Source organism: Herbaspirillum sp. alder98 (assembly GCF_020179755.1).
Classification (GTDB): Bacteria; Pseudomonadota; Gammaproteobacteria; order Burkholderiales; family Burkholderiaceae_D; genus Herbaspirillum.
The window spans coordinates 399,276-455,217 of the sequence record NZ_JAIUCY010000004.1 but is presented as its reverse complement, the minus strand read 5'-3'; the positions used below and the strand labels follow the sequence as shown (position 1 = coordinate 455,217).

The window sequence follows — 55,942 nt, the reverse complement described above, 5'->3', positions numbered from 1 at the left end:
AAGCCGTTGATCACGGCCACCTACCCGTTCGAGAAATCGGTCGAGGCGTTCGAGATCGCAGGCGATCGCTCGAAGATGATGAAGGTGCAGATCAGTTTCGCCTGACCGCAGGGTGGGGTGCAAACCGTCGCCGTCGCCCTGACTGATGTCGGGGCGGCGGCGATTGTCCGTCAACGCTCAATGTTTAGCGCTGAAGGTTTAGTGCTTAACGTGCGGCGTCGACAATGCCTTCCAGCTTCACCGCATCGGCGGCGAATTGCCGGATACCTTCGGCCAACTTCTCGGTCGCCATCGCGTCGCCATTGAGGGCCAGGCGGAATGCCTTCTGGTCCAGGCTCACGCGGGCGATGTCGGCCGACTTCGCGGCGTCGGCGCTCAGCTTGCGCTCGACCGGGGCGTCGGACTCGGCCAGTTTCTGCAGCAGGTCGGGGCTGATGGTGAGCAGGTCGCAACCAGCCAGTTCGACGATCTGCGAGGTGTTGCGAAAGCTCGCACCCATCACCTCGGTGGCATAGCCGAACTTGCGGTAATAGTTATACACAGTCTTGACCGACTGCACGCCCGGATCATCGGCGCCGGTGTATTCCTGCCCGGTGGATTTCTTGAACCAGTCGTAGATCCGGCCCACGAACGGCGAGATCAACTGCACGCCGGCTTCGGCGCAGGCAATCGCCTGCGGCAGCGAGAACAGCAGGGTCAGGTTGCAATGGATGCCTTCCTTCTCCAGGATCTCGGCGGCGCGGATGCCTTCCCAGGTGGCGGCGATCTTGATGAGCACCCGCTCGCGCTTGATGCCGGCGGCCTCATACAGCTTGATCAGCGTGCGGCCCTTGGCCACAGTGGCCTCGGTGTCGAACGACAGGCGGGCGTCGGTCTCGGTGGAGACCCGTCCCGGGATCAATTTCAGGATTTCCAGCCCGAACGCGATCAGCAGGTGGTCGATGATCTCGTCGGTGCTCTTGCCGGCATGCGCCTTGACCACGGTCGCCAGCAGCGGCTTGTATTCGTCCTTCTGCACTGCCTTGAGGATCAGCGATGGATTGGTGGTGGCGTCCTGGGGCGCAAACGCCTTCATCGACTGGAAGTCGCCGGTATCGGCCACGATGGTGGTGTACTGCTTCAACTGGTCAAGCTGGGTCATGGAACGTCCTGTCACAAAAGGGAAATAGCGGAAAGAGAACTCAACGGAAGAACGAGTCGAACTGCATGTCGAATTTCTGCAGCGACTTCTGTGCGTTCTGCATTTTCTTGCGGAATTCCGGGCCGCGGCGCAATGCCAGCCCGACGGCCAGGATGTCGATCACGACCAGGTGCGCCAGCCGCGCCGAGATCGGCGTATAGGGATCGATATTGAACGACAGGTCGATCGGCACCAGCACCGTGGCCAGTTCGGCCAGCGGCGTGCCGCTGGGGCCCAGCACGATGATGTCGGCGCCGCCCCGGCGCGCCAGCTGGATACTGCGCAGCAAGGCCGCATTGCCGCCGCGCTGCGAGATCGCCACCACGCAGTCGCCGGCCTTCAGCAGGGACGCCGCAATGCTGTGGATGTGCGGGTCCGAATAGGCCACCGTCGGCACCCCCGAGCGGAAGAACTTGTGCTGGGCATCGTTGGCCACGATGCCCGACGTGCCCTGGCCGTAGAACTCGATCTTGTTGGCCCGCGCCAGCACTTCCAGCGCCAGCTGGATGGCGTCCGGGTTGAGGTGGTTGCGCAGGTCGAGCAGGGTGTTGATCGAGCGGCTGCAGATCTTGTTGACCAGGTCGGCGGCCAGGTCGTCCTGCGCCAGGGTCTCGTCGGCGCCGGGCAAGGCCAGCGCCAGGCTTTGCGCCAGCTTGAGCTTGAAGTCGTGCCAGCCTTCGTAGCCGATGGCGCGGCAGAAGCGGATCACGGTCGGCTCGGACACCTCGGCGTTCTTGGCCAGCGCGGTCAGATTCTCGGCCAGCGCCAGCTGCGGATTGGCCAGTACAGTCGCGGCCACCTTCTTCTCCGACTTGGAGAGGGAGTTGATGTGGGTGCGAATCGAGTCGAGCAACATGGACATGATGACGCTGTGCCGCCTTTACACTTCAGGTAGCGCTTCTTCGCGCCATTGCAGACCATCGCGACCGATCAGGGCGCTGGCCGCAGCCGGCCCCCAGGTGCCGGCGTTGTACGGGACCGGATCGGCTTCTTGCTGGTCCCAGTGCTGCAGGATCGGCTCGACCCATTCCCAGGCCGCTTCCAGCTCGTCGCTGCGCATGAACAGCGTCAGGTGGCCGCGCAGGACATCCAGCAGCAGGCGCTCGTAGGCATCCATGCGCGGGGTCTTGAATTTTTCGCGGAAATCCATCTCGAGCTCGACCGGGCGCAGGCGCATGCCGTCGCCGGGTTGCTTGGCCATCAGGTTCATGTGCAGTCCTTCGTCTGGCTGCAGGCGGATCACCAGGCAATTGGGCAGGGTCGAGTTCTGGTGGGCGAAGATCGAATGCGGCACGCTCTTGAAACGCACCACGATCTCGGCCAGTTGATCGGCCATGCGCTTGCCGGTGCGCAGGTAGAACGGCACGCCGGCCCAGCGCCAGGTGTCGATCTCGGCCTTGACCGCGACGAAGGTCTCGGTGCGGGACTCCGGATTGGCGTCGGCTTCCTTGCGGTAGGCCGGCACCGCCACGCCGTTGACATGGCCGGAGCGATATTGTCCGCGCACCACGTTCATGGCCAGGGTGGTGGGCGTGAAGCGCTTGAGCGAACGCAGCACCTTGAGCTTCTCGTCACGCACGGCATCGGCCGAGTTGGACACGGGCGGCTCCATGGCGACGATACAGAGCAACTGCAGCAAGTGGTTCTGCAGCATGTCGCGCAGCGCGCCGGAGGTGTCGTAGTAGTCGAAGCGACCGCCCACGCCCAGTTCTTCGGCGATGGTGATCTGCACGTCCGAAATCCATTCGCGGCGCCACAGCGGCTCGAACAGCACGTTGCCGAAGCGCAGCGCCAGCAGGTTCTGCACCGCTTCCTTGCCCAGGTAATGGTCGATGCGGAAGATCTGCGATTCTTCGAAGTAGCGGCCGACCTGCTTGTTGATGTCGCGCGCGCTGGCCAGGTCGCGGCCCAGCGGTTTTTCGAGCACCACACGCGAGGCCGGCGTGACCAGTCCGGCCTTGGACAGGTTCTCGCAGATCGACGCAAACAGGCTGGGCGGGGTGGCCAGGTAGAACACGCGGGCCAGGCCGTCGGTGTCGCGCAGGGCGTCCTTCAGGTGGGCGAAGCTGGCGCCTTCCTTGGCATTGACCGAGGCATAGCGCAGGCGGCTGCAGAAGCGCTCCCAGACGGCCGCGTCCAGATTGGCGGCAGGGATGTGCGGTTTGGAGTCTTTTTCTACCACCTGCAAGAAATCTTCGCGCGACTTGTCGTCGCGGCCCAGGCAGACGATGCGTGCCTCCGGCGGCAGGTCACGGGCGCGGTCGCGGGCGTAGAGGGCGGGCAACAGCTTGCGCATCGAGAGGTCGCCGGTGCCGCCGAATAAAACCAGGTCGAAATCGGAAATAGCCATGATCAGTGTCGTTTGGTGTGCGGGTTGATCTGCGGTGGTAGTGAGCGCGGCTCCATCGTCCGGAGCCGCGCCTGCATCATTGTTGCGCTTCCTTGGCCAGTGCAATCAGGGCATTGGTGGAGCAGTCGTGCTGCGCCGGCGTGCTGTCGCCCTTGAGTTCGCCATGGATGGTCCTGGCCAGTACCTTGCCCAATTCGACGCCCCACTGGTCGAAACTGTTGATGCCCCAGATCGCGCCTTGCACGAATGTCTTGTGCTCGTACAGCGCGATCAGGGCGCCCAGCGTGGCCGGGGTCAGTTCGGACAGCAGCAGGGTGTTGCTGGGCCGGTTGCCGTTGAAGGTTTTGTGCGGCAAAAGCGCGTTCAGTTCCGCATCGTCGAGACCGGCGCGTTGCAGGTCGGCGCGAACCTCGCTGGCGTCCTTGCCCCGCATGAAGGCTTCCGACTGGGCGAAGCAGTTCGCCAGCAGCACCTGGTGGTGACCGTCGATGCGGTGCGCCGGGCGCAGCACGGCAATGAAATCGATCGGCGTGATATCGGTGCCCTGGTGCAACAATTGGAAGAACGCGTGCTGGCCATTGGTGCCCACATCGCCCCAGATGAAGGGGCAGGTCGCCACCCCGACGTCGCTGCCGTCGCGGGTGATGCGCTTGCCGTTGCTTTCCATCTCCAGCTGCTGCAGGTAGGAAGGGAAAAAGCGCAAGCCGTGGTGGTAAGGGGCGATCGACAGCGATTCGCTGTTGAAGAAGTTGCGGTTCCAGATGCCGATCATGGCCTGGATCACCGGCATGTTGCGCTCCAGCGGCGCTTCCAGGAAGTGCTGGTCCATCGCATGGGCCCCGCCCAGGAACGCCGAGAAATTCTCGAAGCCCAGCAGCAGCGCGATCGACAAGCCGATCGACGACCATACCGAATAACGTCCGCCGACCCAGTCCCAGAAGGGGAACATGTTGTCGGTATCGATGCCGAACGCGCTGACTTCTGCTGCATTGGTCGAGACCGCCACGAAATGGCGCGCCAGGTCGGCCGTGCTGCGACCGGGGTGCCGCAGGAACCAGCTGCGCGCCGACTGCGCGTTCATCATGGTTTCCTGCGTGGTGAATGTCTTGGAGGCAACGATGAACAGGGTGGTTTCGGGATCGACCCGCGCCAGCACCTCGTCCAGATCATGGCCATCGACGTTGGACACGAAGTGAGCCCGCAGCCGCTCATGGGCAAACGGGCGCAGCGCGGTACAGACCATCTGCGGACCCAGATGCGAGCCGCCAATGCCGATGTTGACGATGTCAGTGATGGCGCGCCCGGTGTAACCCAGCCATTGGCCGCTACGCACGCGCGCGGTGAAGTCGCGCATGTGCGCCAATACTTCCTGAACGTCGGCGCCGACGGCTTGTCCATCCACTCGGGCGCCGTTGCTATGGGCGGGTGCCCGCAGTGCAGTGTGCAAGACTGCGCGATGTTCGGTAAAGTTGATTTTTTCGCCACCGAACATGGCATCGCGCAGCGGTTCGACTTGACGTTCGCGGGCCAGGTCCAGCAACAGCGACAGGGTACGCGTCTCGATGCGGTTCTTCGAATAATCGAGCAGGATGCCGGCAGCGCTCAGTGACATGCGCTCGAAGCGGTCGGGCTGTTGCGCGAACAGTTCGCGCATATGCCAGCTGGCGGCTTGGCCGTGATGCTGCTGCAGAGCCTGGAAGGCGACCGAGTCGGTCAGTGCGGTGGTGTGCATGTTCTTCGGGTCTTGTTAGGCGTCGCACCGCGCGGGAACCGAAAGCGCGTGCGGCGCAGAAATTGCCGGTACGATGCCGTGACTATACATCAATTGGTATCTTGATGGTAATTTCACTACAGTTTATGACGAGTCCATGACAATCAGTGATTTTGCTGGAAACGCCTGCTGGTGGCGGTCTTTCAGGTTCTTGAATTATTTTGAAGTGCGCCCAGTGTCGAGTCGGCTGTCTTGATGTTGTTCTGTCGCCAAGTCATTGATTTTATTTGTTGAAATTTGTGTAGTAAAATTACATTGTTAACGCTAACAGGAAACGACAATGCCTCTCAACGCTACCTTAGCCAGCGTCACCCGACGCATCGCCGAACGTAGTCGTCCCTACCGGACCGCTTATCTCGAACGATTGGAAGCGGCCCGTCGCAAGGGCGTGCAGCGTGGCGCACTGGCCTGCACCAACCTGGCTCACGGCTTCGCAGCCTTTCCGGCCAATGACAAATTGAAGTTGAAGGAAGACAAGGCGCCGTCGCTGGCGATCGTCTCGGCCTACAACGACATGCTTTCGGCGCATCAGCCGTTCGAGCGTTTCCCCCAGATATTGAAAGCCGCCGCGCGCGAAGTGGGCGCGGTAGCGCAGTTCGCCGGTGGCACGCCGGCCATGTGCGATGGCGTCACGCAGGGTCAGGCCGGCATGGAAATGTCGCTCTTCTCGCGCGACGCCATCGCCATGGCGACCGCCATCGCGCTGTCGCACAACATGTTCGACGCCGCGTTGTACCTGGGCGTGTGCGACAAGATCGTGCCGGGCCTGTTGATCGGCGCCTTGCATTTCGGCCACTTGCCGGCCGTGTTCGTGCCGGCCGGTCCGATGACCAGCGGCATGAGCAACAATGACAAGGTCAAGATCCGCCAGCTCTATACGGCAGGCAAGATCGGTCGCGCCGAGTTGCTCGAGGCCGAATCGAAGTCCTACCACGGCGCCGGTACCTGCACCTTCTACGGTACCGCCAACAGCAACCAGATGTTGATGGAAGCGATGGGGCTGCACTTGCCGGGCGCCGCCTTCATCACGCCCAATACGCCATTGCGCGATGCGCTCACGGCGGCGGCGGCCCAGCAGGCCGCCAGGATCACCGACCAGGGCGCGCAATACACGCCGGTCGGCCGCATGATCGACGAGAAGGCGATCGTCAACGCCATCGTCGCGCTGCATGCCACGGGCGGCTCCACCAACCATACGCTGCATCTGGTGGCGATCGCCAAGGCGGCCGGCATCGTGATCGACTGGGACGACTTCGACAAGTTGTCCGAAGTCGTGCCGCTGATCACCCGCATCTATCCCAACGGTTCGGCCGATGTGAACCATTTCCATGCGGCCGGCGGCACCGGTTTCGTGCTGCGCGAGCTGATCGATGCCGGCCTGATGCATGACGACGTCACCACCATCCTGGGCCAGGGCCTGCGCGCCCATACGCAAGAGCCGATGCTGGCCGGCGAAGTCGCAGAAGGCAGCGTGGGCAAGGTGGTGTGGCGCGACGCCCCCACCAAGAGCGCCGACGAGGCGGTGGTGGGCACGGTCGCCAAGCCGTTCGCCCCCGATGGCGGCCTCAAGCTGTTGAAGGGCAACCTGGGGCGCTCGGTGTCCAAGATATCGGCGGTGAAGCATGAGCACCGGCGGGTAGAGGCGCCGGCGGTGGTGTTCCATTCGCAGGAAGCCTTCATGGCCGCCTTCAAGGCCGGCGAGCTGGACCGCGACTTCGTGGCCGTGCTCACCTTCCAGGGCCCGCGCGCCAACGGCATGCCGGAGCTGCATTCGCTCACGCCTGCGCTCGGTATCCTGCAGGACAAGGGACGCCATGTGGCGCTGGTCACCGATGGCCGCATGTCGGGCGCGTCGGGCAAGGTGCCGTCGGCCATCCACGTCACGCCCGAGGTGCTGGGCGGCGGTCCGCTGGGCCTGGTGCGAACCGGCGATATCATTCGTCTCGATACCGAAGCCGGCGTGCTTGAAGCACTGGTCCCGGCCGACGAATGGGAACGCCGCACACTGGATACCGCTGACCTGTTCGGCAACCAGCACGGCATGGGCCGTGAATTGTTCAGCATGTTCCGCAACGCCGTGGGCACGGCAGAAGAGGGCGGCGCCACGTTTGGCCTGCCGCCGATCAACGATAAACAAAAAGAGAGCACAACAGTATGAAGACAACACTGGACATCATGCGCGCCTCGCCGGTCATCCCGGTGATCGCCATCGACAAGATCGAACACGCAGTTCCGCTGGCCCGCGCGCTGGTGGCAGGTGGCATCCGCGTGCTTGAAATCACGCTGCGTACCGAACACGGCCTGCCGGCCATTCGTGCCATCGCCGAATCGGTGCCGGACGCCATCGTCGGCGTCGGCACCCTGACCGCGCCCGAAGAATTCGCCGCCTCGCGCGATGCCGGCGCGGTCTTTGGTGTGTCGCCGGGCCTGACGGCGGCGTTGATCGAAGCGGCCAAGCGCAGCGGCTTGCCACTGCTGCCGGGCGTGATGACGCCATCCGAAGTGATGGCAGCGCGCGAAGCCGGTTTCCGTCAGTTGAAGTTGTTCCCGGCGGTGCCGGCTGGTGGAATCGGCATGTTGAACGGCATCGCCGGCCCGCTGGGCGACGTGTCGTTCTGTCCGACTGGTGGCATCACGCAAGAGACGGCGCCGCAGTTCCTGGCGTGCAAGAACGTGGTCTGCGTGGGCGGTTCCTGGTTGACGCCAAAGGCCGCCATCGAAGCCGGCGACTGGGACAAGATCACCGAGATCGCCCGTGCGGCCAGCGCACTGAAGAAGGCTTGATCGCTTCGCTGAAAGACGCTGGGTCCTGACTTTCGTCAGGACGACGAGGGTTATAAAAAAGGGGGGCCGTACTGGCCCCCCTTTTTTTTATCAACCGCTTTTCTACTTGCCGCTTCCCGCCGCCAGCGGCGGGCTGGCGTACTCGTTGCGGCGATAGGCCAGCACCAGCAGCAGGATGCCCAGCACCACCATCGGCAGTGACAGCATCTGTCCGGCCGAGATGGTGATGCCGGCGAAATGCACATCGTAGTCTGGCATGCGGAAATATTCGGTGAAGAAGCGTGCGCAGCCGTACAGCAGCGAGAACATGCCGGCGACCGCCATGCGCGGGCGGGTCTGGCGCGCGAAGAACCAGAGGATGATGAATAACAGGATGCCATCGACCAGCATCTGGTAGATCGGCGAGGGATGGCGGGGAATGTTATCGACATTGGGCCAGATCATCGCCCAGGGCAGCGACGGGTCTGCCGGGCGCCCGGGGAGTTCGGCGTTGATGAAATTGCCCAGGCGGCCGGCCGCATAACCGAGCGGTACCAGCGGCGCGATGAAGTCCATGATATCCATCAGCTTGCGCCCGCGCTTGCGGCCCCACAGCCACATCGCCAGCATCACGCCCAGGAAGCCGCCGTGAAACGACATGCCACCCTTCCAGACGGCGATCATGTCGGCCGGGTTGGCAAAATAATAGGCCGGGTTGTAGAACAGGATTTCACCCAGCCGGCCCCCGATCACTACCCCCAGCACGCCATAGAACAGCATGTCGTCGAGGTCTTCCTTCTTCCAGCCGACCGCGGCGATGTGCGCTTGCTTGATGCGCAGGCGTCCCAGCGCAATGAATTGGGCAAACGCCAGCAGGTACATCAGGCCGTACCAGTGAACGGCCAGCGGACCGATCTCGATGGCGATCGGATTGGGCATCGGGTGAATCAGCATGTCTTGGAGTCTTTCCGGTGAGCGGGTCAGCCGCGATTGTGGCACAAGCCCACATGGCGTGCCAGCACGCCACCTGCAATACGATTGATTTGATCTGGCGCAGGCGCGCCGCAATCGCCGGCCTTGGCGGCATCGCCAACAAAGGTAGAATAGCCCCGCTCGCGCTGGCAGTATCCCTCGATATCCACCCGGTCGCGCGGTCGTTCAAGTTAGCTGAGGAGCCCTGATGAAGTACCTGCTGTCGATCGTCACCCTGGTCGCCGCGTCGGCCGTATCCGGCCCCGTGCTGGCCAATATGCAACTGGCCAAGTCCAAGAATTGCATGGCATGTCACACCATCGACAACAAGGTGGTCGGTCCGGCCTTCAAGGATGTGGCCAAGAAATACGCAGGCCAGAAGGATGCCGAGAACAAGCTGGTGCAGAAGGTCCTCAACGGCGGCGCCGGCACCTGGGGCGCCGTGCCGATGCCGGCCAACAAGGGCCAGGTCTCGGAGGCCGAGGCCCGCACCCTGGTCAAGTGGATCCTGCAGCTCAAGTAATCAATCCGCCGGCAACTGCTGGCGCGCCACCTCGTCGCGTTTCATCGCCAGATAGGCGTTGCGGTCGACTTCGTTCAACTGGGTCCGGTACTGCTCGGTGGTGGCGTACCAGGTGTCGAGCCGTTTCTCCTGCCGTTGCGCTGCCGGTTGCGACAGGCTCGCCAGGTAGGCGTCGATGGCCAGGTAGTAGCGCATCGTGTTGCGCTCCACCGAGGCGCGGCTGCCGGTGACATAGTGTGGCTTGCCATCCGAACCCTGTCCGGTCACCGTAAAGCCGACCTTGTCGCGGCCCACCGTGGCCAGGTAGGCGCGCAGCGCCAGCTTGCCGGCCATCCCGTACGCATACGAATAGCTCAAGTGCAGGAACGCGCGATTGTCGGGCAACTGCACCGCCTCGATCTGGATCCGGTAGTCGCTGGTGTCCAGCGGCCCCTTGTCGGCTCGCATCGAGGATGAAAAGTAATCAGCCGCGGCCGTGCCGCCGGCATAGACGAAATCGACCCGGTAGGTGTCGCGCAGTTCTTGCGGCGTCTTCTTGCCCACATGCATGCGCAACATGGTCTTGCCGTTCTGCGACGACAGGCTGCAATACTTGGTGTTCAGGTGCAGGATCAGGATGTCGCACCAGTTCGCCGGGCTGGCCAGCGCTTCGCGCACCTGGGTAAAGGGATGCTCCAGCACGGCGTAGATATCGCCCTTGACGGTGCTGCTGCCTTCGCTCGAATCGAGATGCAGCGGGCGGCCGAAGGCGTTGTCCTGCAATTGCGGCTGCAATTGGGCGTAGCGGGTGCGCAAGCCGGCCGCGCCGTCCAGCGACAGGTTGTTATCGGCTGCAGATGCGGCGCTCGCAGCCACCAGCGTCAGGCACAGGGCAATGGTGCGCCATATCGCGCGGGCAAGATGATGTCGTGACAGATCCAAGCAAGCTCCTTTGAGTCGATTAACTTTTTACAACAAGCGTGACCACAGGCTGGCGCCGAATTCCTTGATGCGTTCGCCGATGGGACGGTCTTCCCATTCTTTCAGTGTGATCTCGCGCGACGCGCCAAGATCCCGGGTGAACAGGTTATTCATCTGCGTGCCGAATTGCGGGCTGAGGATCACGGCGTTGATTTCCTGGTTATAGACAAAGCTGCGCCAGTCGAGATTGGTCGAGCCGATGGTCGACCAGACGCCATCGATGACGGCGGTCTTGGCGTGCAGCAGCGCATCCTGGCGTTCGAAGATCCTTACACCGGCCCGCAACAGCTCATCGTAGAACGAGCGCGAGGCATATTGCACCAGCGCCGAATCGCTTTTGGCCGGCAGCACCAGGCGCACGTCGACGCCACGCTGCACCGCGTTCTTCAACGCATCGCGCAGTTGCGGGTCGGGCACGAAATAGGCATTGGTCAGGTAGACCGAGCTCTCGGCGTGGTTGAGGGCCGAGATGAAGGTGGCGTAGATGACGCTGTACGGATCGTCGGGCGAACTGCCGATGGCGCGCACGATTTCACCGCCGGCTGCCGCCACCTGCGGAAAGTAGTTGGTGTTGCCCAGGTCGGGACCGTGCTGCTTGTTCCAGGTGTCGATGAAGAGCTTCTGGAATTCAAGCGCGATCGGGCCATCCATGCGCACCTGCGTGTCGCGCCAGGGCACATCCTGGCCTTCCTTGTTGACTTGCGGTTTCTTCTTGCGGGTGCTGAACGAGCCGCTCGAATAGACGCTGCTGATGTTGATGCCGCCGACGAAGGCGGTCTTGCCATCGACCACCAGCAGCTTGCGGTGGTCGCGCTGGTTGACCTCCCAATCCTTGCGCACCTGGGCCGGATTGAGCGGGTTGAATTCAAGCACCCTGACGCCGGCATCGATCATCGGCTGAAAGAATGGGCGAGGGGTATTGAGCGCGCCCACGCTGTCGTACAGCAGGTTGACCTGCACGCCCTTTTTTTGCATGGAGATGAGCAGGTCGGAAAACTGGCGCCCGACCTCGTCGTCTTCCATGATGTAGGTTTCCATGTTGATGTGCTGTCGCGCCGACTGGATCGCCTGGATCATCGAGGCATAGGTGGCCGGGCCATCGATCAACAGCGTGACCTTGTTGCCGGTCACCAGCGGCGCACCGGTGACCGCGCCTTCGACCGCTACGTGGCGGTCGAGGATGGTGCTGTCGCCGTGCTGCTGCTTGAGGCGATCGAGCACCGCCTTCGATTGCTGGTCGCTGAGGACGCCGCGACCGCCCTTCATCTGGATGGTGCGCGCCGATTGCGTGTCCATGTCGGGCACGATGGTCGGCAGCGACGTGCAGCCTGCCACCAGGGCGCTTGCCATTAGCAGCGACAGCGCGGTGCGCATGCCAATTCGACGTGTGATTGTTATGGATGCGAACTTGTTCATGGCGGTCTCGAATAGCCCGAAGCGGGTGAGTCGAGTATAGGCCGCCGTCCTGTCGCGCTCCATAGGGCGGGCAGGGGTTTGCGCCGGAATCGGCAGATTCCTACAGGGGAAAGCGAGGCCTGCCTACAGCCGGTGTTGCCAGGATGTCAGCAGCCGCACGCCAATCCGTTTCAATACACGTCGCGTCGATAACGATGCTGCGCGATCAGGTCGTCGACCACATCCTGGCCGACGATCCCGACCAGCGCATCGTCGACGCCGGCAGCCATGCCGTGCAGACTGCCGCAGACGAAGATCACGGCGCCGTCGTCGATCCATTCACGCACCATCTCGGCCGCTTCGCGCAGCCGGTCCTGCACGTACAGGCGCTGGGCCTGGTCGCGCGAGAATGCCAGGTCGAGGCGCGCCAGGCTGCCCTCGGCCAGCCAGCCTTCGAGTTCGTCGCGATACAGGAAGTCATGGGTTCGATTGCGTTCGCCAAACAGCAGCCAGTTGCGCTTGGCGCCGGCGGCCACCCGCGAGCGCAGATGACCGCGCAAGCCGGCCAGGCCCGAGCCGTTGCCGATGAAGATGGCGGGTGCGGTGACAGCGGCCGGGGCGAAGTTGGCGTTGTCGACCAGCCGTACCTGTAACGTTTCGCCGATGGCGGCATATTCGCTGAGCCAGCCCGAAGCCAGGCCCAGGCCATCGTCATGGCGCGCCTGGCGCACCAGCAGATGCAACGCGCCGTCCTGCGCGATGGAGGCGACCGAGTAGGTGCGTGGCGCCAGCGGCTGCAGGGCATCGGCCAGTGCCTGGGCGCTGGCGGACGTGCCTGATGCCGGCAGTGCGCTGCCGGCCAGCGCGTCGCGCAAGGTGCTCGGCCCGGCGTTGAGGGTGACCATGCTGTCGCCGTCCAGTTGCAGGCGCTGCAACAACAGCGCGATGCGGTCAGGCGCATGACGCGGCATGATTTCGGCCAGTGCGCCCGGCGCCCAGTGCTGCTGCACGGTGCTGCGCAATTCGAGGTGGAACAGGCCGGCGCCCTGGCTGCCCGCATTGAGCTGGCGCCGATGCGTCAGTGTCCATGCGTGCCACTGGCGGTGTTCGGCCACGGCGTCGACCGGCGTGGCGGTGGCGCTGATCAACTGGTGGTCGGCCAGCAATTGCTCCCATTGCTGCAATGCGCCTGCCTGCATGCGGTCGACTTCGATCATCGGGAACAGCGCCGTGGCGCCGGTGTTCTGCAGCCAGTGATCGAGGGTGTGGCCGAAGCCGCAGAACTTCTCGTAGTGGCTGTCGCCCAGCGCCAGCAATGCGTACTCGACATCGGCCAGCGACTGCCCGGCGGCCATGCGCAGGCGGCGCTCGAAGGCGCGTGCGGTGTCGGGCGCGTCGCCCTCGCCGAAGGTGCTGACGATGAACAGGATGCGCCGGTGATGTCGCAATTTCTCGGGTGTCAGTCGCGCCAGCGATTGCAGCGTGACGTCGACGCCGGACTGGCGCAGCAATGCCGCCGTCTTCAGCGCCACGCGCTCGGCCTGGCCGGCTTGCGAGGCGTAGGCCACCAGGCAGGCGCTGGCGGTGGGCGCAGTCGCGCCCACATGGGCGGCCGGGGCGGTGACGGTTTCCTGTTGCAGGCGTTCACGTTCGGCGCGCAAGGCTTTCTTCTTGCGCCGGCGATCCAGGTACAGCATCCAGCCGGTGATGCCGAACAGCGGCATCATCACGCTGGCGATGGTCATGATGATGCGCCCTGGCAAGCCGAAATAGGTCCCCATGTGCAGCGGGTAGATCGCGGCGATGGCCTGGCCGCCGAAGCTCTTGTCTTCGTAGCGTTCGAGCAGGCGCACTTCACCCGTCCGCGGCAACACCGTCATGCGGCTGCGCGCGCGTTCATGCGGCGCCTGCGGGCCGAGGTAGATGAATTGCACCGGCTGGCTGGATTTTTCGGGCAGGCGCAACTGGGCGTTGGTGAAGTCGGGTTCGGCGGCGATGAAGGTGTTCCAGGCCAGCGTGACGTCAAGCGGGCCATTGCCGGCTGGCTCTGCATGCGGGCCGTTGCCACGGGCATTGGCGCGTGGCGCGGACTGGCTGCGGTTCTCGCCGGCCAGGGTGTTGAGGCCTTGCTTGAACCAGTCCAGCGCCCAGTAGGCGCCGGTGACCGAGAAGATCACGTACATCACCAGCGCCCAGGTGCCGATCACCGAATGCAGGTTCCATAACAGCGAGCGGCCGCTCAGGCGAAAATCCAGCTTCAGCCAGGCTTGCAATGACAAGGCGCGGCGCGGCCAGCGCAGGTACAGGCCCGACAGCGCCAGCGTGAGCAATGCCAGCGCCAGCGTGCCCAGCACGATCTTGCCGATCTCGGTCGGCAGCAGCAGCCAGCGGTGGAAGCGCTCGGCGAATTCGAAGAATTCATGCCCCGTCAACGGCCCCGACAGCACCCCGGTATAAGGATCGGCATAGCGCAACTCGCCACGGCGCTGGCCGGGCGGTGGGGCGAACACCACGCGAGCGGCGGCCCCTGGGGCCGCCGTGATCGACAGCGTCGTCACCCGGCGTTCGGGTTCGACGCGCCGGATCGCTTCCAGCAACTGCTGTGGCGTCAGCGCTGCCTGTTGGCGCACGGCGACCTGCATCACGCCGGGATTGAGCAGATCGACGATCTCTTCACGAAATGAAATGATGGCGCCCGAAACGCCAATGGTCATCAGGATGGTGCCGGCGGTAATGCCGATGAACCAGTGGATTTGGAACCAGATATTCTTGAACATGCTGTTGGCGTTGTGCTGGGGCAATGAAAGGCGCGCCCGAGCAGGCAGCACGGGGCGTCGTCATTATAAGTGACGCCAAATGATAATGATTGGTATTTGTTTTTGGCGGCAGCGCCTACTTGCCGTTGATCAAGTCCAGCATCGCGAGCGTGAGCGTGCTGTTCGGGGCGGCGGCGACGTCGATGATGCTCAGGTGGTGCGCCTCGGGTGCGGCCACGATCTGCACCGCGTGCGCGGACTGACGCAGGCAGGCGGCATAACTGTCTTGCTGGCGACGGAATTCATCCGATTCGCGACCACCCACGCAGAGCAGCGCATCCATGCCGATGGGCAAGGGCCGCAGCAGCGGGCTGGCCTGGGCGGCGTCGCCCGGCGACAGGTGCAGTATTTCATTGAGATAACTTAATCGCACCGGTTCCAGGTCGTACAGGCCGCTGATGCCGCATACGCCGCGCACCGGTGCTGCCCCCAGCGCGGCGATCAGGGTGGCCAGGTGGGCGCCGGCCGAATGGCCCATCAGCCACACCGCCTGCGGATCGAATCCCAATGCGGCGGCCTTGCTGCATAACTGACGCAGGGCGAAGCCGCAATCGGCTGCGATCGAGCCCATCCTGACTTCGGGCGCCAGCCGGTAATTGATCAGCGCGACATTGATGTTGGCCGCCAGGTAGGGCAGCGCCAGATGACTGAACTGGTGCTTGTCCAGTGAGCGCCAGTAGCCGCCATGGATGAAGACCAGCAGCGGCCGGCCATTGTTGGCGGCCGGAAAGAAGTCCCAGGTCTGTAGCGGATGCTCGCCGTAGGCGACGTCGGCCAGGTGCGGATGCGCGGCGCGCGCGGCCTGGCCGGCGGCCGCAAAACGGTCGAAGAAATCCTGGAAGTCGGTGATGCCCAGTCGCACGTTGTACTGGCGGTCGAGTTCGTCCTGGGTGTAGTCACGGTAATTCTTCATGTCCTGTTCTCCCTGTGCGGGGGCGCTGGTTCATTCGGCGAAATGGCCGGCAATGAATCCGCGCAACCACTGGTTGCCTTCGTCCTGATTGTAACGGCGATGCCAGAATACATTGGTCTGCAGCGAGGGCAATCGCAACGGCGGTTTGACATAGCGCAGGCCAAAGGGGCCGGCAGCGCTCTCGGCCAGCTTGCGCGGCACGGTGACCACCAGATCGGTGCTGCTGACAATATACGGCACCGCGGTGAAATGGGGCACCCGAAAACGCACATGTGGCAACACGCCTGCTTTTTCCAGGTTCTGGTTGATGCGGTCATAGGGGCTTTCCAGCGACGACACCATCAGGTGGCCCGCCGCCAGGAAATCCTTGAGGCTGATTTCTTCGCGCCCATCCAGTGGATGGCCGATGCGGAACATGCTCACATAGTGCTGGCGAAACAGTCGCCGCTGGTACAGCGCGCCGGACACATTGTCGAACGCGCCGATGGCCAGGTCGACCCGGCCGGCCTCCATCTCGTTCTTGAGGTCGATGCTGCTGGCACGCACGGTGCTGATGCGAATGCCCGGCGCGGTGCGTCCGCAGGCTTCCACCAGCGTCGGCATGAAGTAGACCTCGCCGACATCGGTCATGGCAATGGTGAAGTGGCGCTCGCTGTGCTGGGGCGAGAAACGCTCCTGGCGGTTCAGCGCGCGGGTGACATGCTGCAGCGCAGTGGCCACTGGTTCGGCCAGTTGCTCGGCCAGCGGCGTGGGCTGCATGCCCAGCGCGGTGCGCACGAACAATTCATCGCCAAAGCTGCGCCGCAGGCGCGCCAGCGCATTGCTCACAGCCGGTTGCGACAGGCCGAGCCGGCGCGCCACCGATGAGATCTGGCGTTCCTGGAAGACTTCCTGAAAAACGACGAGCAGGTTGAGGTCGATGTCGCGAGGTTCTATCATTATTCATCAAATCAATGAATCACATTTTTGTATTTATATCGTAAAAGAAAGTCGCTTGCATTACAGTTGTCAACGCCAACAAAACAATCATAAGCAAGCTGGCGTCGGCAGCGTCCATTGTTGCTGCTGCGCCATGCAATCGACGACACGGAGACCGCCAACCCCGGCCGCTCCATGCCAGATCACAACAAGACAGAGACAAGAGGAGCATCAACAATGAGTCAGCAGGCAAGCGGCGCCATGCCGGTGGTCAATGTCGACCAGGTAGTGGAGCAAGGGCGCCTTGGCGCGTTTCAATTCGGTTTGCTGCTGCTGTGCGGCCTGTGCCTGATCATCGACGGCTTCGATGTCCAGGCCATGGGTTACGTGGCGCCGGCCATCATCAGCGACTGGGGCGTCAGCCGCGCCAGCCTGGGGCCGGTGTTCGGCGCGGGCCTGTTCGGCATGCTGCTGGGTTCGCTGGTGCTGACGCCGGTTGGCGACCGTTATGGCCGGCGCCCGGTGCTGATCGTGTCCACGCTGTTCTTCGCGCTGTGCATGCTGGTCACGCCCATGGTCACCAGCATCGATCAACTGCTGGTGCTGCGCTTCATCACCGGTTTCGGCCTGGGCAGCATCATGCCCAACGCCATGGCGCTGGTAGGCGAATTCAGCCCCTCATCCTCGCGCGTGACCCGCATGATGCTGGTGTCGTGCGGCTTCACCGTGGGCGCCGCTGCCGGTGGCTTCGTCAGCGCCGCGCTGATCCCGGCCTATGGCTGGCATGCGGTGTTCTGGGTCGGTGGCGCGGTGCCCCTGGTGCTGGGCTTGGCGATGCTGGTGTGGCTGCCCGAATCGATCCAGTTCCTGGTGTTGCGCAAGCGCGCCCGCTCCAAGGTGGCGCATTGGCTGCGCAAGCTCGACCCGAGCATTGTGATCGGCCCCGACACCCGCATCGAGGTCAAGGACGCCAAGGCCAATGGCATGCCGGTGGCCGAGCTGTTTCGTGATGGCCGCGCCGGTATCACGCTGCTGTTGTGGCTGATCAGTTTCATGAACCTGATCAACCTGTATTTCCTGTCGAACTGGTTGCCGACGTTGATTCATGACGCCGGCTATTCCACCAGCATGGCGGTGCTGATCGGCACCTCGCTGCAGGTGGGCGGCGTGATCGGCACGCTGACCCTGGGCTGGTTCATCAATCGCCACGGGTTCACGATCGTGCTGGGGACCTGCTTCGTGACGGCCTGCGTGGCCATCGCCCTGATCGGCAAGGTGGCGGCGGTGCCGGTGCTGCTGTTCATCGCGGTGGTGGTGGCCGGCTTTTGCGTGGTGGGCGGGCAGCCGGCGGTCAATGCGCTGGCCGGCACGTATTACCCGACCACCTTGCGCTCCACCGGCATCGGCTGGGCGCTCGGCATCGGTCGCATCGGTTCGGTGGTGGGGCCGGTGATCGGCGGCCAGTTGATCGCCATGCAATGGAGCAATTCGTCGCTGTTCATCGCCGCCGCCGTGCCGGCGCTGATTTCGGCCCTGACGGTGGCGCGTCTGCACCGCATACGTTGATAGAGAAGGGACTTGCCATGAATCCATCCACCGCCTATCTGTCCGGCTTCGGTAACGAATTCGCGACCGAAGCGCTGCCGGGCGCGTTGCCTGCGCACCAGAACTCGCCGCAACGCGCGCCTTACGGCTTGTATGCAGAGCAGATTTCCGGCACGGCCTTCACCGCGCCGCGCAGTCACAACCGGCGTTCATGGCTGTACCGCATCCGCCCGGCGGCGATGCATGGTGAATTCGCGCAGATCGACAATGGCCGTCTGGTGGCCCGCTTCGACGACGTGCCGACACCCCCCAGCCAATTGCGCTGGGACCCGCTGCCGATGCCATCCGCGCCCACCGACTTCGTCGACTCGCTGGTGACCATGGCCGGCAACGGCTCGCCGGAATCGCAGAGCGGCTGTGCCATCCACCTGTATGCGGCCAACAGTTCGATGACCGATCGCTTCTTCTACAGCGCCGATGGCGAACTGCTGATCGTGCCGCAGGCAGGGCGCCTGCAGCTGTTCACCGAACTGGGACTGATCGAGATCGAGCCGCAGGAGATCGCCGTGATCCCGCGCGGCATCCGGTTTCAGGTGCGCTTGCCGGACGGCCAGGCCAGCGGCTATATCTGCGAGAACTTCGGTGCCTTGCTGCGCCTGCCCGACCTGGGCCCGCTGGGCTCCAACGGCCTGGCCAATCCACGCGACTTCCTCACCCCGCAGGCCCGCTACGAGGATCGCGAAGGTGACCTGCGCCTGGTGGCCAAGTTCTGCGGCCAGTTGTGGCAAGCCAGCATCGGTCATTCGCCGCTGGACGTGGTGGCCTGGCACGGCAACTATGCCCCCTACAAATACGACCTGCGGCATTTCAACACCATCGGTTCGATCAGCTATGACCACCCCGATCCATCGATCTTCCTGGTCTTGCAGTCGCCCAGCGACACGCCGGGCGTGGACACGATCGATTTCGTGATCTTCCCGCCGCGCTGGCTGGCGGCCGAGCACACCTTCCGTCCGCCCTGGTTCCACCGCAACGTGGCCAGCGAATACATGGGCCTGATCACCGGCGAATACGACGCCAAGGCCGGCGGTTTCGTGCCTGGCGGCGGCAGCCTGCATAATTGCATGAGCGGACATGGTCCCGATGCGGCGACGTTCGACAAGGCCAGCCGCGCCGACACCAGCCAGCCCGTCAAGGTCGATCACACGATGGCCTTCATGTTCGAGACCCGACACATCATCCGTCCCACCCGCCACGCGCTGGAATCGCCTACGCTGCAACGCGATTACCAGCAGTGCTGGGCCGGCATCAAGAAGAACTTCACTCCGGAGCAAGCATGAGCATCGCATTGAACGAAACCCACGACATCTCGCTGCGCAGCTGGGTCGACAGCGCCAATGGCCAGGACCACCCATTCCCGATCCAGAACCTGCCGTATGGCGTATTCCGACGCGCCGGCAGCGATGCGCCGTGGCGCGTCGGCGTGGCCATCGGCGACGCCATCCTCGATCTGCATGCGGCACAGGCCGCAGGCGTCTTCTCGGGCTTCGATGAGCTCACGCGCCACGCCGCCCAGGTGGCCGCCGAAGGCAATTCACTGAATGGCTTGATGGCGCTGGATGCCCCGGCCTGGTCGGCGTTGCGCCTGGCCCTGTCGCGCGTGCTGCGCAGCGCTTCGTCGCATCAGGCTGAACTGGCGACGTGTCTGGTGCCGCAGACGCAGGCCGAGCATGGCTTGCCGGCCGTGATCGGCGACTACACCGATTTCTATACCTCGATCCATCACGCCACCAGCATCGGCAAGCTGTTTCGCCCGGACAATCCATTGCTGCCCAATTACAAATGGGTGCCGATCGGCTATCACGGCCGCGCATCGTCGATTGCGGTGTCGGGCCAGCAGTTGCGCCGGCCACTGGGCCAGACCCGCGCGCCGGACGCCGAGACGCCCTCGTTCGGGCCCTGCAAGCGGCTCGACTACGAGCTGGAAGTGGGCATCTTCATCGGTGGCGAGAATGCGCTGGGCGAGGCGGTGCCGATGGCGCAGGCCGAGCAGCGCGTCTTCGGCCTGTGTCTCTTGAACGATTGGTCGGCCCGCGACATCCAGGCCTGGGAATATCAACCGCTGGGGCCGTTCCTGTCGAAGAGTTTCGCCTCGACCATCTCGCCCTGGGTGGTCACGCTCGAGGCGTTGGCGCCATACCGCAGCGGCTGGACCCGCGCCGCCGAAGACCCGCAGCCGCTGGCCTATCTCGATAGCCCCGCATTGCGCGACCATGGCGCCATCGACCTGCAACTGGAGGTGCTGATCCAGACTGCCGCCATGCGCGAAGCAGGGCAGCCGGCGCAGCGTCTGTCGCTGTCCAATTTCCGCGATTCATACTGGAGCGTGGCGCAGCTGGTGGCGCACCATACGGTCAATGGCTGCAATCTGCGACCGGGCGATCTCTTCGGGTCGGGGACCTTGTCCGGTCCCCAGCCGGACGAAGCCGGGTCGCTGCTGGAACTGAGTCACGGCGGCAAGCAGGCGGTCAAGCTTGCCAACGGCCAGGAGCGCATCTTCATCGAGGACGGCGACACCATCGTCATGCGCGCCGTGGCGCAGCGTGCCGGTTTGCCGCGCATCGGTTTCGGTGAAGTGGCAGGAACCGTGCTGCCGGCGCGCACGCCGGGCTGACATCACTTACACTGCCACCACACTGGCCCCACGCAAGGACGAGGATGACAACCCTGTACAGCTATTTCCGCAGTTCGGCATCGTACCGCGTGCGTATTGCGCTCAACCTGAAAGGGCAGGTTTTCGACACCATCCCGGTGCATCTGCTGAACCAGGGCGGCGAACAGTTCCTGCCCGATTTCGCCGCCCTCAATCCGCATTCGCTGGTGCCGGTACTGGCGCAGGGCGGCCGGCACCTGACGCAGTCGCTGGCGATACTCGAATACCTGGACGAACGCTTTCCGATGCCATCGCTGCTGCCGGGCGATGCGCTCCAGCGTGCGCGCATCCGCGCCCTGGCGCTGGATATCGCCTGTGAGATCCATCCGCTGAACAACCTGCGCGTGCTGCGTTATCTCAAGCATCAGCTGGGGGTGGACGAAGACAAGAAGAACGACTGGATACAGCACTGGATCACGCTCGGCTTCAGCGCACTCGAGGCCCAGCTTGCCGCCGATGCCACCCGCGGTCACTTCTGCGTCGGCGATACCCCGACCCTGGCCGATTGCTGCCTGGTGCCGCAGATGTTCAATGCGCGCCGCTTCGAAGTCGACATGGCGCCGTACCCGACGCTGGTGGCCATCGAAGACGCCTGTAATGCGTTGCCGGCGTTCCAGCAGGCACATCCGGCGCAACAGCCCGACGCGGCCTGATCAGCCCGCTGGTCGCCGCGGCGCCAGCAGGTTTCCCGTCATCACCAATACCGGCTGATCGTGCTGGTTGGTGGTGGTGACGCGGTGATGCAGGAAGCCCTGATGCGGCTTCGATTGCGAGAATTTCACCCCCAGCACCTCTACCTCCATCCTCAATATATCGCCGGGCCGGGTCGGACGCGGCCAGCGAAATTCATCGAAGCCGGCGCCGATCAACCCACCCTCGATCGGCAAGGTCTCCACCAGCATGCGCATGGTCAGCGCCGCCGTATGCCAGCCGCTGGCGGCCAGGCCACCAAAGAAAGACTGCTGCGCGGCAAGCTCATCCAGGTGAAATGGCTGCGGGTCGAACTGTCCGGCAAATTGCTTGATCGCCTCGCTCGACACCGGCATGCCCCCAGGGTGGCGAAAAACTTGCCCGGGTTCGAAGTCTTCAAGGAACAATGGCTCTTTCATGGCGTCTCCCGGAACGATTGAGATATACTGCAAACATCATTGCAAAATGATAGTCAGTAGTGCTTGAAAATGATAGCGAAAATTCGCTGGCAAGGAATCGACATGGAACGCAAGAGTTTTGGCAACATGCAATGCCCGGTGGCGCGCACGCTGGAGCGGGTGGGCGAGTGGTGGAGCATCCTGATCCTGCGCGATGCGTTGCAGGGCCTGACGCGTTTCGATCAGTTCCAGAAGAGCCTCGACATCGCGCCCAACATGCTGACCCGGCGCTTGCATACGCTGGTCGATGCGGGTTTGCTCGAGCGTCGCCAGTACAGCGATCGGCCGCCCCGTTTCGAATATGTCCTGACCGACCTCGGCCGTGATTTCCGGACCATCATCATTGCCCTCAATGCCTGGGGCAACAAGCATTTCGCGCCGGAAGGCCCAAGCGTGATGCTGGTCGATTCCAGCACCGGGCGCCAGGTCGACCTGGCACTGGTCGACCGCAATAGCGGTCGCGAAATCAATGGCAGCGACTTCAGTATCGTGGCCGGCCCGCAGGCCGATGAAGCCTTGCGTACGCGGCTCGACTCGCTGGCCCGTCATCGCGAGGCGGCCAACGAAGAGCAGGCTGCACCGGCGCCCGTCAAGCGCTCCAGGGCGACCAAGGCAGCCGCCGAAGCCGGTGCATCCAAGCCCTCGGCCCCGGCTGCCACCAAGCGCTCGCGTCGCGCCTGACGTCATCGTTCAGCAGCTGCTTTCGTCGTTGCTTTCTCCGGAGCGCCAGCGATAGCGCTCCAGCTGGTTGCTCATCGCACGCCGGCTGATCACGCGGTCATCCCCCAGCACGAACAGGCGTACGTCGTCTTCAAGGGCAGCGTCGAGTTCGATCGGCGCCTGCGGATGGGCGCAGAACTGTTTTCCTGCCGCTTGCGCCGCCAGCCGCACCGCCCGTCCCGCTGCCTGCACCGAAGGGTGCCTGGTCTGCCACGGTAACTGCAGCGCGTGCGACAAGGCGGTGGTGCTTTCCATCAGGATATCGATTCCGTCCACCGCTGCGATCTCGCCGGCGCACGCCACGCCGTCACCATCCTCGATGGCAGCCAGCAGCAAGGGCAATTCATCGGGTGCCGCGCTGCGTCCCAGAAACGACAGCCAGGCATGTGACGCGTGCTCTTGCGCCCGCAGCACTTGCATGGCCTGGCGACAGTCGCGCACCGCAGCGGCCGCCTGCAGCGGGCAGCACACGCGCGACAGCACGATGCCGCTGACCGCATGGCCCACTGCCTGCCGGGTCTGGGCCGCTGTGACGACCTTGGCCAGCAGCGCGATGCGGGCGTGTCGGGCCGCCGTCGCGATGTCGGCCAGCGCATTGGATTGGGGCACTAACTGGTCGACATCGACGATCAGGTAGTCGTAGCCTGCGGCCGCGATCAACTCGACAGTGGTTGGCGACGGCGTGGAGCAGGTCAGGCCGAATAAAGGCCCCGGATCTGCCAGCCGCTGACGTAACGACCGCGGCGTGGAGTCCGGGGATGCCGCGAGTGAACGATGCTGGCGGCCGATAACGGGGGAGGGCGGCTTGTTGGCCGGCATGACTGGCTCCTCGGTAGGTAAGCGATTCCAGCCATTGCCTGGCCGGGTCGTGACTTCTTGTCGGTTATTTCTCGCAAGAAACATGACGCCGGACTATATCTTGTTAACTTTCCCTTGTGCAACAAGTCGCCAGTATTGATGTGGATTAAGCCGATTTGCGGTGTTCGGCGGGTCCGCTCACCGGCGCCTGCGCGAAGCCCGACAAGCCGGCCTGCCATTGCGCATCGGCGGTCGTCATCGCGGCCAGCTTGACGTGTCCGTAGCCACGGATGCGCTCCGGCACCTGCGCCAGTTTCAGCGCGGCAGCCTTGTTGTGGGGCTGCAGTTGCTGCGCCAGCGTGGCCAGCCATTGCAGGTAGCGGTCACGCCAGTGGCGTTCGCGGCGGCGCTCGTCGGTATAGCCGAACACATCGAAGGGCGTGCCGCGCAGCGGCTTCAAGGTGGCCAGCCAGGAGAATCCGGTCATCATCCAGCCGCCGAAACGGGTCTTGGCCGGAATATCGGAACCCGGTTTCTTGCGGGCCAGTATCGGTGGCGCCAGATGAAATTGCAGCTTGTAGTCGCCTTCGAACTGCGCCGCGATCTGGGCCCGAAATTGCGGGTCGGCGTGCAGGCGCGCCACTTCGTATTCGTCCTTGTAGGCCATCAGCTTGAACAGGTTGCGTGCCACTGTCTTGCTCAGCTGGCGTGGCGATGCATCGCCTTCCAGCATCACTTCGCGTTGCTCGATGGCGGCTACCGCCTCGGCATAGCGATGCGCATAGGCGGCGTTCTGGTAGCGGGTCAGCCATTCGACCCGCAATGCCACGGTATCTGCCAGCGACTTGGGCGCGGCAAACTGGATGACCTGATGGCGTGGCCGGCCGAGCCGGTCGAGCGCACTGGCGTCGGCCGCCGCCAGTCGACCCAGCATGAAGGCGCGCTTGTTCATGTCGACGGCCACCGCGTTGAGTTCGATGGCGCGCAGCAGCGCCGGCAAGCCCACCGGCACCAGGCCGCTTTGCCAGGCATAACCGAGCAACAGGATATTGGCGCCGATCGGGTCGCCCAGGAAGCGTGCCGCAGTCTCATTGGCATCGATCTGCGACAGCTGCTGGTGGCCGCTGGCAGCTGCCAGTTTTTCGAGCAGGCCGGCCTTGTTGATCGAGGCGTCCGGATTGCGGGTGAATTCTGCCGTCTGACTCTCGCGCTCGTTGGCAATGATGCGGGTGTGCGCGCGCCGCATCACCGCCAGGCTTTCTGGCATGGCGGCCACCACCAGGTCGCAGGCGAACACGGCGTCGGCTTGCTGCAGGTCGATGCGCACCTGGTTCAATGCCGACGGCGACGAGGCGATGCGCACATGCGACAGCACCGCCCCGCCTTTCTGCGCAAAGCCCATGAAGTCGAGGGTGGACGCGCCACGGCCTTCGAGATGCGCGGCCATGCTGATCAGCGCGCCGACCGTCACGACGCCGGTGCCACCGACGCCGGCCACCAGGATTTCGAACGGCTTGGCGAAACCATAAGGCGTCGGTGTCGCATAAGACGCCAGGGCCTGCTCCAGGTCGGCCAGCGTCAGGCTGGCGCTGGCAGGCTTCTTGAGCGAGCCGCCCACCACTGACACGAAGCTCGGGCAAAAACCCTCGGCGCACGAATAATCCTTGTTGCAGGAAGATTGCTCGATCTGGCGCTTGCGGCCCAGTTCGGTTTCCAGCGGCAGGATCGACAGGCAGTTCGATTGCACGCCGCAGTCGCCACAACCTTCGCACACGGCCGCATTGATCATCAGTCGGCGTGGCGGATCGGGGAAGACGATCTTGTCGGGCTTGTTCTTCTTGCGACGCCGGCGCTTCTCGGCCGCGCAGGTCTGATCGTAGACCAGCACCGTCACGCCCGGGATATCGCGCAGCATGCGCTGGATCACATCGAGCTCGCTGCGGTGATGCACCCTGACCCCGGCCGGCAGGCTGATGCTCGCATAATTCTCGGGGGCATCGGTGACCACTACCACCTTGGCCGCGCCCTCGCTGGTGACCTGCTGCACGATCTGTGGCACCGACAGCGTGCCATCCACCGGCTGGCCGCCGGTCATCGCCACCGCATCGTTGTAGAGAATCTTGTAGGTGATGTTGGCGCGCGCGGCGATCGCCTGGCGAATCGCCAGGGAGCCCGAATGATAGTAGGTGCCATCGCCCAGGTTCTGGAACACGTGCTTCTCGCCGACGAAGCGCGAACTGGCCACCCAGTTCACGCCTTCGCCCCCCATCTGCGCCAGGTAGCCGGTGTCGCGTTGCATCCAGGTCGCCATGAAATGGCAACCGATGCCGGCCATGGCGCGACTGCCCTCCGGCACCTTGGTCGACGTGTTGTGCGGGCAGCCGGAACAGAAATAAGGCGTGCGCTTGACCCCGTCGGCGCTGTTGGACAGCAGGTCGGCAGCGCAGAAGCCGGGCAGCAGGCGCTGCAGGTCGAGTTCGGGATAGCGGGGCGCCAGCCAGCGCACCAGCGCCGGTGCGATGCGCGAGGGGCGCAGTTCACCCAGCGCCGACAGCAGTCCCTGGCCATCGACATCGGTCTTGCCGATGATCGCCGGGCGTTGTTGCGGCGGCAGGTTGTAGAACAGGTTCTTCAGTTGCTGTTCGATGACGGCGCCTTTTTCCTCGACCACCAGTAATTCGTCGAGGCCTGCGGCGAAGGCGGTCAGGCGCGTGCGTTCCAGCGGAAAGGTCAGGCCCGGCTTATAGAGGCGAATGCCCAGTTGCGCCAGCCTGGCCAGCGGTAGTCCCAGCCGTTCCAGCGCTTCGAGCAGGTCGAGATAGGCCTTGCCGGCGCTGATGATGCCGAGTCGCGCGGCCGGTGCGGGCACCACCAGCTTGTCGATGGAGTTGGCGCGGGCAAAGGCCTGCACCGCATCGAGCTTGTCGTGCACCCGCTGTTCCAGCGCCAGGCCGGGCAGGTCGGGCCAGCGATTGTGCAAGCCGTCGGCGGGCGCCTGGTAGTCGGTGGGAGTGGTGAAGCGCGGCAGCGCCGGCAATTCGACCACGGCGCCGCCTTCGACCGTCTCCGAAATCGCCTTGAAGCCGGTCCAGGCGCCGGAAAAGCGCGACAGCGCCCAGCCATACAGGCCGAACTCGAGGTATTCCTGGATATTGGCGGGATTGACCACCGGCATGCCCCAGGCCATCACCGCCTGCTCGCTCTGGTGCGGCATCGACGACGACACGCAGCCATGATCGTCGCCCAGTATCGCCAGCACGCCGCCGTGGGGTGAAGAGCCATACGCATTGCCATGCTTGAGCGCATCGCCGGCGCGGTCCACGCCCGGGCCCTTGCCGTACCACATGGCAAACACGCCCTGCACCTTGCGGGTCGGGTCCGCCTCCACCTGCTGTGAACCGAGTACCGCGGTGGCGCCCAGTTCTTCGTTGATCGCCGGAAGAAACTCGATGCCATGCTGCTGCAGCAGCGACGAGGCGCGCCACAGTTCCTGGTCGACCGCGCCCAGGGGCGAACCGCGATAGCCGCTGATGAAGCCGCCGGTCTCCAGGCCTTCTGCCTGGTCCACCCGCTTCTGCATGCACAGCAGGCGCACCAGCGCTTGCGTGCCGGTCAGGAAGACCCGGCCGCTGCTGCGGGTCAGGTTGTCCGAGAGCGCGTAATCGGCATCTGCCAGCGGGGTCGCAGCAGTCTCTGGAGCGCCCGACGCAACGGTCGAGCGGAAGGGGGGGATTGTCACCGAATTCATTATTTTCGTTTCACCAAAAAGGGGCCGGGAAGGTGCCTGGGAACACTTGATGGTAAAAAAGGATATGGCGCGCAAGCCAGAAAATTATTTCTATTTATTCCCCTTCTATCACTAGAATAGAAAAAACATTTCTAAAACACGGAGACAAAATGAAAAACACACCGCTGGATTCTGCATCGCACAAAATCCTTGCTGAATTGCAAATAAACGGTCGTATTTCGTCCAATGAGCTGGCCGAAAAAGTCGGCATGTCGGCCAGCCCGTGCTGGCGTCGGCAGAAGGAACTGGAGGACAACGGCTACATCGTGCGCTACACCGCGCTGGTCGACCGGCGCAAACTGGGGCTGTCGGTATGCTGCCTGGCGCATATCTCGCTGGCGCGTCATGCCGAGGGCGTGGTCGACAATTTCGAGGAAACCATGCGGCTGCGTCCGGAAGTGGTGGAGTGTTATGAAACCACCGGCAATGCCGATTACCTGGTCAAGGTGATCGTGCCCGACATGGAGGCTTACCATGACTTTCTGCACAACGTGCTGGTCAAGCTCAATGGCGTGTCGCAGGTCAACACCAGCGTGGCGCTGCGTGAAGTGAAGTACGAGACGGCGCTGCCCTTGTAGCGCCGCTGATGAATTGATTAGAGATAGAGGTTGAAATGAATCTGACGGCGTTGGCCATTCTGTTGATCTTCCAGTGCCTGGGCGAGGGCGTTGCGCACTTGCTGGGTCTGACGGTGCCGGGGCCGGTGATCGGCATGCTGTTGCTGCTGGTGTCGTTGCTGTTATATCCGCGCCTGGCCGACGTGGTGGAAAAAACCTCCTGGGGCATCCTGCAGCACCTGTCGCTGCTGTTCGTGCCGGCCGGGGTGGGCGTGATGGCGGCGGCGTCCCAGTTGCAAGGCGACTATGCGGCGATCCTGATCGCACTGGTGGTCAGCACGGTGCTGGCCATTGCGGTCGGTGCGCTGGTGACCAACTGGGCGCTCAAGCTGCAGCGGCGATCGCAAGCGCCGTCGGAGGGCCAATAACATGGGGCAGCTCGATCGCATCAGCGAAGTCTGGGTCTACCTGGCGGCTTCGCCCCTGCTGGGCCTGACCATGACCCTGGCGGCGTACCTGGTGGCGTTGCATCTTTACCGGCGCTGCAAGTATCACCCCGCCGCCAACCCGGTCTTGATCGCCATCGTGATCGTGGTGGCGATACTGACCCTCACGCGCACCTCGTACAAGACCTACTTCGAAGGCGCGCAATTCGTTCATTTCATGCTGGGGCCGGCCACCGTTGCATTGGCCTTGCCGTTGTTCAGGCAGTGGAACAATTTTCGGCGCGCGGTCTGGCCCTTGCTGCTCGGCCTGGCCGCCGGCTCACTCACCGCCATCGTGGCGGCAGTCGGTATTGCGTGGTGGCTGGGCGCGTCGCGCGAAATCATGGTGTCGATGGCGCCCAAATCGGCGACCACGCCGATTGCCATGGCCATCGCCGAACGCTTCGGCGGCCTGCCGTCGTTGACGGCGGTGATGGTGATCTGCACCGGCATACTGGGCGCCGTGTCGGCCAAGTTCATCCTCAATTTCCTGCGCATCGAAAGCCATGCCGTGCGCGGCTTTGCGCTCGGTGTCGCGTCACATGGAATCGGCACTGCGCGGGCGCTCCAGGTCAGCGCCGAGATGGGCGCCTTCGCCGGGCTCGGCATGGGACTCAATGGTATTTTTACGGCGGTACTGGTGCCGATGATGTTGCCGATCTTCCTCAAGGCGCTGGGGTAAACCGGATTCAGATCGCATCGCTTTGGCGGTCGGCCTGGGACTGGCGCAGCCGGTCACGGTCGGCATCGTCGCTGGCGTTGTTGCGCTGGCGGGTCACGCCAGCCTGCTGTTGCAGGTCCTTGTGCGGGCGTTTGGCCGTTGGTTGTGGCGCTGGCTTCAAATGAGGTCGGGTAATGTCCATGGTGCGATCCTCTGCAAGTCATGAGAAAACGCCATGTTGCGCGACATCGCCGCTGACAGATGTCGGCGCAACTCCTGATGAGGTGTGGTCCAAGCGACGACAAGCGCCCTCGGCGGCATTGCAGCATAGTGCGGTAACATCGTGCACACCCAGCGCCGCTGCTGGCTCGGTCAACCCGGCTCAATAGACTTTTCTAAACTCGAATCCTCAATGCCTCCCCTCACGCAGCCTTCCACCGCAGAAAAGATGCGCGCCCTTTCCAGCCAGGTCTTTTCCGAATGGCAGACGCGAGTGCGAAGCCAGGTCAAGCAAGCCGCGGCATTGAGCGAACCGATACTGACCGATTCCCTGCCCACGCTCTACCGAGGTATCTCGGATGCCATCGAAGCCAATTCGCTGTCGGCCTATATCGGACTGACGCGCTCGGTCGGCGCCGAGCACGGCAATGAACGTGCGCGCATCACCGCCTATAACGTGGCCGCGCTGATCAAAGAGTACCAACTGTTGCGTACCGTCATCGTCGATGTGCTCGAGACGCATGAGGTCGTGCTCAGCAATGCCGAGGGACGCATCTTCAACGGCATGATCGACTTGTCCATTTCAGAGGCGGCCAATGGTTTTGCGATGGTGCAGGCCGTGTTTCGCGAGCGCTTCGTGGCCACCGTCGCCCACGATTTGCGCAATCCCCTGAGCGCCTGCCACATTGCGGCCCAGATGATCGGTCGTGCCACCGATCCCGAGCATATCCGGACGCTGGCCGCGCGCATCGAATCCAACAGCCTGCGCATGAACCGGATGATCGAAGACCTGCTCGATAACGTGGTGTTCGAGGCGGGCGAGCGACTGCACCTGGAACTGATCGAATTCGACATGCAGGACCTGGTGCATGAGGTGATCCAGCAAGCAAGCGAGATCCACGACAACAGGTTTGTCTACATCGGCGAATCGATCAAGGGCTGCTGGGGCTTCGAGCCGATCCGGCGTGCGCTCGAAAACCTGATCGGCAATGCCGTCAAGTATGGCGACCGCGACAGTCCCATCACCATCACCCTGAGCGATGGGCGCGGGCGCGCCCGGCTGACCGTGCATAACGAGGGGCCGGTGATTCCGGTGGCCGACATCGAGTCGATCTTCAAGGTGTTCGAGCGCGCCGGGCAGGGCAAGGATCAGTCGACCATCGGCTGGGGGCTGGGCCTGCCCTACGTGCGCAACGTCGCCGAAAGCCATGGCGGCAGCATCTCGGCTGAGAGCAGCGCCGAAAAAGGAACCAGTTTCGCCATCGACGTGCCGGCAGATGCCCGGCCTTTTGTCAGCACTCCGGTGCTGTGATCAGATAGAAGGAATGTCCATGAATCAATCCGTTGCATCAAGAATTGCCCTGGTCACCGGCGCCGGCAGTGGCGTCGGCCTGGCCGTGGCCCAGGCACTGCTGGCCGATGGTTTTACCGTGGTGCTGGCCGGTCGCCGTATCGCGCCGCTGGAGCAGGCCGTGGCTGCGGCCCATGCCGCCGGTCAGAAGGCCGCGGCCATTTCTGTCGATATCCGGGATGCCGACAGCGTCGCGGCGTTGTTCCAGCAGATCACCGAAACGTTTGGCCGGCTAGACCTGTTGTTCAACAATGCCGGTGTCAATGCCCCGGCGGTGCCGTTCGACGAACTGGGCATCGAGCAATGGAAGAACGTGATCGACACCAATCTCACCGGCGCGTTTCTGTGCGCCCGTGGCGCCTTCGGCCTGATGCGCCACCAGTCGCCACAGGGTGGGCGCATCATCAACAACGGATCGGTGTCGGCACACACGCCGCGTCCGCTCAGTTCTGCCTATACCGCCAGCAAACATGCGATTACCGGCCTGACCAAGAGCATCGCTCTTGATGGTCGCGCCTATAACATCGTGTGCAGCCAGGTCGATATCGGCAATGCGCTGACCTCGCTTTCGGAACGCATGACCAAGGGGGTGCTGCAGGCCAATGGCACCACCGCGCCGGAGCCGATGATGGATGTCGGGCACGTGGCCGACGCTGTGCGCTACATGGCGTCGCTGCCGCTCAGCGCCAATGTGCTGAACCTGACGGTCATGGCCAGCAGCATGCCATTCGTGGGACGCGGTTAAGACCCGCGGGCGACGGCTGCATGGTCGGCGCCGAGCGCCAGCGGTACGCCCCTGGCCCAGCGATTGGCCGACAGCGAAAACGTCAGCGAGCGGACCTGGTGATACCAGCCGGCCGGCACGTACAGCATTTCTCCGGCGGCCACGATGCACTCGATCATCAGCGCCTGGCGCGCCAGGGGAAACCGCTCGAAGTCCGGCTTTTCGGGATCGAAGGGCGAGCCGAACAGCAAGCCATTGGCTTGTGTCGGATACAGCAGGTCATGGTGATGCGGCGGCGACAGAATGATGCGCTTGCTGCCCCAGATCTGGGCGAAGATGTTGTCGTCGTAGTCGCAATGCAGCGGCGTCACGGTGCCGGCAGGACCGATCCAGAAGCGCGCTGGCCCCATCTTCCTGAAATAACCTGGCCAGTGGCACAGCGCATTCAACGGACGCAGTTCGAGGTTGCCCACATACGGCGGCAGGCCGGCGTCGTGTTCCTCCACCAGTTCCAGATAAGCCTTGAGCGGCATGTCCTGCATCGCCCGGTCGGGCGCGAATGCGGTATTGATATAGTCACCCACCCGGGCCCGCACCGGCACCTCGCCAAAGCGCTCTTGCAGATCGCGCGGCGTCAGCGTCGACAGCGGCCACTTGCCGACCAGTCCGGTCATGATGAACGGCAGGCCCTGGGCCGCGCGTGCGGCAAAGCTTGCCGCATCGGGCGCGCGCAGGCGGGCAATCGTGGTCGGCGCATCGAGCGCGCGGGCGCTGCGTTTGATCGCTTCGCGCATGGCATCGATGGACGTGACGCCACGTGCCTGGGCATCGCGTTGCTGTCTTGCCAGCTCTTTGAGGCGCTCTTCTTCAGGGGACAATCGGGCGGCCCGAGGTTGGGGCGGCAGCGGTTTTTCCATGGTTCAGTCGATTGATGATGCGGCGCCGTTTTCATCCGGCGCCAGACGGCTGCAGGCCAGTCGCATCTGCTCGCGCAGCCATCGATGGGCGGGATCAAGTTCCAGCCGCGGGTGCCACATCTGCGAGATCGTGATCGGCTCGGTCCTGACCGGCAGCTCGAAGGCAAACGTGGCGTCATGTCGCGCAGACGGTTTGTTGCCGCGCACTGGCCGCAAGTACGATGCCGGCACCAGGGCGACCAGATCGGATGAGCGCACCACCGCCAGCGCCGCCGGAAAACTGGGTACGATGGCGACGATCTTGCGCGTCAGCCCCATCGCCTCCAGCGCGACATCGACCGGGCCGGTGCTGCGACCCCGGCGTGATGTAACGACATGGCCGCAGGCGGCATAGCGCGCCGCGCTCACCGTGCGCAGTTTTTCAAGTGGATGTCCGCGCCGCACCACGCCCACGAAGCGATCCCGAAACAGTGCCTGCACCCGCACCTCCGGCCCCATGCCGCTTAACACACCGATCTCGAGATCGGCGCTGCCGTCGCGCAAGGGCAGCGGGCTCTTTTCGATCTTTGGCGCAAAGCACAGCGTGATCGACGGCGCCACCGAAGTGATGGCATCGATCAGCGCCGCGCCGAAGGCTTCTACAAAGCCATCATTGGCGCGAATGGTGAAAGTGCGCTTGAGGGTCGAGATATCCGGCGCCGGTGACGTGGGCCGTAGCACCGACCTGGCCTCATGGACGACATTGGTGGCACGTTCGCGCAAGGCCTCGGCGCAGGGCGTCAGCACCATGCGACGTCCGGCGCGCACCAGCAGCGGATCGCCGGTCAGCGTGCGCAGCCGGGTCAGCGTGCGGCTCATGGCCGACGCGCTCAGTCCGAGCCGGCGCGCGGCTCCGGCCACGCTGGCTTCGGCAATCAGCGCGTCTAACGCAATGAGCAGGTTCAAGTCGGGATCGGACATGGCCGGATCCTAACATGCGACGGGCAAAGATAAGGCGTTGGGTGCACTAATCAAATGCAAACCATGCGTCTTCCGCCTTGTCTGGCGACTGGTTATAGTGAGGGCAAAGAACCCAAGGACGCCTAAATGGAATTATTTTCAGACCAGCCCTCGGACGAAGGCCTGCCCGGCGCCGAGCGCCGCCGCGTCATGATCGCCGTGATGCTGGCGACCACCATGGCCGTGTTCGACGGCACCATCGTCAACGTGGCGCTACCCCAGATCAGCGTGGCGTTGAATGCTTCCGCCGGCGACGCCATCTGGGTCGCCAACGGTTATCTGTTAGCCGTTGCGATGACTTTGGCGATGTTCGCGTCGTTATCGAGCCGGGTCGGGTTTCGCGCGCAGTTCAGCGCCGGACTGGCGCTATTCACGCTGGCCTCGCTGGGGTGTGCGCTGTCGTCGTCGATCTCGATGCTGATCGGCATGCGGGTGCTGCAGGGGGTGGGCGGGGCGGCGATGCTCAGCATTGCGCCGGCGATTCATCGCACCGTCTTTCCCAACCGCCTGCTGGGCCGGATTCTCGGCCTGAACGCCGTGCTGGTTGCGGCCAGCACGGCGATTGGCCCGGCGCTGGGCGGCACGCTGCTGGCGGTGCTGGGTTGGCAATGGATCTTCGCGATCAATGTGCCGCTGGGCATGGGCGCGGTGTGGCTGTCGATGAGCGCGATTCCTGATACCCGCAAGCCCGCGCAGGGACGTTTCGACACGGCCGGCGCCATCTTGTCGGCCATCGCCATGGGGGCGTTGATCATGGCGGCCGACGCCTGTGCCGGCCTGGCCGAAAAAGGCCATGTGCAGGACGCCGCATTGACCGCCGGTGCTTACGGACTTGCCGCCCTCATCGCCGGCATCGCCTTCGTCCGGGGCCAGCGTCGCGCCGCCGATCCGCTGCTGCCGTTGGCGATGTTTGCGTCGGGCCGATTTTCGCTGGCGGCGCTGACTTCGCTGGCGTCCTTCGTGGGGCAGGGGATCGCCTTCGTGGCCTTGCCGTTCCTGTTCCAGAATGCCTACGGCTACAGCGCCTTCCAGTCGGCGGCGTTATTTACGCCGTGGCCGATCGGCATTGTCCTGGTGGCGTCGACCGCCGGCCGGTTGGCCGACCGTCACTCGCCGGCGATCCTGTCGACCCTGGGCCTGGCATTGTTTGCCGTCGGCCTGGCGCTGCTGGCCTTGCTGCCCGACCAGGGGCAGGCGTGGGATATTGCGTGGCGCACCCTGGTGTGCGGTATGGGCTTCGGTTTTTTTCAAAGCCCCAACAACCGCGAGATGCTCTCCAACGTGGCGCGCCAGTACAACGGCCATGCCTCGGGCGTGCTGGCCATCATGCGCACGTTCGGTCAGTGCCTGGGGGCGGCGTTGTTAGGCGTGGTGCTGGCCGTGTCTACGGCAAGTGCGCTGGCGCACGGCGACGCGCAGATGAATGCGGCCGAGGATGCGCAGGCTATCCGCCTGGCGCTGTGGGTGGCCGTCGCGGCGATCGTCATGGCGGCCGGGGTAAGTTATAAGCGTATCGGGAAGGCGCGCAGTGCCGCGCTCTAATGCCCGCCCACGCTGCTTAATGTAGAAATGCCGCTCGCGGTGCGGCGAGCGGCATCATCTGGATCTTACAACTTGGGCTTGTTACCCTTGGCGCCTTCAGCTTCCATGGCCTTCTGACGGGCCGCCTCTTCGGCATTGGTCTGCTTGTTGATCTGGTCGTACATGCGCTTGGCATCGGCGATCTGCACCGAGAACGATGCCACCATGCCGTCGTTCTGTTGTGCCCATGTCAGGATCTCGATGCCACATTTGGGCGAGAAGGACTGGGGCACCAGGATGGGGGATGCAATGACCTTGCCCATGGGCGCGGAGCCACCCACGGTGTTGCCGCAGGGGCCGTGCGCGGCGCCACCCTGATAACGCTTGCCCTGGCGGTCGAACTGCCAGGTGGGGCCGCCGCTGCCGATCGACAGTTCGGTGTAGGTGCCGTACTTCTCGACCATCGAATTGACCAGCACGTCCGGCTTGATGCGGGCGCCTTTTTCCAGCGCCTGGGCGCGACCGACAAACCAGATTACCCCCGCGTCATCCTGCAGCGCGATGAACTGGTCGACCACGCGGCCGTTGCTTTCGGCCTGGGCATTCACGCCGGCAGTCTTGCCAGAGGTGAGCTTGATATCGGTCAGCTTGTAGGCAGGATTGATTTGCGCGATCTTTGCCCGCTGATCATTGAACGAGCTTCCGATGGCGACGCCGGCGATGTCATTGGCAGCCAGGGCCGGCCCCATGCAAAACAGGAGGGCAGCTGGAACAAGAAATTTTTTCATGGTTTCTTATGTTGAAGTTACGTAGTGGAAGTAACAGAAATCGCCCGATCTCATAGGGCGCGCTGGAGGGAAATGTAATTTTTTGTGAAGATGCCAGCTTGTCAAAGACATAGCAGTAATGCATTAGTTCATTTGCCCAATGACAATTTATTTAGTCATCCCGCAAAACAAGAAAATGATGCATTTATTAAGTGATTGAGATTTGGCACGATTCCTTTCAGCATCAATGACCCCAAAACAACGATCTGTTTGTGTATTTGATCGTGCCGGGCCGCAGCGACAATGCGCTCATCAGTCACGCGTATCGCGCATATTTGCCCCCGGGAAATGTTATGAAATGGTTTCGCAATCTTAAAATCGCCAAGAAACTGCTGGTTTCTTTTGTCTGCGTGCTGTCGCTCATGGCCATTCTCGGCATCTTCTCGATTACGCAACTCGAAAAGGTGAACCGGGCCTCGACCGAGATCACCACCGATTGGATGCCGACCATCCGCACGCTGGCCGAACTGAAGTTGTTGCTGGCGCGGGTGCGCGGCTTCGAATCGCAGATGGCGATCTACGAGGGCGATGCAGAGGCCAAGGCGGCTCTTCTCAAGCGCTCGCAGGTGGTGTTAGACCAACTGGGCAAGACGCTCAAGGCTTATGAGGGCGAGATGACCGCCCCGGCCGAAAAAGAGATCTATCCGGCACTGAAAAGCGGCGTCGCCAATTTCCTGGTGGAGCACGACAAGATCATGAACGCCTTCCTGGCGGGCAATACCGCAGAGGGGCGTGCGCTGTTCCTGGGCAGCTCCAACAAGTTCTACCCCGAGTTGCTGGCCAACATGGACAAGCTGGTCAAGATCAACAGCGAGGGCAGCGACGCCGCCACCAATGGCGCCGATGCCACGTTCAAGAGTGGGCGTGTGTGGATCATCTCCATGCTGGTGGCCGCGTTGCTTATTGGTCTGGCGTTGGCGATGTATGTCGCACGCATCATCGCCGCGCCGCTGACGGCAGCCGTGGCGGTCGCCCAGCGGGTGGCGCAGGGCGACCTGACCGCCGATATCCAGGCCGAGAGCAATGACGAAACCGGTCAGTTGATGCATTCCCTGAAGGCCATGAACGACAGCTTGCTGGGGGTGGTGGGGCAAGTGCGCAGCGGCACCGACACCATCGCCACCGCGTCGACCCAGATTGCTACCGGCAACCTCGATCTTTCCAGCCGTACCGAAGAACAGGCCAGTTCGCTGGAAGAGACCGCTTCGGCGCTCGAAGAACTGACCTCCACCGTGAAGCAGAATTCGGACAACGCCCGCCAGGCCAACCAGTTGGCGGTCAACGCCTCGCAGGTCGCCGAAGAAGGGGGCAACGTGGTCGGCCAGGTGGTCGCCACCATGTCCTCGATCAATGAGGCATCGACCAAGATCGTCGAGATCATCAGCGTCATCGATGGCATCGCTTTCCAGACCAACATCCTGGCATTGAATGCGGCGGTCGAAGCCGCGCGCGCCGGTGAACAGGGCCGGGGCTTTGCGGTGGTGGCCTCGGAAGTGCGCTCGCTGGCGCAACGCTCGGCGTCGGCGGCCAAGGAAATCAAGGTCCTGATCGACGACTCGGTGACCAAGGTCGGGGCCGGCACCACGCTGGTCGAGACCGCTGGCGCGACGATGACCGAGGTGGTGTCGAGTGTGCGGCGCGTGACCGATATCGTGGCCGAGATCTCGGCTGCCAGCCAGGAGCAGAGCGTTGGTATCGACGAGATCAACCGCGCCGTGGCCCAGATGGATGAAGTGACCCAGCAGAATGCGGCGCTGGTCGAAGAGGCCGCAGCGGCAGCGCAATCGATGCAGGAACAGGCGCGCAACCTGTCGGAAGTGGTGGGCGTGTTCAAGCTCAATGACCAGGCCGTGCGCAACGCCCGGCGCGGTTAAGCATCAGGCATCAATGGCGTAGCGCATAATGGAGCGTCGTATCCAACCGCCGACGCTTCCATGACCTTGTCCTTGCACCGCGTTCATCACGTCGCCATCATCTGCTCCGACTATCAGGTCTCCAAGGCCTTCTATGTCGACCTGCTGGGATTGCGCGTGGTGGCAGAGAACTACCGTGCCGAACGTGATTCCTACAAACTCGACCTGGCCCTGCCGGACGGCGGACAGATCGAGTTGTTTTCTTTCTCATCCCCGCCGCCACGGCCGTCCCGGCCTGAAGCGGCGGGTTTGCGGCACCTGGCCTTCGTGGTCGACGATGTGATGGCGGCCAAGGCCTGGCTGGAAGCGCAAGGGGTGGCGGTCGAACCGGTGCGCATCGACGAATTCACGCAGAAACGATTTACCTTCCTGGCCGATCCCGATGGCTTGCCGCTGGAGCTGTACGAAGGGCAAACAATCAGGGATTGATCCTGCGGCCATTGGCGTCGATCACCTGCTCCCCGTCTTCCTTGATGAAGGCACCCTGTTGCGGCGACGGCAGGATATCCAGCACAAGTTCTGACGGCCGGCATAGCCGCACGCCCTTGACGGTCACCACGAACGGTCGGTTGATCAGGATTGGATGCGCCAGCATGGCATCCAGCAACTGTTCGTCCGTCAGCGCCGGATCGTCGAGCGCCAGTTCGGCATAGGGCGTGCCCTTCTGGCGCAGCGCCTCGCGTACGCTCAGGCCGGCATCGTTGATCAGTCGCACCAGCGTTTCACGCGAGGGCGGGTGCGCGAGATAGTCGATCACGGTGGGTTCGTCGCCGCTGTTGCGGATCAGCGCCAGGGTGTTGCGCGAAGTCCCGCAGGCGGGGTTGTGGTAGATGGTGGTCATGGATGCTCCCTCGACATCGAGTCGTTCGTCATTGGCCCAGAAGGGATCACGCAAGCACATACGACGTGCTGCGCCCGCCGCCTTCAGTACGTTTCAGTATCCCCAATGCAATCAGCTCGTTGATATCGCGCAAGGCGGTATCGGGCGAGCACTTGGCAATCTGGCCCCATTTGGTGCTGGTCAATTTGCCATCGAAGCCGTCCAGCAATTTGTTGAGCATTCTTGTCTGGCGCTCGTTCAACGGTGCCTGCCGCCACGTTTGCCAGAACCTGGCTTTTGCGATGACATCATTGAGCGTGAAGCTGGTCTGCTCGAACGCGTGCTTCAATGTTTCCAGGAACCATGCCAGCCAGCCTGTTACGTCCAATGTCCCCTTCTGGGTCCGTTCCAATTGGTCGTAGTAGGCATTGCGCTCGCGCTGGATCTGTGCCGAGACGCTGTAGAAACGTTGCCGGCTTCGATCGGCCTTCGATAGCAGATAGTCGCCGATGGCGCGTGCGATCCGGCCATTGCCATCGTCAAATGGATGCAGCGTGACGAACCACAGATGGCCGAGTCCGGCCTTGATCAGCGGCGGATGGGTTTCGTCATGATTTATCCAGTTCAGGAAACGCCTGGTTTCGTCGGGCAATGCAGCTGCCGGCGGTGCTTCGAAATGCACCTTCTGTTTTCCATAAGCGCCGGACACGACCTGCATGGGATCATTCTCGGCCTGCCGCCATGTGGCCACATCTATCTGCTGCATACCACTGTATCCGGTCGGGAACAGCGCAGCATGCCAGCCAAAAAGACGTTCCTGGGTGAGGGGAAGGTCGAAATTCTGGGTAGCATCGAGAATCATCTCGACCACCCCATCGATATGGCGGTCAGCCGGCGTCAATGCGCCGATGTCTACGCCCAGTCGACGCGCCAACGATGACCGCACCGATGCGACATTGAGCGTCTCACCTTCGATAGCGCTGGTCTTGACGACATCTTCGGTCAGCGCGGTCAGGCTTGCCATGTCACGCTGATCGGCGCCGATGTCCATCAAGCGACCGAGCAGAATACCCTGGGCGAGGGCAACCTCGCTCAATGGATGTGCCAGGCGTTCCAGATCGTATTGCCACGCTGGCCAGGCCTCATCGCTCCAGATATACATTTAATCTCCGTAAGATATGCGGAGATTATAGCGATTAATCTCCGCATACCGTCTTATTCTCCGCATTTATTGCGGTGAATAAGTGTCTATTCGTCCTAATCCCACTCTCCCTGCTCATCGACCAGCACCTTCTTGCCCTGCATCACCAGCAGATGCCCGTCGTCGTCCACCTGATAGGTGACTCCCTTGTTGTTGAACGCATAACCGATGAAGCGGCACGGTGTGACGCCGTCTGCGCACAGGGAATGCAAGGTCTTGCCCCGAAGCTTGATGCGGGTGCCGGTCTTGCGGTTGATTCCCTGGTAGGACACGTCGTCACAGGTGACCGCGCCTTCCTCGCAACGAACCTGAATCTCCACCAGGTAGGACGGTGTCGTCAGCGTGGCCGAATAGCCCGCATGCGCGGCGCCGGACACGATGGCCATCAAGAGCGGAAGGTATCTTTTCATCGTCGTTGTTTCAAACGGGTTGTGTAAAAGAAGGGCGGTTGGCCCGACCGGATCTTTCGCTGTCGTGCGGCTCGATGCTCAACGCCGCCGGTAACTTTTTCGCCCACTGTCATCGAGGCAATACTGGCCGCCGCGTGGCCCGGTGCAATACGTGTGGCCACGGCAACTGCATTGTTCTTCATCGCGCGCAATCGGGGCCAGTTGCTGCGACTGGTTCATTGAGCAGACCCGTTTCGACGCGCTGATGGAGCCATCATTGCAGACGAAGTCGGCGCCGGCGCAATGGGCAACGCCGCCTTTCTTTCCCGAACAGGGATAGTTGGCCGCCACGCTGATGCCGCAAGCAGGGAGCAGCAGCGATAGCGCCAGCAGCAGACGCCGCAGATTCTTCACGCGCTCCCCCATTTTATTGTTGGTATTTTCTAATATGGCGCTGGCAGCACAATGCGATCCGGCATCGCGCGGCAGCAGTCATGCGTGAATCAGCCGCACCAGGTGCCAGGGCACAGCAGCCTATGGCGTCGCTTTTGCCAGCACCGCAGCGATGGTTGCGGTCAGGTCCTCGGCCGAACATGGTTTCATCAGCAGTGCCGAGAAAATGTCGACACCCACGAATTCCTTTTCGAGGTTCCTGGCGCTGAGCAGGACGATGGGGAGGCTGGCGAAGCGCGCATCGGCCTTGACCCGCGTCGCGAAATCGAGACCATCCATGATCGGCATCAGCAGGTCGGTCAGGATCGCGTCGACCCGATGATTTTCCATCATCATCAACGCATTGGCGCCGTTGTCGGCGCTGACCACGGCGTAGCCTTCCATCTGGAGCACCAACGAATAGACTTCCCGCGCGTTGGGGTCATCCTCGACCACCAGCACAGTGGTGATTGCATCTTGTTTGTTAGTCATCAGTCGGTCCTGTCGGCTAAGGATCGGTATAGCAACGATCGTTACATGATAGCGCAGTTGCCCTTGACAGCCCGGATTGTGAAACATATTATGCATACGCATCGTTGCATATACATTGATAATTCGAGTCATGAGCAAAGACATCTGCACCTGTTCGCCGCTGCGCCGGCTGACGCGCCGGATCACGGTCATCTATGACCACCATCTGTTGCCGGACGAATTGACCATCACCCAATACTCGCTGATCAGTCGGATTGGTCGCGGCCCGGTGGCCAATCCGGAACTGGCGGTGGTGATGGGGATGGACCGCAGCACCTTGTCGCGCGCGCTCAAGCCGCTGATTGCCGCCGGCTGGATCGAGACCTTCGAGCCGTCCGCAGACGCCCATCTCGACAAGCGTTCGTTCATGCTGCAACTGAGCGCGTCCGGTCGCGCCAAGCTGGACCGGGCACGTCCCAACTGGCAGCGCGCGCAGGATGAGATCGATCGCCTGCTGGGCCCTGAATTGTCGGATCGGCTCGACCAGACCGTGAGCGATTCGTACCAGCGCCTGCAACCGGAATGAATACCGGCCACTGATTATTTAGCGCTTCACCACAAATCCATAACAACCCCTTCCCCGCCAAACATCCCATCACTCATGCAATGAACAAGCTCACTCAATCGCTCGCCAGGTCCGTGGCGCCCCGGTTCCACTATGCGTGGATCGTGGTCGGGGTCATCTTCCTGGTCCTGCTGTGTTCGGCTGGCATCCGCGCCACGCCTTCGGTCATGATCCTGCCGCTGGAGCAGGAATTCGGCTGGAGCCGCTCCACCATCTCGATGGTGATCTCGGTCAACATCGCGCTCTACGGCTTGATCGGTCCGTTCTCGGCGGCTGCCATGCAACGCTTCGGCATCCGCCGCGTGGTGCTGGGCGCATTGGCATTGCTGGCCGTGGGCACGGCCTTGAGCACGCTGATGCAGATGCCGTGGCACATGCTGTTGTCGTGGGGCCTGCTGGTGGGCGTGGGGACCGGCGTGGCGGCCAATACGCTGGGCGCGACCATCGTCGGCCGCTGGTTCGAGAAGCGACGCGGCCTGGCCATGGGTTTGCTGACGGCCAGCGCGGCCACCGGCCAGATGGTGTTCCTGCCGTTGATGGCGGCGATGGTCGGGTCTTACGGCTGGCGCTCGGTGGCGATCCTGGTGTCGCTGGTGTCGCTGGTGGCCATTCCGCTGGTGTGGCTGCTGCTGCCGGAGAGCCCGTCTGCCATCGGCACCACCATGCTGGGCCAGGCCGATGACCACCAGGAACCGGCGCCGACCCGCAAGAACCCGCTGGCGATCGCCTTCGACGCATTGCGCACCTCGGCCCGCATGCCTGACTTCTGGCTGCTGTTCTTCAGCTTCTTCGTTTGCGGCTTGTCCACCAACGGTTATATCGGTACCCAGTTCATTGCCATGTGCAACGACTACGGCATCAACGAAGTCGGCGGCGCTTCGATCCTGGCGGCCATGGGCCTGCTGGACCTGGTCGGCACTACGCTGTCGGGCTGGCTGTCGGATCGCTACAATCCGCGCGTGCTGCTGTTCTGGTATTACGGCCTGCGTGGCATCGCACTGATCTTCCTGCCGTATGCGTTCGGCCTGCAGTATTACGGGCTGGCGATCTTCGCCATCTTCTACGGCCTCGACTGGATCGCCACGGTGCCGCCCACGGTGCGCCTGGCCAATGACGTGTTCGGTCGTGCCGCAGCCCCGATCGTGTTCGGCTGGATCGTCGCCGGTCACCAGCTGGGGGCCGCAACCGCCACCACCGTGGCCGGATACATGCGTGCCACGCTGGGCAACTACACCTTGTCGTCGATCCTCATGGGCGTGGCCTGCCTGGTCGGCGCGGTGCTGGTGTTGCGCATCAAGGGCCATCGGGCCATGCCGCAGGCAGTCGCCGCATAGCGCTGGTCGATAGCGGGCATAAGCACGGCGCATGAGCCGCCGTGCCAAAGCTGGCTATACTGCCCGGCGACCCAACACGCCGGGAGTGGCGCATGAGCAGCAGCACAGATGTGCCCCCGATGACGTCATCCAGTGCGCGCCAGCTGCTGCCGCTGGTGGCGATCATCTTCAGTGGTTTCCTGTCGATCGGCATTCCGCTGCCGGCCTTGCCGTTGCACGTCAACGGCGTGCTCGGCTACAGCGCACTGGTGGTGGGCTGGGTGGTCGGCATCCAGTCGTTCTCTACCATTCTTTCGCGTCAATTCTCTGGTTCCTATTGCGACCGCTTCGGTCCCAAGCGCGCGGTCTGCGCCGGCCTGCCCCTGGCGTGTGCAGGCGGACTGCTGTACCTGGCCTCGACCTGGATCGCTCATCCCACCTGGAGCCTGGCGCTGTTGATCGCTGGTCGGCTGTTGATGGGGCCAGCCGAAAGTCTTTATCTGACCGGCACCATGACCTGGGGTATTGGTCGCCTGGGTATACCGGGCACGGGAAAAGTGATGGCCTGGCAGGGCATGGCGATGTTCGCCGCGCTGGGGCTGGGCGGATTGCTGGGCGTCGGTATTCAGGAACGTTTCGGTTTCGCCGGCGTGGCCTGGGCCACCATAGTGCTGCCGCTGATCGGCTGGGGCATCGCCGGCCTGCTCCAGCCGTTGGCGGTGATGCGCGGGCAGGGAGGCGGTCTGCCGTTCTTGGCGGTGATGCGCCTGATCGGGCGGTTCGGCGTCGCCGCCGCCTTGAGCGCGATGCCGTTCGCCATCCTGACCAGCTTTCTGGTGCTGCTCTACAAGCATCACGACTGGAGCGGCGCGGGGCAGGCCATCTTCGGCTTCTCGGCGGGGTTCATCGGCGTCAGGTTGCTGTTCGCCCACCTGCCCGAGCGCATCGGCGCGCATCGGGTGGCGATGGTGTCGGTGGCGATCGAGTTGTGCGGGCAGTTGCTGTTATGGATGGCGCCGCATCCGCTGATGGCGCTGATCGGTACCGTGATCACCGGGATCGGTTTTTCGTTAGTGTTTCCATCGATGGGCTTGCAGGCCATGGCCCGGGTGCCGGCGCATTCGCGTGGCATGGCTATCGCCGGCTTCATGGCTTGCGTGGACGTGGCTGCGGGATTGACGGGACCGGTGGTGGGGATGGTGATCGGGTGGTACGGCTATCCGAGCGCTTTTCTCAGCGGGGCGCTGGCGTGCGTGGCAGCGTTGCTGGTGATGACGCGCAGACGCTAACGAACGGTTGCTGGCAACTCATCCTGGGTCCTGACGAAGGTCTGGGCCCAGTGACGGGTGGTAACCGTCGATACACCACCGACGTCACTGGGTACCGGCCTTCGCCGGCACGACGGGCTTCTTGTAAATCAACTTCTGTCGCCCTGACGAATGTCGGGGCCCAGCGTATTGCTTCAATCGCCTGGCTTCAATACTTGGCCCTGATGGCCAAGGTCACGCTACGCGGTTCGCCGTAGTAGGTCTGGCGATACTGCCCGCCGCCGAGTCGTTCGAAGTAGCTCTTGTCGAACAGGTTGTTGACGGTCAGGCTGGCGTTCACCTTGGGCGAGATTTCCCATCCTGCCTGCAGCGCGAATACCGCATAGGCTGACTGGGTCCACGTGGTACTTCCATACTGCGCCGAGATCTTGCTGATGGCGCGCATGCCGCCGCCGATGCTGGCTTTTTCCAGGGCGCCGGGGCCGAAGCGATATTTGGTCCACAGGGTGACATTGTGGCGCGGGAAGGCGCTGTTGAAGGGCGTGCCCTGGCTGTCGAGCGCTGCGTTCACGTAGCGTGTGGCGGTGTAGGCATAGCCGGCGCTGAGGTCCCATTGCCGGGTCAGCCGGCCACTGATCTCGGCTTCCATGCCCTGGCTTTCGACTTCGCCGGCCGCGATCGAGTAATCGCTGTCGCTGGGATCGGTGATGGCACGGTTGGTGTCGTTGATGCGGAACACGGCCACGTGGCCATTGAGCTGGCCCTCCATGAACTCGCCCTTGATACCCGCCTCCACCTGCTTGCCGCTCCTGGGCGCCAGCAGCGATTGGTCTACCGCGCGCGCGGTCTGCGGCGCGAAGATGCGGTTGAAGCTGGCGTACAGCGAGTAGTGCGGGTTCAGCGCCAGGATCAGGCCGACATTGGGAACGAACTTGGCGCTGATGGTCTGGTTGTTGTCCAGCACGTCGGGATCGGTCGTCTTCCACCACGCCATCCGGCCACCCAGCAGCACGCTCAAGGGTTGCCATGGTTTCAGGCGCGCCTGCGTGTAGACGCCATATTGGATGACCCTGGTGCGCGGCGTCGGGCCGGGGTCGACATCCGGGATGACCAGGTTCAGGTTGGGGTTATCCACATTCTGCTGGAATGAAGTGGCGTTGCCCTGGACTTGCCCGCCTTCGTAGGTCTGGTAGTTGGCGCCCACCACGAATTCCTGTCGCAAGCCGCCGAAGGTGGCCGGCAACAGCAGGAAGGCATCGAGGTCGCGGTCTTCCTCGCGTGAGCGTTGCTTCTGGCCGCGGATGGTAACGTTGCGGGTGACCGGGTTGATATAGCTGTTGGACCAGAAGCGGTCGAGGGTGGTGCCGCGCAGATACTGGTTGGCGCTGAGTTTGAATTTGCCGCCATCGGCCAGGCGATGCTCCAGCTCGGCAAAGTAGCGTTGACCATAGTCGCGCTTGGTGCCGTTGGTGGAGCCCAGGAAGGTCGAGCGCGGCAAATCCGGATTGATGCCGCCGGCCGTCAGCGGTAAGCCGGCATAGACCAGTGAGCTGCCGCTTTGGCCGGTCGCCCCTAACGAGAGCGTGGTGTCGCGAGTGAAGTCGTATTCCAGGGTCCCGTACACAGTCTCCTTGCGCATCCAGACCCGGTCGGTGAAGCTGTCGCGGTCATCGTGGATCGCCACCAGGCGCGCGCGTAGCGTCCCGTCCTGGTTGAGTGCGCCGGTGATATCGAACTCGGCGCGTTTCTGGTTCCATGAGCCCAGCGTGACGGCCGCCTGCGCTGCAAATTCGGCATGGGCGCGCTTGCGCACCAGGTTGATCGTGCCGCTGGGTTCGCCCGCGCCCTCCAGCAGGCCGGTGGGCCCGCGCCAGATTTCGGCGCGGTCGTAGAGTCCCATGTCCATCAGGTTGTTGCCCCAGACCCCCTGGCCGCCTTTGACCGGCAAGCCGTCGATGAGGTAGTTCCCGATCAGGAAGCCGCGCGACTCGATGTTGTCCAGCCCGGTGCCGGTCTGGTTGCTGCGCATGCCGGTGACGTAGCGCATCGATTCGCCCAGGCTGACCAGGTTCTGGTCATCCATGCGTTGCCGCGTCAGCACGCTGACCGATTGTGGAATGTCCTTGAGCTTCTGGTCCGACTTGCCGATCGAGACGGCGCCGCTGGTGTACGAGCTGGTGCCCTCGGTGGTCGGGTCGAGGGTTGCTGCGGCGGTGACGGCGATGGTCGGCAGCGGCGCGCTGTCGGATGCCGCCACCGATGCCGCGCGCCGGCGCAGGGCATAAGCGCGGTCGCCGCGGGTGACGGCTTCAAGGTCGGTCGCCTGCAGCAGCGCGGTGAAACCGTCTGGTATCGAATAACTTCCTTTCAGTCCCTGGCTGCGACGCTCATGCACCAGCTCGGGTGGGATGGCAATGCTGATGCCGGAGCGGCTGGCAAACTGGGCCAACACGTCCGCCAGCGGGCCAGGTGAAATCTGGTATTGAATCAGCAGTGGCGCGGGAACCGACTGCGCCACGGCCGACGAAGGCGAGTAGCTTGCCGCGCTGGCGAGCGCCCCGAGCAGAACGACTGCGCGACCACGACGCATGGCGTTGCTGCCGGTCGAGCGGCGTTGGCGCCGGGCAAGCGGGCGCGCGGGCTTGATATGTTGAACCATGGATTCTTTTCCCCTGAGTGTGAAATGGTGTTCTTACTCACTTCACACGCGAAAAAATGAAAAGGGACACAGAATCTGAAAAAAGTTAGAAGAGTGTGAAAAGTTAAAAAAAAAGATCAGCCAGATGGCACCAGCGTCACCCAATACCGGGTCCGGTAGCGCACATTCACCGGCAGTGCGTTGGGCAGGCTATGCAAGACCTGCTCCGTATCCTTGAGCTGGAATACGCCAGCGATGCGTAGCGATGCCACCGCCGGGTCGCAGCGCAGTATGCCCCGCCGATAGCGTTGCAGCTCCGCCAGAAAATCGTCCAGCCGCATGTCGCTGGCATAGAGTTCACCTTGGAGCCAGCTATCGGCATGCGGGTCCAGTGGACGTTTCTCGACAATGTCGTGGGCAGAGAACCGGGTTTGCTCACCGGCGGCCACGACGGTCGGGGCGCTGTCCGGCAGGTCGCCCTTCCGCGCGCCGAAACGATTGATTTCTACGCGGCCCTCAAGCACGGCCAGCCGGCTGAAGTCATCGTTCTGGCGGACGATGAAGCGCGTGCCCAGGGCGCGCAATTGTCCCTCGGCAGTTTCGACCAGAAACGGGCGATAGCGACCTGAGGATGCGGCGCCCTTGTCAGCCGCGGTCTCGATCAGGATTTCGCCGTCGATCAACCTGACCAGTCGCTGTGTGCCATCGAAGGCAACGTCGATGGCGCTTTGTGTGTTGAGGGTGACCTTGCTGCCATCGTCCAGCACCACCTCCATGCGCTCGCCGGTGGCCGTGCGGTAGTCGGCGCGCCACGCGCGCGCCGGCTGCGAGTGCCAGGTCATCCAGCCGGCCGGTGCGGCCACCAGCAGCAGCGCCAGGGTCTTGACTGCCTGGCGGCGTGCCTGGCCCTGGTGGCGTCCCAGGGTAGCGTTGGCCAGGTGGCCCGGCACCATGCCGAACTTGCGGCTGATGTCTTGCGCATGTTGCCAGGCGCGTTCATGTTCCGGGGCGGCTGCGCGCCAACGGGCGCAGGCTTCGATATCGGCTTTCGTCGCCTCCGGCGCGCGCAGCACAAAGAAGTATTCTGCGGCCTGGAGCGCAACGGTCTTGTCGATAGGGGGCGCGAGATCGGGACGCATCATGGCAGCACGACGATGCAATGCGCCATGGCCTGCACCATATATCGCTTGACGGTTCGCTCGCTGAGCGCCAGGCGTTGGGCAATTTCAAGGTAGCCCAGGCCATCGACCTGGGCCAGCAGGAACGCTGCCCGAACCTGGGAGGGGAGGTTGTCCAGCAGGGCGTCGATCTCTTGCAGCGTCTCGAGGATGATGCGCTGCTGCTCCGGCGACATCGCCTGCGCTTGCGGCATGAGCGCCAACGCGTCCAGATAGGCTTTTTCGAGAGTACGGCGCCGATACAGATTCGCCATCAGGCGCTTGGCCACCAGGGTCAGGTAGGCACGCGGCTCGGTGAGCGCCCAGTCGCGTTGTTTCTCCGGCGTGCTATCGGGCGCAGCCAATACCCGCACGAAGGTATCTTGCGCAATATCGGCGGCATCGAATGCGTCGCCGAGCTTGCCGTGCAGCCAGCGTTGCAACCAGCTGTGGTGGTCGGCATAAAGGTCTTCGATTTGCTGATGGTGCGGGGAGTTGCCAGCCTGCATGGCGCTTTCCTGAGGTAGGGGCGTTCGACATCAAAACTAAATGAGAATAGTTATTATTCTATTCCATATGTCTTCAGAGCGCTTTACCTCAGTTTTTTCAGCGTGACGCCACCTCATTCGATACCGGACCCGGGGTCATCAATCCCACTTCGGCGCAAAGTCCGGATTGGCCAGGCGCTCGCCACGATCGAGGGCGGCGATGGCCTGCATCTCGGCATCGCTCAACTTGATGCCGGTGGCCTGCAGATTGCTCTCGAGGTTGGCGCGGCGGGTCGAGGAGGGGATCACCGCAAAGCCTTGCTGCAGCGACCAGGCCAGCGCCACCTGGGCGGCCGAGACGCCGTGATTGCCGGCGATCTCCAGCAAGGTCGGGTCCTGCATCACGCGGCCGTAGGCCAGCGGCATGTAGGCGGTCAGGTGGATACCTTGCTCACGGGCGAAGTCGACCACCTTGCGGTTCTGCAGGAACGGATGGATCTCGACCTGGTTGGTCGCGATCTCGGCCGCGCCCACGGCGGCGATGGCTTGCTGCATATGCGCCACGGTGAAATTGGAGATGCCGATCAGGCGCGCCAGACCCTGCTGTTTCGCTTCGGCCAGCGCCTGCATGTATTCGGCCACCGGTAGTGCGTCGTTGGGGGAGGGCCAATGGATAAGCGCCAGGTCGACCTGCTCCATGCGCAGCTTCTCCAGGCTCTGTTTCAGGCTGGGGATCAGCTTGTCGCGCGACAGGCTTTCGGTCCACACCTTGGTGGTGACGAAGAGCTCGTCGCGCGCGACCTTGCTGCTGGCGATGGCCTGGCCGACTTCGGCTTCGTTGCCGTAGATCTGGGCCGTGTCGATGTGGCGATAGCCTAGCTCCAGCCCGGTGGCGACCGAGTCGATGACCTGCTGGTCCTTGAGTCGGAAGGTGCCGAGGCCGAAGGCGGGGATCGTGGTGGTGGTCATGCAAATTCCTTTCGCAGTGGGGGATGCGCCCTGGATGAACGCGGTGTGACGCCAGTATCCGATATCAGGCGCTGGTCAAAAACCACGTCAATCACAAAACATTATTGATCAGCAATCAATAGTGCCAACGTGAGTTGTCGCTTTGGTAACGCTACCAGCCCGATGCTAGAATGCGCCCATGGTCGACACCCCTTTCTCTCCTTCCGTTCCGGTCACAGGCGACAGCGCCGAGCCGCGTCGCCGCGGCAGCCGCAAGAGCGCCGGTGGCATCACGTTGCGTGATGTCGCGCAACTGGCCGGCGTGGCGCCGATCACCGCGTCGCGTGCGCTCAATACGCCCCAGGCGGTGTCGCCCAAGGTATTGCAGAAAGTGCGCGAAGCCGTCGAGCGCACCGGCTATGTGCCGAACCTGCTGGCCGGTGGCCTGGCATCCAACAAGAGCCGCCTGGTGGCGGTGGTGGTGCCGACGGTGATCGGGCCGGTGTTCCAGGGGATCGTGCATACGCTGACCGAAACCCTGGCGGCGGCCGGTTACCAGGTCATGCTGGGGCAGAGCGGCTATGAGAATTCACGCGAGGATGCACTGCTGGAGGCGATCATCGGTCGCCGCCCCGACGGCGTGGTGCTGACCGGCATCATGCGCTCGCCCGAGGCGCGCAAGCGCTTGCTGGCCAGCGGCATTCCGGTGGTTGAGACCTGGGACCTGACGCCCAACCCGATCGATATGCTGGTCGGTTTTTCGCACGAAGAGATCGGCCGCGAAGTGGCGCGCTACCTGCATCGCCTCGGTCGCAGGCAGGTGGCGGTGGTGGGTGGGCGCGACGAGCGCAGCCAGCGCCGCATGAATGCCTTCGCCGAGCAGGCAGTGGCGCTGGGCATGGGAATGGGCGCGGCCGACGGCGTGCCGATGCATGGCGTGATCGCCCCGACTACCCTGGGCCAGGGCCGCAGCGGCCTGGTCGAGTTGCTGCAACGGCAGCCGGGCATCGACGCCATCTTCTGCAGTTCCGATCTGCTGGCGCTGGGGGTGATGATCGAGGCCCAGGCGCGCGGCATCGCGATTCCGCAGCAACTGGCGGTGGTCGGTTTCGGCGACCTCGATTTCGCCCGCGACCTGCAACCGCAACTGACCACGGTGCGCATCGACGGCACCGCCATCGGCCAGCGCGCGGCGCGTTTCATCATCGATCGCGCCAACGATATCGAGATCGCCCAGCCGGTCGTCGATGTCGGTTTTTCGATCATTTCCCGCCAAAGCGCCTGATTTGGCCGCAGGGCACGGCCAGCAAGCTTTGCTGCGTCGCGGCATAATGTCGGATTGCGTCATCTCGCGGTTTGCGTCTCCATGGAAAAGATCATTGTCTACATCATCCCGGTGTTCCTCGTGCTCATCGGCGTGGAGTTCGTCTACGGCTATCTGCGCCGCCGCAATACCTACCGCCTGGCCGATGCCCTGAGCAGTCTCAGCCAGGGGGTGATCGGGCAGTTGGTCGGGTTAGTGACGCAACTGTTCCAGATCGGCCTGTACAGCATGGTCTACCGTGCCGTGGCGATCTTTCCCGCGGCGCGCTTCTGGCAGGGCGCCTTGGGCTGGCTGGTGGCCATTGTGCTGTTCGATTTCTTCGATTACTGGCTGCATCGCATGGGCCACGAGAATTCGCTGATGTGGGCGGCCCATTCGGTGCACCATCAAAGCCAGGATTTCAACCTGTCCACGGCCCTGCGCCAGGAAAGCACGGTGGTGCTGATCGGCTGGCTGTTCTACCTGCCGATGGCGGTGCTGGGCGTGCCGCCCGAGCAATTCGCCCTGGCCGGCCTGGTGGTGCTGGTCTACCAGTTCTGGATCCATACCGAGCACATCGGCAAGCTGGGCTGGTTCGACCGGGTGTTCTCGTCGCCCTCCAATCATCGGGTACACCACGCCGTCAACGACCAGTATCTCGACAAGAACTATGGCGGCATGCTGATCATCTGGGACCGCCTGTTCGGCACCTTCGCCGAAGAGCGGGAGCCTTGCGTGTATGGCACCCGCACCCCGCTCAACAGCTGGGATCCGCTGTGGGCAATCTTCAGCGGTTATTGGCAGCTGGCCCATAGTGCCGCAGCCATGCCACGCTGGCAGGACCGCGCCATGATCTGGTTCAAGCCGCCCGGCTGGCTGCCGGCAGGCATGGCCGCCAGCGGCCCGGCGTTCGACCTCGAAGCCGCGCGCCGGCGTTATGAGATCCGCCTGCCGCGGGTTGCCAATGCGGTCGCGATAGGGCAGTTCGGGGTGCTGCTGGCGGCAGCGGCGGCCTTGTTGTGGGTGGCCGATGATGCCACTTACCTGCATCTGCTGGTGGCCAGCGCCGCTTGCCTGGCCGCCTTCTGGGCGCTGGGCGCATTTCTCCAGCGGCGCCTGGGGGCGCTGCCCATGCTGCTCATTGACTTGACGGCGATGGCCGCTGCCTGGCTGGCGCTGAGCTGAATCCCTCTTCCTGAAGTGCCTTGCGTCAAGTATTGACATTCAAAATTGGTACCGCTACCATTCATTTCACTTGATTTGGTACCGCTACCAAATCGACATCAGATTATGAAGACATCGAGACAGCCGCCCAGCGGCAAGGAGTATGCAATGAGCGCTAGCCCATCCCCGGCCGCAGTAAATGGCACCCCCAGGATCGTCGACATGCGGGTGATTCCGGTCGCCGGTCACGACAGCATGTTGCTCAATCTGTCCGGCGCGCACGGCCCTTACTTCACCCGCAATATCGTGATCCTGACCGATAGCGCCGGCCATACCGGGGTCGGTGAAGTGCCGGGCGGCGAGGCCATCCGCCAGACGCTGGACGATGCGCGCACCCTGGTGGTGGGGCAATCGGTCGGCAACTGGCAGGCGATCCTCAATCGTGCCCGCAGCGCCTTTGCCGACCGTGACAGCGGCGGCCGTGGCCTGCAGACCTTCGATCTGCGGATTGCGGTACATGCCGTCACCGCCCTGGAAGCGGCCTTGCTGGATTTGCTGGGGCAGTTCCTTGAAGTGCCGGTGGCCGCGCTCCTGGGCGAGGGACAGCAACGCGACGAGGTCGAGATGCTGGGTTACCTGTTCTACGTGGGTGACCGCAACCAGACCGATCTGCCGTATCAATCGGGCGCCGATGCCGAGGACGACTGGCAGCGCCTGCGCCATGAGGCGGCGACCACTCCGGAGGCAATCGTCCGGCTGGCCGAAGCGGCCTACCAGCGTTACGGCTTCAATGACTTCAAGCTCAAGGGTGGCGTCATGCGGGGCGAGGATGAGATCGCCGCCGTCACCGCACTGGCCGAGCGTTTTCCGCAGGCGCGCATCACGCTGGACCCCAACGGTGGCTGGCTACTCAAGGATGCGATCCGCCTGTGCCGCGACCAGCATCATGTGCTGGCCTACGCCGAAGACCCCTGCGGCGCCGAGGACGGTTACTCGGGGCGGGAGGTGATGGCCGAGTTTCGTCGTGCTACCGGCTTGCAGACCGCGACCAACATGGTCGCCACCGACTGGCGCCAGATGGGCCATGCGATCTCGCTGCAATCGGTCGATATCCCGCTGGCCGACCCGCACTTCTGGACCATGCAGGGTTCGGTGCGGGTGGCGCAGATGTGCCACGAGTGGGGCCTTACCTGGGGTTCGCATTCCAACAACCACTTCGATATCTCGCTGGCCATGTTCACCCATGTGGCGGCTGCCGCACCGGGGCGCATCACCGCCATCGATACCCACTGGATCTGGCAGGACGGCCAGCGCCTGACGCAAGAGCCGCTGCAGATCGTCGGCGGCCGCGTCAAGGTGCCGACGGCGCCGGGCCTGGGGGTGCAGCTCGACATGCAACAGGTGGAAGCGGCGCACCAGCTCTATCGCAACATGGGCCTGGGCGCGCGCGACGATGCGGTCGCCATGCAGTATCTGATCCCGGGCTGGAAATTCGACCACAAGAAACCTTGCCTGGTGCGTTGAGCCTGGCTTCATCGCAATCCGGCAGCAGTCACCAACAAGAGCGTCGCCAGGCGCCGGTTCACCCCCTTTCAGTCAACCAGAACCACCGAGTCCTTCAGAGGAGACACACTCGTGACCCAATCATCCATGTCGCCCGGCGCGCCCGCGCCGGCCAATCTGACCCTGACCAATGCGGTGTCCAAGATCAAGTGGCGCATCCTGCCGCTGTTCGTGGTGATGTTCATCGTCAATTACATCGATCGCGTCAACATCGGCTTCGTGCGGACCCACCTGGCGGCCGATCTCGGGATCGGGGCCGCCGCGTTCGGCCTGGGCGCCGGCCTGTTCTTCGTCGGTTATGCGGTATTCGAAGTGCCGTCCAACATGCTGTTGCAGCGTTACGGCGCCAAGGCCTGGCTGACCCGCATCATGTTCACCTGGGGCTTGGTGGCGGCGCTGATGGCGTTCGTGCATAACGAGACCAGCTTCTATTTCATGCGTTTCCTGCTGGGCGTGGCCGAGGCCGGGTTCTTCCCGGGCGTGGTGTATTACTTCACGCAATGGTTGCCCAACCACGAGCGGGGGCGGGCGATGGCGGTGTTCCTGTCGGGCTCGGCGATTGCGTCGATCCTCTCGGGGCCGATTACCGGTGCGCTGCTGATGGTGGAGGGCGGCGGCCTGCATGGCTGGCAATGGATGTTCCTGATCGAGGGCGGCTTCTCGATGGCGCTGTGTTTCGTGGTGTGGTTCCTGCTCGATTCGACGCCGCGTGACGCCAAGTGGCTGCAACCCGAGGAGCGCGAAGCAGTGGTCGCCGTGATCGCCGCCGAGCAGCAGGAGCGCGCCGCCAGCCGCGGGCCGCAGGTGTCGTCCTGGCGCTTGCTGCGCGACCCGCAGATATTGCTGTTCTGCTTCATCTACTTCGCCATCCAGCTGACCATCTACGGCGCCACGTTCTGGCTGCCGACGATCATCAAGAAGATGGGTCAGTTCAACGACTTCCAGGTGGGCTTGTTCAATTCGATTCCCTGGATCGTGTCGATCCTGGCGATGTACTGTTTCGCGGTGCTGGCCGGGCGCTTCAAGAAGCAACAGGCCTGGGTGGCGCTGACGCTGGTGATCTCGGCCATCGGCATGTGCATCTCGGCCAGTAGCGGCCCGGTGGTGGGTTTCGTGGCGGTGTGTTTTGCCGGCATCGGTTTCAAGGCCGCATCCTCGCTGTTCTGGCCTATTCCGCAAGGGTATCTGGATGCCCGCATTGCCGCCGCCGTACTGGCGCTGATCAATTCGCTGGGCAACCTGGGCGGCTTCTTTGCGCCGGCCACCTTCGGTTATCTGGAACAGAAGACCGGTTCGATACAAGGCGGCCTGTATGCGCTGTCGGCGGCCTCGCTGGTGGCGGCGGTACTGGTGTTCCTGGCGCGCACCCGGCCGCAGGCCGAGGGTGGTGCGCCAGCAGGGCAGGGCGCGGCCGTCAAGCGGGCTGCATGAGGTGCGGTAATGGCGCTGGGTCCTGAGGTTCGTCAGGACGACGGGCGCCCGACATGAATTGATCGGTTTCTCCGAGGTCTCCTCCTCGTTTGCGCTCCCGACATCGGGAGCGCTTTTCTTTTTGGGGCGTACAACCCTAGTCAAGCAGGGCGGTCGTGGCAAACCTATAATGATCGCGCCCCTACCTGCGGATTGCGCCATGGAAACCTTGTATCACCTGATCGAGCAATATGGATTGCTCCTCGTCTTCGTCAATGTGCTCGTCGAGCAGCTCGGCGCGCCGGTGCCAGCCTATCCGACCCTGATCATCACCGGCGCCATGGCGCAGGGCGGGCAGTATCCGGCCGCCCTGCTGTTGCTGGTGGCGGTGGTGGCGGCGCTGATCGCCGACTACACCTGGTATCTGGCCGGCAAGCGTTATGGTCGGCGGGTGATGTCGCAGCTGTGCCGTATTTCGCTCTCGCCCGATTCCTGCGTGCGCCAGACCGAATCGATCTACCTGCGCTGGGGCGCGCGCTCGCTGCTGGTGGCCAAGTTCATTCCGGGGTTTGCCTCGATTGCCAGTGCACTGTCGGGCACCATGGGCACCCGCCGCTCAAGCTTCTTGCTGTATGACACGATCGGCAGTGCGCTATGGGCCGGGCTGGGCATCTTTCTCGGTTCGCTCTTTTCGAGCGCGGTCGACGACCTGCTCAACGTGCTGGCGCAGCTGGGACACTACGGCATGATGCTGGTGGTGGTCGCGCTGGTGGTGTTCGTGGCCAACAAGTGGTGGCAGCGCCGCCGCTTTCGCAAGTCGCTGGAGATGGCGCGCATTAGCGTCGATGAATTGAGCAACCTGCTTGACGGCGGCAATGCCCCTACCATCATCGACGTGCGCACGCCGCTGTCGCAGCAGGGCGGACGCATTCCGGGCGCGGTCACCATCTCCAACCAGGAAATCCAGACCTTCGTCTTCGATGGCCCGATCGAAGGTGAAGTGGTGGTCTATTGCGCCTGTCCCAACGAGGCATCGGCGGCGCTGGTGGCGCGCCAGCTGATGCAGCGCGGCTATACCCGGGTGCGGCCGCTGACCGGCGGCATCGATGCCTGGGTGGCGGCCGGTTACGCGATCGACGTCTGAATCGCGGTGCCCTGGCGAATCGTCTTGGTGACGGGCGTTTTTTCGCAGATCTCGGCCAGCCGCGCCAGTTGCTCGCTGCTCAGCGCGTTGCCGAAGCTGATCTTGCGGCTGATGGTTTCTAGCCCGGCTTCATCGCGTCCGAAATGGGCATCGACATCGATG

General features: G+C 63.3%; 52 protein-coding genes (2 of these 52 only partly in view). 25 read left to right on the top strand and 27 right to left on the bottom strand.

Translation table 11 applies throughout. From position 1 onward, the window contains the following. Nucleotides 1–105: the 3' end of an L-idonate 5-dehydrogenase gene (locus LBW87_RS12545; protein WP_225201810.1), read on the top strand. 933 nt of this gene lie to the left of the window's left edge; only the last 105 of its 1,038 coding nucleotides appear in the window; the start codon falls outside the window, past its left edge; the stop codon is at nt 103–105. 100 nt (nt 106–205) lie between these two features. On the opposite strand, the gene tal is transcribed toward LBW87_RS12545, so the two are convergent. From tal to pgi, 4 genes are all read right to left on the bottom strand, one after another. After that, nucleotides 206–1,141, bottom strand: coding sequence for a transaldolase (gene tal / locus LBW87_RS12540; RefSeq protein ID WP_225201809.1), 936 nt, complete (start codon nt 1,139–1,141; stop codon nt 206–208). 40 nt (nt 1,142–1,181) lie between these two features. Further along, a complete protein-coding gene (locus LBW87_RS12535) occupies nt 1,182–2,036 on the bottom strand; it encodes an SIS domain-containing protein (RefSeq protein ID WP_225201879.1) in 855 nt (284 codons plus the stop codon). Between the two features lie 24 nt (nt 2,037–2,060). Further along, nucleotides 2,061–3,530, bottom strand: a complete 1,470-nt coding sequence (gene zwf, locus LBW87_RS12530; RefSeq protein ID WP_225201808.1) for a glucose-6-phosphate dehydrogenase — start codon at nt 3,528–3,530, stop codon at nt 2,061–2,063. Between the two features lie 76 nt (nt 3,531–3,606). Beyond that, nucleotides 3,607–5,262 carry a glucose-6-phosphate isomerase gene (gene pgi / locus LBW87_RS12525; protein ID WP_225201807.1) on the bottom strand — a complete coding sequence of 552 codons (1,656 nt, stop codon included), beginning with the start codon at nt 5,260–5,262 and terminating at the stop codon, nt 3,607–3,609. Nucleotides 5,263–5,581: 319 nt separating this feature from the next. On the opposite strand from pgi, the gene edd reads away from it, so the two are divergent. Both edd and LBW87_RS12515 read left to right on the top strand, forming a co-directional pair. Further along, nucleotides 5,582–7,459, top strand: a complete 1,878-nt coding sequence (gene edd / locus LBW87_RS12520; RefSeq protein WP_225201806.1) for a phosphogluconate dehydratase — start codon at nt 5,582–5,584, stop codon at nt 7,457–7,459. Then, nucleotides 7,456–8,085, top strand: a complete 630-nt coding sequence (locus LBW87_RS12515) for a bifunctional 4-hydroxy-2-oxoglutarate aldolase/2-dehydro-3-deoxy-phosphogluconate aldolase (RefSeq protein ID WP_225201805.1) — start codon at nt 7,456–7,458, stop codon at nt 8,083–8,085. The genes edd and LBW87_RS12515 overlap by 4 nt, the downstream gene beginning before the upstream one ends. Before the next feature lie 102 nt (nt 8,086–8,187). On the opposite strand, the gene lgt is transcribed toward LBW87_RS12515, so the two are convergent. After that, complete coding sequence (lgt, locus tag LBW87_RS12510; protein WP_225201804.1) at nt 8,188–9,018, bottom strand: prolipoprotein diacylglyceryl transferase; 831 nt, start codon at nt 9,016–9,018, stop codon at nt 8,188–8,190. A gap of 226 nt (nt 9,019–9,244) precedes the next feature. Here lgt and LBW87_RS12505 point away from each other — a divergent pair, with 226 nt between their 5' ends. Next, nucleotides 9,245–9,559, top strand: coding sequence for a c-type cytochrome (locus tag LBW87_RS12505; RefSeq protein WP_225201803.1), 315 nt, complete (start codon nt 9,245–9,247; stop codon nt 9,557–9,559). Here LBW87_RS12505 and LBW87_RS12500 read toward each other — a convergent pair whose 3' ends face one another. The 5 genes from LBW87_RS12500 to LBW87_RS12480 form a co-directional block, all read right to left on the bottom strand. Next, nucleotides 9,560–10,474: a hypothetical protein gene (locus LBW87_RS12500; RefSeq protein ID WP_413927643.1), complete on the bottom strand. Its 915-nt coding sequence runs from the start codon at nt 10,472–10,474 to the stop codon at nt 9,560–9,562. It abuts the gene before it with no gap. A gap of 33 nt (nt 10,475–10,507) precedes the next feature. Beyond that, the gene (gene cls / locus LBW87_RS12495) at nt 10,508–11,893 is read right to left on the bottom strand and encodes a cardiolipin synthase (protein WP_225201801.1); all 1,386 of its coding nucleotides are present in this window, start codon (nt 11,891–11,893) and stop codon (nt 10,508–10,510) included. Between the two features lie 212 nt (nt 11,894–12,105). Next, on the bottom strand, nt 12,106–14,691 hold the full coding sequence (locus LBW87_RS12490) for a sulfite reductase flavoprotein subunit alpha (protein ID WP_225201800.1): 2,586 nt from the start codon (nt 14,689–14,691) through the stop codon (nt 12,106–12,108). Nucleotides 14,692–14,806: 115 nt separating this feature from the next. Further along, nucleotides 14,807–15,643 carry an alpha/beta hydrolase gene (locus tag LBW87_RS12485; RefSeq protein WP_225201799.1) on the bottom strand — a complete coding sequence of 279 codons (837 nt, stop codon included), beginning with the start codon at nt 15,641–15,643 and terminating at the stop codon, nt 14,807–14,809. A gap of 30 nt (nt 15,644–15,673) precedes the next feature. Further along, nucleotides 15,674–16,582 carry a LysR family transcriptional regulator gene (locus LBW87_RS12480; protein ID WP_225201798.1) on the bottom strand — a complete coding sequence of 303 codons (909 nt, stop codon included), beginning with the start codon at nt 16,580–16,582 and terminating at the stop codon, nt 15,674–15,676. A gap of 216 nt (nt 16,583–16,798) precedes the next feature. Between LBW87_RS12480 and LBW87_RS12475 the strand changes: the two genes are divergently transcribed. Genes LBW87_RS12475 through maiA form a run of 4 tightly spaced genes read left to right on the top strand, consistent with a single transcriptional unit; the run spans nt 16,799 to nt 21,472 of the window. Further along, nucleotides 16,799–18,127 (top strand): MFS transporter, encoded by a 1,329-nt coding sequence (locus LBW87_RS12475; protein ID WP_225201797.1) that lies wholly within the window; start codon nt 16,799–16,801, stop codon nt 18,125–18,127. 17 nt (nt 18,128–18,144) lie between these two features. Further along, a complete protein-coding gene (hmgA, locus tag LBW87_RS12470; protein WP_225201796.1) occupies nt 18,145–19,446 on the top strand; it encodes a homogentisate 1,2-dioxygenase in 1,302 nt (433 codons plus the stop codon). Next, nucleotides 19,443–20,780: a fumarylacetoacetase gene (fahA, locus tag LBW87_RS12465; protein WP_225201795.1), complete on the top strand. Its 1,338-nt coding sequence runs from the start codon at nt 19,443–19,445 to the stop codon at nt 20,778–20,780. Before hmgA ends, fahA begins: the two co-directional genes overlap by 4 nt. 44 nt (nt 20,781–20,824) lie before the next feature. After that, complete coding sequence (gene maiA / locus LBW87_RS12460; RefSeq protein ID WP_225201794.1) at nt 20,825–21,472, top strand: maleylacetoacetate isomerase; 648 nt, start codon at nt 20,825–20,827, stop codon at nt 21,470–21,472. Here maiA and LBW87_RS12455 read toward each other — a convergent pair whose 3' ends face one another. Continuing rightward, nucleotides 21,473–21,928 (bottom strand): MaoC family dehydratase, encoded by a 456-nt coding sequence (locus LBW87_RS12455; protein ID WP_225201793.1) that lies wholly within the window; start codon nt 21,926–21,928, stop codon nt 21,473–21,475. It lies immediately after the preceding gene. 102 nt (nt 21,929–22,030) lie between these two features. Here LBW87_RS12455 and LBW87_RS12450 point away from each other — a divergent pair, with 102 nt between their 5' ends. Then, on the top strand, nt 22,031–22,648 hold the full coding sequence (locus tag LBW87_RS12450; RefSeq protein ID WP_225201792.1) for a winged helix-turn-helix transcriptional regulator: 618 nt from the start codon (nt 22,031–22,033) through the stop codon (nt 22,646–22,648). Nucleotides 22,649–22,657: 9 nt separating this feature from the next. On the opposite strand, the gene LBW87_RS12445 is transcribed toward LBW87_RS12450, so the two are convergent. Continuing rightward, nucleotides 22,658–23,506, bottom strand: coding sequence for an aldolase/citrate lyase family protein (locus LBW87_RS12445; RefSeq protein ID WP_225201791.1), 849 nt, complete (start codon nt 23,504–23,506; stop codon nt 22,658–22,660). Between the two features lie 145 nt (nt 23,507–23,651). Next, nucleotides 23,652–27,233 (bottom strand): indolepyruvate ferredoxin oxidoreductase family protein, encoded by a 3,582-nt coding sequence (locus LBW87_RS12440; RefSeq protein WP_225201790.1) that lies wholly within the window; start codon nt 27,231–27,233, stop codon nt 23,652–23,654. A gap of 149 nt (nt 27,234–27,382) precedes the next feature. Between LBW87_RS12440 and LBW87_RS12435 the strand changes: the two genes are divergently transcribed. Genes LBW87_RS12435 through LBW87_RS12425 form a run of 3 tightly spaced genes read left to right on the top strand, consistent with a single transcriptional unit; the run spans nt 27,383 to nt 28,996 of the window. Further along, on the top strand, nt 27,383–27,850 hold the full coding sequence (locus LBW87_RS12435) for an Lrp/AsnC family transcriptional regulator (protein WP_225201789.1): 468 nt from the start codon (nt 27,383–27,385) through the stop codon (nt 27,848–27,850). A 35-nt stretch (nt 27,851–27,885) separates the two neighbouring features. Further along, nucleotides 27,886–28,257: a CidA/LrgA family protein gene (locus LBW87_RS12430; RefSeq protein ID WP_225201788.1), complete on the top strand. Its 372-nt coding sequence runs from the start codon at nt 27,886–27,888 to the stop codon at nt 28,255–28,257. Between the two features lies 1 nt (nt 28,258). Then, entirely contained in the window at nt 28,259–28,996 is a 738-nt protein-coding gene (locus tag LBW87_RS12425) for an LrgB family protein (RefSeq protein ID WP_225201787.1), read from the top strand. A gap of 7 nt (nt 28,997–29,003) precedes the next feature. Here the strand turns inward: LBW87_RS12425 and LBW87_RS12420 are convergent, their stop codons facing one another. Then, the gene (locus LBW87_RS12420; RefSeq protein WP_225201786.1) at nt 29,004–29,177 is read right to left on the bottom strand and encodes a hypothetical protein; all 174 of its coding nucleotides are present in this window, start codon (nt 29,175–29,177) and stop codon (nt 29,004–29,006) included. Nucleotides 29,178–29,387: 210 nt separating this feature from the next. Between LBW87_RS12420 and LBW87_RS12415 the strand changes: the two genes are divergently transcribed. Further along, nucleotides 29,388–30,506 (top strand): sensor histidine kinase, encoded by a 1,119-nt coding sequence (locus tag LBW87_RS12415; protein WP_225201785.1) that lies wholly within the window; start codon nt 29,388–29,390, stop codon nt 30,504–30,506. 19 nt (nt 30,507–30,525) lie between these two features. After that, a complete protein-coding gene (locus LBW87_RS12410) occupies nt 30,526–31,290 on the top strand; it encodes an SDR family oxidoreductase (protein WP_225201784.1) in 765 nt (254 codons plus the stop codon). Here LBW87_RS12410 and LBW87_RS12405 read toward each other — a convergent pair. Further along, a complete protein-coding gene (locus tag LBW87_RS12405) occupies nt 31,287–32,186 on the bottom strand; it encodes a cupin-like domain-containing protein (protein ID WP_225201783.1) in 900 nt (299 codons plus the stop codon). The two genes, LBW87_RS12410 and LBW87_RS12405, sit on opposite strands and share 4 nt — an antisense overlap. Nucleotides 32,187–32,189: 3 nt before the next feature. Next, nucleotides 32,190–33,146 carry a LysR family transcriptional regulator gene (locus LBW87_RS12400; RefSeq protein ID WP_225201782.1) on the bottom strand — a complete coding sequence of 319 codons (957 nt, stop codon included), beginning with the start codon at nt 33,144–33,146 and terminating at the stop codon, nt 32,190–32,192. Between the two features lie 126 nt (nt 33,147–33,272). Between LBW87_RS12400 and LBW87_RS12395 the strand changes: the two genes are divergently transcribed. Beyond that, the gene (locus LBW87_RS12395; RefSeq protein ID WP_225201781.1) at nt 33,273–34,727 is read left to right on the top strand and encodes a DHA2 family efflux MFS transporter permease subunit; all 1,455 of its coding nucleotides are present in this window, start codon (nt 33,273–33,275) and stop codon (nt 34,725–34,727) included. 65 nt (nt 34,728–34,792) lie between these two features. Here the strand turns inward: LBW87_RS12395 and LBW87_RS12390 are convergent, their stop codons facing one another. Then, nucleotides 34,793–35,494: a hypothetical protein gene (locus tag LBW87_RS12390; protein ID WP_225201780.1), complete on the bottom strand. Its 702-nt coding sequence runs from the start codon at nt 35,492–35,494 to the stop codon at nt 34,793–34,795. 332 nt (nt 35,495–35,826) lie between these two features. Here LBW87_RS12390 and LBW87_RS12385 point away from each other — a divergent pair, with 332 nt between their 5' ends. Further along, entirely contained in the window at nt 35,827–37,407 is a 1,581-nt protein-coding gene (locus LBW87_RS12385; protein WP_225201779.1) for a methyl-accepting chemotaxis protein, read from the top strand. 60 nt (nt 37,408–37,467) lie between these two features. Continuing rightward, a complete protein-coding gene (locus tag LBW87_RS12380; protein WP_225201778.1) occupies nt 37,468–37,875 on the top strand; it encodes a VOC family protein in 408 nt (135 codons plus the stop codon). Here LBW87_RS12380 and arsC read toward each other — a convergent pair. The 5 genes from arsC to LBW87_RS12355 all read right to left on the bottom strand — a co-directional run bounded on the left by arsC (nt 37,865) and on the right by LBW87_RS12355 (nt 40,780). Then, nucleotides 37,865–38,287, bottom strand: coding sequence for an arsenate reductase (glutaredoxin) (gene arsC, locus LBW87_RS12375; RefSeq protein ID WP_225201777.1), 423 nt, complete (start codon nt 38,285–38,287; stop codon nt 37,865–37,867). The two genes, LBW87_RS12380 and arsC, sit on opposite strands and share 11 nt — an antisense overlap. A 46-nt stretch (nt 38,288–38,333) precedes the next feature. Next, entirely contained in the window at nt 38,334–39,428 is a 1,095-nt protein-coding gene (locus tag LBW87_RS12370) for a Fic family protein (RefSeq protein ID WP_225201776.1), read from the bottom strand. A gap of 95 nt (nt 39,429–39,523) precedes the next feature. Beyond that, entirely contained in the window at nt 39,524–39,877 is a 354-nt protein-coding gene (locus LBW87_RS12365) for a hypothetical protein (protein ID WP_225201775.1), read from the bottom strand. 78 nt (nt 39,878–39,955) lie between these two features. Further along, nucleotides 39,956–40,261 (bottom strand): hypothetical protein, encoded by a 306-nt coding sequence (locus tag LBW87_RS12360; RefSeq protein ID WP_265112947.1) that lies wholly within the window; start codon nt 40,259–40,261, stop codon nt 39,956–39,958. A gap of 129 nt (nt 40,262–40,390) precedes the next feature. Further along, the gene (locus LBW87_RS12355; protein ID WP_225201773.1) at nt 40,391–40,780 is read right to left on the bottom strand and encodes a response regulator; all 390 of its coding nucleotides are present in this window, start codon (nt 40,778–40,780) and stop codon (nt 40,391–40,393) included. 130 nt (nt 40,781–40,910) lie between these two features. On the opposite strand from LBW87_RS12355, the gene LBW87_RS12350 reads away from it, so the two are divergent. The 3 genes from LBW87_RS12350 (at nt 40,911) to LBW87_RS12340 (ending at nt 43,986) form a co-directional block, all read left to right on the top strand. Further along, on the top strand, nt 40,911–41,345 hold the full coding sequence (locus LBW87_RS12350; protein WP_225201772.1) for a MarR family winged helix-turn-helix transcriptional regulator: 435 nt from the start codon (nt 40,911–40,913) through the stop codon (nt 41,343–41,345). A gap of 80 nt (nt 41,346–41,425) precedes the next feature. Beyond that, on the top strand, nt 41,426–42,718 hold the full coding sequence (locus LBW87_RS12345) for an MFS transporter (protein WP_225201771.1): 1,293 nt from the start codon (nt 41,426–41,428) through the stop codon (nt 42,716–42,718). 92 nt (nt 42,719–42,810) lie between these two features. Continuing rightward, on the top strand, nt 42,811–43,986 hold the full coding sequence (locus LBW87_RS12340) for an MFS transporter (protein WP_225201770.1): 1,176 nt from the start codon (nt 42,811–42,813) through the stop codon (nt 43,984–43,986). Nucleotides 43,987–44,173: 187 nt separating this feature from the next. On the opposite strand, the gene LBW87_RS12335 is transcribed toward LBW87_RS12340, so the two are convergent. The 4 genes from LBW87_RS12335 to dkgB form a co-directional block, all read right to left on the bottom strand. Then, nucleotides 44,174–46,624, bottom strand: coding sequence for a TonB-dependent siderophore receptor (locus LBW87_RS12335; protein WP_225201769.1), 2,451 nt, complete (start codon nt 46,622–46,624; stop codon nt 44,174–44,176). A 116-nt stretch (nt 46,625–46,740) separates the two neighbouring features. After that, nucleotides 46,741–47,745, bottom strand: coding sequence for a FecR domain-containing protein (locus tag LBW87_RS12330; protein WP_225201768.1), 1,005 nt, complete (start codon nt 47,743–47,745; stop codon nt 46,741–46,743). Then, nucleotides 47,742–48,269: a sigma-70 family RNA polymerase sigma factor gene (locus LBW87_RS12325; RefSeq protein WP_225201767.1), complete on the bottom strand. Its 528-nt coding sequence runs from the start codon at nt 48,267–48,269 to the stop codon at nt 47,742–47,744. Before LBW87_RS12325 ends, LBW87_RS12330 begins: the two co-directional genes overlap by 4 nt. 138 nt (nt 48,270–48,407) lie before the next feature. Further along, entirely contained in the window at nt 48,408–49,217 is an 810-nt protein-coding gene (dkgB, locus tag LBW87_RS12320) for a 2,5-didehydrogluconate reductase DkgB (protein WP_225201766.1), read from the bottom strand. Nucleotides 49,218–49,395: 178 nt separating this feature from the next. Between dkgB and LBW87_RS12315 the strand changes: the two genes are divergently transcribed. The 5 genes from LBW87_RS12315 to LBW87_RS12295 all read left to right on the top strand — a co-directional run bounded on the left by LBW87_RS12315 (nt 49,396) and on the right by LBW87_RS12295 (nt 55,780). After that, nucleotides 49,396–50,481, top strand: coding sequence for a LacI family DNA-binding transcriptional regulator (locus LBW87_RS12315; protein ID WP_225201765.1), 1,086 nt, complete (start codon nt 49,396–49,398; stop codon nt 50,479–50,481). A gap of 81 nt (nt 50,482–50,562) precedes the next feature. Further along, complete coding sequence (locus LBW87_RS12310; protein ID WP_225201763.1) at nt 50,563–51,684, top strand: sterol desaturase family protein; 1,122 nt, start codon at nt 50,563–50,565, stop codon at nt 51,682–51,684. A 147-nt stretch (nt 51,685–51,831) separates the two neighbouring features. Next, a complete protein-coding gene (gene gudD / locus LBW87_RS12305) occupies nt 51,832–53,187 on the top strand; it encodes a glucarate dehydratase (RefSeq protein WP_225201762.1) in 1,356 nt (451 codons plus the stop codon). 126 nt (nt 53,188–53,313) lie between these two features. After that, complete coding sequence (locus tag LBW87_RS12300) at nt 53,314–54,657, top strand: MFS transporter (RefSeq protein ID WP_225201878.1); 1,344 nt, start codon at nt 53,314–53,316, stop codon at nt 54,655–54,657. A 199-nt stretch (nt 54,658–54,856) separates the two neighbouring features. Beyond that, nucleotides 54,857–55,780 carry a DedA family protein/thiosulfate sulfurtransferase GlpE gene (locus tag LBW87_RS12295; RefSeq protein WP_225201761.1) on the top strand — a complete coding sequence of 308 codons (924 nt, stop codon included), beginning with the start codon at nt 54,857–54,859 and terminating at the stop codon, nt 55,778–55,780. On the opposite strand, the gene LBW87_RS12290 is transcribed toward LBW87_RS12295, so the two are convergent. Next, nucleotides 55,762–55,942: the 3' portion of an OsmC family protein gene (locus LBW87_RS12290; protein WP_225201760.1), read on the bottom strand. The gene runs 206 nt beyond the window's last position; the window shows 181 of its 387 coding nt (coding positions 207–387); the start codon falls outside the window, past its right edge — the gene reads right to left on this strand; its stop codon occupies nt 55,762–55,764. The genes LBW87_RS12295 and LBW87_RS12290 overlap by 19 nt on opposite strands.

Excerpts from the sequence above, each read along its gene's own strand:
- tal (WP_225201809.1), bottom strand. The coding sequence starts at position 1,141 with ATGACCCAGCTTGACCAGTTGAAGCAGTACACCACCATCGTGGCCGAT.
- LBW87_RS12535 (WP_225201879.1), bottom strand. The coding sequence starts at position 2,036 with ATGTTGCTCGACTCGATTCGCACCCACATCAACTCCCTCTCCAAGTCG.
- zwf (WP_225201808.1), bottom strand. The coding sequence starts at position 3,530 with ATGGCTATTTCCGATTTCGACCTGGTTTTATTCGGCGGCACCGGCGAC.
- pgi (WP_225201807.1), bottom strand. The coding sequence starts at position 5,262 with ATGCACACCACCGCACTGACCGACTCGGTCGCCTTCCAGGCTCTGCAG.
- edd (WP_225201806.1), top strand. The coding sequence starts at position 5,582 with ATGCCTCTCAACGCTACCTTAGCCAGCGTCACCCGACGCATCGCCGAA.
- LBW87_RS12515 (WP_225201805.1), top strand. The coding sequence starts at position 7,456 with ATGAAGACAACACTGGACATCATGCGCGCCTCGCCGGTCATCCCGGTG.
- lgt (WP_225201804.1), bottom strand. The coding sequence starts at position 9,018 with ATGCTGATTCACCCGATGCCCAATCCGATCGCCATCGAGATCGGTCCG.
- LBW87_RS12505 (WP_225201803.1), top strand. The coding sequence starts at position 9,245 with ATGAAGTACCTGCTGTCGATCGTCACCCTGGTCGCCGCGTCGGCCGTA.
- cls (WP_225201801.1), bottom strand. The coding sequence starts at position 11,893 with ATGCGCACCGCGCTGTCGCTGCTAATGGCAAGCGCCCTGGTGGCAGGC.
- LBW87_RS12490 (WP_225201800.1), bottom strand. The coding sequence starts at position 14,691 with ATGTTCAAGAATATCTGGTTCCAAATCCACTGGTTCATCGGCATTACC.
- LBW87_RS12485 (WP_225201799.1), bottom strand. The coding sequence starts at position 15,643 with ATGAAGAATTACCGTGACTACACCCAGGACGAACTCGACCGCCAGTAC.
- LBW87_RS12480 (WP_225201798.1), bottom strand. The coding sequence starts at position 16,582 with ATGATAGAACCTCGCGACATCGACCTCAACCTGCTCGTCGTTTTTCAG.
- LBW87_RS12475 (WP_225201797.1), top strand. The coding sequence starts at position 16,799 with ATGAGTCAGCAGGCAAGCGGCGCCATGCCGGTGGTCAATGTCGACCAG.
- hmgA (WP_225201796.1), top strand. The coding sequence starts at position 18,145 with ATGAATCCATCCACCGCCTATCTGTCCGGCTTCGGTAACGAATTCGCG.
- fahA (WP_225201795.1), top strand. The coding sequence starts at position 19,443 with ATGAGCATCGCATTGAACGAAACCCACGACATCTCGCTGCGCAGCTGG.
- maiA (WP_225201794.1), top strand. The coding sequence starts at position 20,825 with ATGACAACCCTGTACAGCTATTTCCGCAGTTCGGCATCGTACCGCGTG.
- LBW87_RS12455 (WP_225201793.1), bottom strand. The coding sequence starts at position 21,928 with ATGAAAGAGCCATTGTTCCTTGAAGACTTCGAACCCGGGCAAGTTTTT.
- LBW87_RS12450 (WP_225201792.1), top strand. The coding sequence starts at position 22,031 with ATGGAACGCAAGAGTTTTGGCAACATGCAATGCCCGGTGGCGCGCACG.
- LBW87_RS12445 (WP_225201791.1), bottom strand. The coding sequence starts at position 23,506 with ATGCCGGCCAACAAGCCGCCCTCCCCCGTTATCGGCCGCCAGCATCGT.
- LBW87_RS12440 (WP_225201790.1), bottom strand. The coding sequence starts at position 27,233 with ATGAATTCGGTGACAATCCCCCCCTTCCGCTCGACCGTTGCGTCGGGC.
- LBW87_RS12435 (WP_225201789.1), top strand. The coding sequence starts at position 27,383 with ATGAAAAACACACCGCTGGATTCTGCATCGCACAAAATCCTTGCTGAA.
- LBW87_RS12430 (WP_225201788.1), top strand. The coding sequence starts at position 27,886 with ATGAATCTGACGGCGTTGGCCATTCTGTTGATCTTCCAGTGCCTGGGC.
- LBW87_RS12425 (WP_225201787.1), top strand. The coding sequence starts at position 28,259 with ATGGGGCAGCTCGATCGCATCAGCGAAGTCTGGGTCTACCTGGCGGCT.
- LBW87_RS12420 (WP_225201786.1), bottom strand. The coding sequence starts at position 29,177 with ATGGACATTACCCGACCTCATTTGAAGCCAGCGCCACAACCAACGGCC.
- LBW87_RS12415 (WP_225201785.1), top strand. The coding sequence starts at position 29,388 with ATGCCTCCCCTCACGCAGCCTTCCACCGCAGAAAAGATGCGCGCCCTT.
- LBW87_RS12410 (WP_225201784.1), top strand. The coding sequence starts at position 30,526 with ATGAATCAATCCGTTGCATCAAGAATTGCCCTGGTCACCGGCGCCGGC.
- LBW87_RS12405 (WP_225201783.1), bottom strand. The coding sequence starts at position 32,186 with ATGGAAAAACCGCTGCCGCCCCAACCTCGGGCCGCCCGATTGTCCCCT.
- LBW87_RS12400 (WP_225201782.1), bottom strand. The coding sequence starts at position 33,146 with ATGTCCGATCCCGACTTGAACCTGCTCATTGCGTTAGACGCGCTGATT.
- LBW87_RS12395 (WP_225201781.1), top strand. The coding sequence starts at position 33,273 with ATGGAATTATTTTCAGACCAGCCCTCGGACGAAGGCCTGCCCGGCGCC.
- LBW87_RS12390 (WP_225201780.1), bottom strand. The coding sequence starts at position 35,494 with ATGAAAAAATTTCTTGTTCCAGCTGCCCTCCTGTTTTGCATGGGGCCG.
- LBW87_RS12385 (WP_225201779.1), top strand. The coding sequence starts at position 35,827 with ATGAAATGGTTTCGCAATCTTAAAATCGCCAAGAAACTGCTGGTTTCT.
- LBW87_RS12380 (WP_225201778.1), top strand. The coding sequence starts at position 37,468 with ATGACCTTGTCCTTGCACCGCGTTCATCACGTCGCCATCATCTGCTCC.
- arsC (WP_225201777.1), bottom strand. The coding sequence starts at position 38,287 with ATGACCACCATCTACCACAACCCCGCCTGCGGGACTTCGCGCAACACC.
- LBW87_RS12370 (WP_225201776.1), bottom strand. The coding sequence starts at position 39,428 with ATGTATATCTGGAGCGATGAGGCCTGGCCAGCGTGGCAATACGATCTG.
- LBW87_RS12365 (WP_225201775.1), bottom strand. The coding sequence starts at position 39,877 with ATGAAAAGATACCTTCCGCTCTTGATGGCCATCGTGTCCGGCGCCGCG.
- LBW87_RS12355 (WP_225201773.1), bottom strand. The coding sequence starts at position 40,780 with ATGACTAACAAACAAGATGCAATCACCACTGTGCTGGTGGTCGAGGAT.
- LBW87_RS12350 (WP_225201772.1), top strand. The coding sequence starts at position 40,911 with ATGAGCAAAGACATCTGCACCTGTTCGCCGCTGCGCCGGCTGACGCGC.
- LBW87_RS12345 (WP_225201771.1), top strand. The coding sequence starts at position 41,426 with ATGAACAAGCTCACTCAATCGCTCGCCAGGTCCGTGGCGCCCCGGTTC.
- LBW87_RS12340 (WP_225201770.1), top strand. The coding sequence starts at position 42,811 with ATGAGCAGCAGCACAGATGTGCCCCCGATGACGTCATCCAGTGCGCGC.
- LBW87_RS12335 (WP_225201769.1), bottom strand. The coding sequence starts at position 46,624 with ATGGTTCAACATATCAAGCCCGCGCGCCCGCTTGCCCGGCGCCAACGC.
- LBW87_RS12330 (WP_225201768.1), bottom strand. The coding sequence starts at position 47,745 with ATGATGCGTCCCGATCTCGCGCCCCCTATCGACAAGACCGTTGCGCTC.
- LBW87_RS12325 (WP_225201767.1), bottom strand. The coding sequence starts at position 48,269 with ATGCAGGCTGGCAACTCCCCGCACCATCAGCAAATCGAAGACCTTTAT.
- dkgB (WP_225201766.1), bottom strand. The coding sequence starts at position 49,217 with ATGACCACCACCACGATCCCCGCCTTCGGCCTCGGCACCTTCCGACTC.
- LBW87_RS12315 (WP_225201765.1), top strand. The coding sequence starts at position 49,396 with ATGGTCGACACCCCTTTCTCTCCTTCCGTTCCGGTCACAGGCGACAGC.
- LBW87_RS12310 (WP_225201763.1), top strand. The coding sequence starts at position 50,563 with ATGGAAAAGATCATTGTCTACATCATCCCGGTGTTCCTCGTGCTCATC.
- gudD (WP_225201762.1), top strand. The coding sequence starts at position 51,832 with ATGAGCGCTAGCCCATCCCCGGCCGCAGTAAATGGCACCCCCAGGATC.
- LBW87_RS12300 (WP_225201878.1), top strand. The coding sequence starts at position 53,314 with ATGTCGCCCGGCGCGCCCGCGCCGGCCAATCTGACCCTGACCAATGCG.
- LBW87_RS12295 (WP_225201761.1), top strand. The coding sequence starts at position 54,857 with ATGGAAACCTTGTATCACCTGATCGAGCAATATGGATTGCTCCTCGTC.